Annotated in this window: 62 protein-coding genes (2 of these 62 cut by a window edge); 8 read left to right on the top strand and 54 right to left on the bottom strand. The window is 53.8% G+C overall.

Annotation, left to right across the window (positions count from 1 at the left end; all coding sequences use genetic code 11):
- Window positions 1–1067, top strand: the 3' portion of a protein-coding gene (locus LT85_RS02230) for a penicillin-binding protein 1A (protein WP_038494784.1). It extends 1246 nt beyond the left edge of the window; 1067 of the gene's 2313 nt are visible here — the last part of the coding sequence; its start codon lies beyond the left edge, outside the window; it ends in the stop codon at window positions 1065–1067.
- Window positions 1068–1215: 148 nt separating this feature from the next.
- Here LT85_RS02230 and LT85_RS02225 read toward each other — a convergent pair whose 3' ends face one another.
- The 6 genes from LT85_RS02225 to cyaY all read right to left on the bottom strand — a co-directional run bounded on the left by LT85_RS02225 (window position 1216) and on the right by cyaY (window position 7292).
- Window positions 1216–2361, bottom strand: coding sequence for a DUF2827 domain-containing protein (locus LT85_RS02225; protein WP_038484743.1), 1146 nt, complete (start codon window positions 2359–2361; stop codon window positions 1216–1218).
- Window positions 2358–3503: a DUF2827 domain-containing protein gene (locus LT85_RS02220; RefSeq protein ID WP_038484740.1), complete on the bottom strand. Its 1146-nt coding sequence runs from the start codon at window positions 3501–3503 to the stop codon at window positions 2358–2360. Before LT85_RS02220 ends, LT85_RS02225 begins: the two co-directional genes overlap by 4 nt.
- Before the next feature lie 43 nt (window positions 3504–3546).
- Window positions 3547–4686, bottom strand: a complete 1140-nt coding sequence (locus LT85_RS02215; protein WP_038484738.1) for a DUF2827 domain-containing protein — start codon at window positions 4684–4686, stop codon at window positions 3547–3549.
- 53 nt (window positions 4687–4739) lie between these two features.
- Entirely contained in the window at window positions 4740–5276 is a 537-nt protein-coding gene (locus LT85_RS02210) for a hypothetical protein (RefSeq protein ID WP_253273645.1), read from the bottom strand.
- A gap of 113 nt (window positions 5277–5389) precedes the next feature.
- Entirely contained in the window at window positions 5390–6775 is a 1386-nt protein-coding gene (locus LT85_RS25160; protein ID WP_156117403.1) for a hypothetical protein, read from the bottom strand.
- A gap of 190 nt (window positions 6776–6965) precedes the next feature.
- The gene (gene cyaY / locus LT85_RS02200) at window positions 6966–7292 is read right to left on the bottom strand and encodes an iron donor protein CyaY (RefSeq protein ID WP_038484732.1); all 327 of its coding nucleotides are present in this window, start codon (window positions 7290–7292) and stop codon (window positions 6966–6968) included.
- Between the two features lie 74 nt (window positions 7293–7366).
- On the opposite strand from cyaY, the gene lptM reads away from it, so the two are divergent.
- Both lptM and lysA read left to right on the top strand, forming a co-directional pair.
- Window positions 7367–7576, top strand: a complete 210-nt coding sequence (gene lptM, locus LT85_RS27450) for an LPS translocon maturation chaperone LptM (protein ID WP_081991936.1) — start codon at window positions 7367–7369, stop codon at window positions 7574–7576.
- A 9-nt stretch (window positions 7577–7585) separates the two neighbouring features.
- Window positions 7586–8869: a diaminopimelate decarboxylase gene (gene lysA / locus LT85_RS02195; protein WP_038484729.1), complete on the top strand. Its 1284-nt coding sequence runs from the start codon at window positions 7586–7588 to the stop codon at window positions 8867–8869.
- Window positions 8870–8912: 43 nt separating this feature from the next.
- Here the strand turns inward: lysA and msrQ are convergent, their stop codons facing one another.
- The 6 genes from msrQ to LT85_RS02165 form a co-directional block, all read right to left on the bottom strand.
- Window positions 8913–9581 carry a protein-methionine-sulfoxide reductase heme-binding subunit MsrQ gene (gene msrQ / locus LT85_RS02190; protein ID WP_038484726.1) on the bottom strand — a complete coding sequence of 223 codons (669 nt, stop codon included), beginning with the start codon at window positions 9579–9581 and terminating at the stop codon, window positions 8913–8915.
- A 17-nt stretch (window positions 9582–9598) separates the two neighbouring features.
- Window positions 9599–10579: a protein-methionine-sulfoxide reductase catalytic subunit MsrP gene (msrP, locus tag LT85_RS02185; RefSeq protein WP_038484723.1), complete on the bottom strand. Its 981-nt coding sequence runs from the start codon at window positions 10577–10579 to the stop codon at window positions 9599–9601.
- A 73-nt stretch (window positions 10580–10652) separates the two neighbouring features.
- Complete coding sequence (locus tag LT85_RS02180) at window positions 10653–11324, bottom strand: HAD family hydrolase (RefSeq protein ID WP_038484720.1); 672 nt, start codon at window positions 11322–11324, stop codon at window positions 10653–10655.
- A 4-nt stretch (window positions 11325–11328) separates the two neighbouring features.
- Complete coding sequence (gene ccsB, locus LT85_RS02175; RefSeq protein ID WP_038484717.1) at window positions 11329–12474, bottom strand: c-type cytochrome biogenesis protein CcsB; 1146 nt, start codon at window positions 12472–12474, stop codon at window positions 11329–11331.
- An 81-nt stretch (window positions 12475–12555) separates the two neighbouring features.
- Window positions 12556–14715: a cytochrome c biogenesis protein ResB gene (locus LT85_RS02170; RefSeq protein ID WP_052134558.1), complete on the bottom strand. Its 2160-nt coding sequence runs from the start codon at window positions 14713–14715 to the stop codon at window positions 12556–12558.
- A 73-nt stretch (window positions 14716–14788) separates the two neighbouring features.
- The gene (locus LT85_RS02165) at window positions 14789–15457 is read right to left on the bottom strand and encodes a c-type cytochrome (RefSeq protein WP_038484714.1); all 669 of its coding nucleotides are present in this window, start codon (window positions 15455–15457) and stop codon (window positions 14789–14791) included.
- Between the two features lie 225 nt (window positions 15458–15682).
- Here LT85_RS02165 and yihA point away from each other — a divergent pair, with 225 nt between their 5' ends.
- The 4 genes from yihA (at window position 15683) to LT85_RS02145 (ending at window position 20275) form a co-directional block, all read left to right on the top strand.
- Window positions 15683–16414, top strand: a complete 732-nt coding sequence (gene yihA, locus LT85_RS02160; protein ID WP_038484711.1) for a ribosome biogenesis GTP-binding protein YihA/YsxC — start codon at window positions 15683–15685, stop codon at window positions 16412–16414.
- Window positions 16415–16677: 263 nt separating this feature from the next.
- Window positions 16678–17691: a porphobilinogen synthase gene (gene hemB / locus LT85_RS02155; protein WP_038484708.1), complete on the top strand. Its 1014-nt coding sequence runs from the start codon at window positions 16678–16680 to the stop codon at window positions 17689–17691.
- Between the two features lie 186 nt (window positions 17692–17877).
- Window positions 17878–19134: a sterol desaturase family protein gene (locus LT85_RS02150; RefSeq protein ID WP_038484705.1), complete on the top strand. Its 1257-nt coding sequence runs from the start codon at window positions 17878–17880 to the stop codon at window positions 19132–19134.
- On the top strand, window positions 19112–20275 hold the full coding sequence (locus LT85_RS02145) for a magnesium transporter CorA family protein (protein ID WP_038484702.1): 1164 nt from the start codon (window positions 19112–19114) through the stop codon (window positions 20273–20275). The genes LT85_RS02150 and LT85_RS02145 overlap by 23 nt, the downstream gene beginning before the upstream one ends.
- Window positions 20276–20364: 89 nt before the next feature.
- Here LT85_RS02145 and LT85_RS02140 read toward each other — a convergent pair whose 3' ends face one another.
- From LT85_RS02140 to rpsL, 36 genes are all read right to left on the bottom strand, one after another.
- Complete coding sequence (locus tag LT85_RS02140) at window positions 20365–21006, bottom strand: peroxiredoxin (protein ID WP_038484699.1); 642 nt, start codon at window positions 21004–21006, stop codon at window positions 20365–20367.
- A gap of 212 nt (window positions 21007–21218) precedes the next feature.
- On the bottom strand, window positions 21219–23072 hold the full coding sequence (gene dsbD, locus LT85_RS02135) for a protein-disulfide reductase DsbD (protein WP_038484696.1): 1854 nt from the start codon (window positions 23070–23072) through the stop codon (window positions 21219–21221).
- Window positions 23065–23397 carry a divalent-cation tolerance protein CutA gene (cutA, locus tag LT85_RS02130; protein WP_038484693.1) on the bottom strand — a complete coding sequence of 111 codons (333 nt, stop codon included), beginning with the start codon at window positions 23395–23397 and terminating at the stop codon, window positions 23065–23067. Before cutA ends, dsbD begins: the two co-directional genes overlap by 8 nt.
- Window positions 23398–23510: 113 nt before the next feature.
- Window positions 23511–23906: a 50S ribosomal protein L17 gene (gene rplQ / locus LT85_RS02125; RefSeq protein WP_038484690.1), complete on the bottom strand. Its 396-nt coding sequence runs from the start codon at window positions 23904–23906 to the stop codon at window positions 23511–23513.
- A 174-nt stretch (window positions 23907–24080) separates the two neighbouring features.
- Entirely contained in the window at window positions 24081–25058 is a 978-nt protein-coding gene (locus tag LT85_RS02120) for a DNA-directed RNA polymerase subunit alpha (protein WP_014004419.1), read from the bottom strand.
- A gap of 141 nt (window positions 25059–25199) precedes the next feature.
- Window positions 25200–25823 carry a 30S ribosomal protein S4 gene (rpsD, locus tag LT85_RS02115; protein WP_038484689.1) on the bottom strand — a complete coding sequence of 208 codons (624 nt, stop codon included), beginning with the start codon at window positions 25821–25823 and terminating at the stop codon, window positions 25200–25202.
- A 184-nt stretch (window positions 25824–26007) separates the two neighbouring features.
- The gene (rpsK, locus tag LT85_RS02110) at window positions 26008–26412 is read right to left on the bottom strand and encodes a 30S ribosomal protein S11 (protein WP_014004417.1); all 405 of its coding nucleotides are present in this window, start codon (window positions 26410–26412) and stop codon (window positions 26008–26010) included.
- Window positions 26413–26480: 68 nt separating this feature from the next.
- Window positions 26481–26846 (bottom strand): 30S ribosomal protein S13, encoded by a 366-nt coding sequence (gene rpsM, locus LT85_RS02105; RefSeq protein ID WP_038484686.1) that lies wholly within the window; start codon window positions 26844–26846, stop codon window positions 26481–26483.
- A 27-nt stretch (window positions 26847–26873) separates the two neighbouring features.
- On the bottom strand, window positions 26874–26987 hold the full coding sequence (rpmJ, locus tag LT85_RS25775; protein WP_014004415.1) for a 50S ribosomal protein L36: 114 nt from the start codon (window positions 26985–26987) through the stop codon (window positions 26874–26876).
- A gap of 25 nt (window positions 26988–27012) precedes the next feature.
- Complete coding sequence (gene infA / locus LT85_RS02100) at window positions 27013–27231, bottom strand: translation initiation factor IF-1 (RefSeq protein WP_014004414.1); 219 nt, start codon at window positions 27229–27231, stop codon at window positions 27013–27015.
- A 37-nt stretch (window positions 27232–27268) separates the two neighbouring features.
- Window positions 27269–28600: a preprotein translocase subunit SecY gene (secY, locus tag LT85_RS02095; protein WP_038484682.1), complete on the bottom strand. Its 1332-nt coding sequence runs from the start codon at window positions 28598–28600 to the stop codon at window positions 27269–27271.
- A gap of 34 nt (window positions 28601–28634) precedes the next feature.
- Window positions 28635–29066, bottom strand: a complete 432-nt coding sequence (gene rplO, locus LT85_RS02090; protein ID WP_038484678.1) for a 50S ribosomal protein L15 — start codon at window positions 29064–29066, stop codon at window positions 28635–28637.
- 26 nt (window positions 29067–29092) lie between these two features.
- Window positions 29093–29272: a 50S ribosomal protein L30 gene (rpmD, locus tag LT85_RS02085; protein WP_038494775.1), complete on the bottom strand. Its 180-nt coding sequence runs from the start codon at window positions 29270–29272 to the stop codon at window positions 29093–29095.
- 10 nt (window positions 29273–29282) lie between these two features.
- Window positions 29283–29801 (bottom strand): 30S ribosomal protein S5, encoded by a 519-nt coding sequence (gene rpsE / locus LT85_RS02080; RefSeq protein WP_014004410.1) that lies wholly within the window; start codon window positions 29799–29801, stop codon window positions 29283–29285.
- 12 nt (window positions 29802–29813) lie between these two features.
- Window positions 29814–30176, bottom strand: coding sequence for a 50S ribosomal protein L18 (rplR, locus tag LT85_RS02075; protein ID WP_038484675.1), 363 nt, complete (start codon window positions 30174–30176; stop codon window positions 29814–29816).
- A 12-nt stretch (window positions 30177–30188) separates the two neighbouring features.
- Complete coding sequence (gene rplF / locus LT85_RS02070; RefSeq protein WP_038484672.1) at window positions 30189–30722, bottom strand: 50S ribosomal protein L6; 534 nt, start codon at window positions 30720–30722, stop codon at window positions 30189–30191.
- 10 nt (window positions 30723–30732) lie between these two features.
- Window positions 30733–31128: a 30S ribosomal protein S8 gene (gene rpsH / locus LT85_RS02065; RefSeq protein WP_014004407.1), complete on the bottom strand. Its 396-nt coding sequence runs from the start codon at window positions 31126–31128 to the stop codon at window positions 30733–30735.
- Window positions 31129–31142: 14 nt separating this feature from the next.
- Complete coding sequence (rpsN, locus tag LT85_RS02060; RefSeq protein WP_014004406.1) at window positions 31143–31448, bottom strand: 30S ribosomal protein S14; 306 nt, start codon at window positions 31446–31448, stop codon at window positions 31143–31145.
- 7 nt (window positions 31449–31455) lie between these two features.
- Window positions 31456–31995, bottom strand: a complete 540-nt coding sequence (rplE, locus tag LT85_RS02055) for a 50S ribosomal protein L5 (RefSeq protein WP_038484668.1) — start codon at window positions 31993–31995, stop codon at window positions 31456–31458.
- Window positions 31996–32001: 6 nt separating this feature from the next.
- A complete protein-coding gene (rplX, locus tag LT85_RS02050; protein WP_014004404.1) occupies window positions 32002–32316 on the bottom strand; it encodes a 50S ribosomal protein L24 in 315 nt (104 codons plus the stop codon).
- Window positions 32317–32325: 9 nt separating this feature from the next.
- Complete coding sequence (gene rplN / locus LT85_RS02045; protein ID WP_014004403.1) at window positions 32326–32694, bottom strand: 50S ribosomal protein L14; 369 nt, start codon at window positions 32692–32694, stop codon at window positions 32326–32328.
- Between the two features lie 235 nt (window positions 32695–32929).
- Window positions 32930–33202, bottom strand: coding sequence for a 30S ribosomal protein S17 (rpsQ, locus tag LT85_RS02040; RefSeq protein ID WP_014004402.1), 273 nt, complete (start codon window positions 33200–33202; stop codon window positions 32930–32932).
- Window positions 33202–33393 (bottom strand): 50S ribosomal protein L29, encoded by a 192-nt coding sequence (rpmC, locus tag LT85_RS02035; RefSeq protein WP_014004401.1) that lies wholly within the window; start codon window positions 33391–33393, stop codon window positions 33202–33204. The genes rpsQ and rpmC overlap by 1 nt, the downstream gene beginning before the upstream one ends.
- Before the next feature lie 12 nt (window positions 33394–33405).
- A complete protein-coding gene (rplP, locus tag LT85_RS02030) occupies window positions 33406–33825 on the bottom strand; it encodes a 50S ribosomal protein L16 (protein WP_014004400.1) in 420 nt (139 codons plus the stop codon).
- Window positions 33826–33827: 2 nt separating this feature from the next.
- On the bottom strand, window positions 33828–34664 hold the full coding sequence (gene rpsC, locus LT85_RS02025) for a 30S ribosomal protein S3 (protein ID WP_038484665.1): 837 nt from the start codon (window positions 34662–34664) through the stop codon (window positions 33828–33830).
- 9 nt (window positions 34665–34673) lie between these two features.
- On the bottom strand, window positions 34674–35006 hold the full coding sequence (rplV, locus tag LT85_RS02020; RefSeq protein WP_172656933.1) for a 50S ribosomal protein L22: 333 nt from the start codon (window positions 35004–35006) through the stop codon (window positions 34674–34676).
- Window positions 35007–35012: 6 nt separating this feature from the next.
- Complete coding sequence (rpsS, locus tag LT85_RS02015; RefSeq protein WP_014004397.1) at window positions 35013–35288, bottom strand: 30S ribosomal protein S19; 276 nt, start codon at window positions 35286–35288, stop codon at window positions 35013–35015.
- A 10-nt stretch (window positions 35289–35298) separates the two neighbouring features.
- Window positions 35299–36126, bottom strand: coding sequence for a 50S ribosomal protein L2 (gene rplB, locus LT85_RS02010; protein ID WP_038484661.1), 828 nt, complete (start codon window positions 36124–36126; stop codon window positions 35299–35301).
- Entirely contained in the window at window positions 36126–36440 is a 315-nt protein-coding gene (gene rplW / locus LT85_RS02005; protein ID WP_038484658.1) for a 50S ribosomal protein L23, read from the bottom strand. Before rplW ends, rplB begins: the two co-directional genes overlap by 1 nt.
- Window positions 36437–37057 carry a 50S ribosomal protein L4 gene (rplD, locus tag LT85_RS02000; protein WP_038484655.1) on the bottom strand — a complete coding sequence of 207 codons (621 nt, stop codon included), beginning with the start codon at window positions 37055–37057 and terminating at the stop codon, window positions 36437–36439. Before rplD ends, rplW begins: the two co-directional genes overlap by 4 nt.
- Before the next feature lie 3 nt (window positions 37058–37060).
- Window positions 37061–37717, bottom strand: coding sequence for a 50S ribosomal protein L3 (gene rplC, locus LT85_RS01995; protein ID WP_038484652.1), 657 nt, complete (start codon window positions 37715–37717; stop codon window positions 37061–37063).
- A 267-nt stretch (window positions 37718–37984) separates the two neighbouring features.
- A complete protein-coding gene (gene rpsJ, locus LT85_RS01990; protein ID WP_038484649.1) occupies window positions 37985–38302 on the bottom strand; it encodes a 30S ribosomal protein S10 in 318 nt (105 codons plus the stop codon).
- Window positions 38303–38419: 117 nt separating this feature from the next.
- A complete protein-coding gene (gene tuf / locus LT85_RS01985) occupies window positions 38420–39616 on the bottom strand; it encodes an elongation factor Tu (protein ID WP_038484611.1) in 1197 nt (398 codons plus the stop codon).
- Window positions 39617–39715: 99 nt separating this feature from the next.
- Window positions 39716–41821, bottom strand: coding sequence for an elongation factor G (gene fusA / locus LT85_RS01980; protein WP_038484646.1), 2106 nt, complete (start codon window positions 41819–41821; stop codon window positions 39716–39718).
- Window positions 41822–41943: 122 nt separating this feature from the next.
- Entirely contained in the window at window positions 41944–42414 is a 471-nt protein-coding gene (rpsG, locus tag LT85_RS01975) for a 30S ribosomal protein S7 (protein WP_038484643.1), read from the bottom strand.
- A gap of 138 nt (window positions 42415–42552) precedes the next feature.
- A complete protein-coding gene (rpsL, locus tag LT85_RS01970) occupies window positions 42553–42936 on the bottom strand; it encodes a 30S ribosomal protein S12 (RefSeq protein ID WP_038484640.1) in 384 nt (127 codons plus the stop codon).
- 416 nt (window positions 42937–43352) lie between these two features.
- Between rpsL and LT85_RS01965 the strand changes: the two genes are divergently transcribed.
- Window positions 43353–45155, top strand: a complete 1803-nt coding sequence (locus tag LT85_RS01965) for a phosphoethanolamine transferase (protein WP_038494770.1) — start codon at window positions 43353–43355, stop codon at window positions 45153–45155.
- 120 nt (window positions 45156–45275) lie between these two features.
- Here the strand turns inward: LT85_RS01965 and rpoC are convergent, their stop codons facing one another.
- The 6 genes from rpoC to rplK all read right to left on the bottom strand — a co-directional run.
- Window positions 45276–49514 carry a DNA-directed RNA polymerase subunit beta' gene (gene rpoC, locus LT85_RS01960; protein WP_038484637.1) on the bottom strand — a complete coding sequence of 1413 codons (4239 nt, stop codon included), beginning with the start codon at window positions 49512–49514 and terminating at the stop codon, window positions 45276–45278.
- Between the two features lie 217 nt (window positions 49515–49731).
- Complete coding sequence (rpoB, locus tag LT85_RS01955) at window positions 49732–53838, bottom strand: DNA-directed RNA polymerase subunit beta (RefSeq protein ID WP_038484634.1); 4107 nt, start codon at window positions 53836–53838, stop codon at window positions 49732–49734.
- Window positions 53839–54107: 269 nt separating this feature from the next.
- Window positions 54108–54482 carry a 50S ribosomal protein L7/L12 gene (gene rplL, locus LT85_RS01945; protein ID WP_038484628.1) on the bottom strand — a complete coding sequence of 125 codons (375 nt, stop codon included), beginning with the start codon at window positions 54480–54482 and terminating at the stop codon, window positions 54108–54110.
- 75 nt (window positions 54483–54557) lie between these two features.
- Window positions 54558–55061, bottom strand: coding sequence for a 50S ribosomal protein L10 (gene rplJ / locus LT85_RS01940; RefSeq protein WP_038484626.1), 504 nt, complete (start codon window positions 55059–55061; stop codon window positions 54558–54560).
- A 379-nt stretch (window positions 55062–55440) separates the two neighbouring features.
- Entirely contained in the window at window positions 55441–56136 is a 696-nt protein-coding gene (rplA, locus tag LT85_RS01935; RefSeq protein ID WP_038484624.1) for a 50S ribosomal protein L1, read from the bottom strand.
- Window positions 56136–56468, bottom strand: the 3' portion of a protein-coding gene (rplK, locus tag LT85_RS01930; protein ID WP_038484621.1) for a 50S ribosomal protein L11. It continues 99 nt past the right edge of the window; 333 of the gene's 432 nt are visible here — the last part of the coding sequence; its start codon lies beyond the right edge, outside the window; the stop codon is at window positions 56136–56138. Before rplK ends, rplA begins: the two co-directional genes overlap by 1 nt.

The following is a 56468-nucleotide window of genomic DNA, read 5'->3' as shown; positions in this document are numbered from 1 at the left end:
AAGGTAAAAACTGGAGTATCACCCAGATGCCGGCTGTGGAATCAGCCTTCGTCGCAGCCGATACCAAGGATGGCGCCATCCGCGCCCTGATCGGTGGCTTCGATTTCAACCGCAACAAGTTCAATCACGTGACGCAGGCCTGGCGTCAGCCTGGATCGTCGTTCAAACCCTTCATTTATTCGGCATCGCTGGAAAAAGGTCTGTCGCCGGCCACCATCATCAATGATGCACCTCTGACCTACGGCGGCGGCCAGACCGGCGGCCAGATCTGGCAGCCCAAGAATTACGGCAATAAATATGAAGGTCCGATGAGCATGCGCAAGGCCTTGACCAAATCGAAGAACGTGGTCTCGGTACGGATTCTGGACAAGATTGGTGCCAAGTATGGGCAGGAGTATGTGACGCGTTTTGGCTTCGATGCTGACAAAAATCCGCCATACCTGACGCTGGCCTTGGGTGCCGGTGCGGTTACTCCGTTGCAGATGGTTGGCGGTTACGCGGTATTTGCCAACGGCGGCTACAAAGTCAGTCCTTATATCATCAGCAAGATTACCGATGCCAATGGCAACGTGTTGTCGCAAGTGCATCCCGATACCGCTGGCAACGAGGCCAACCGCATCATCGATCCACGCAATGCCTATCTGATGGACAGCATGATGCGCGACGTCGTCCGTTATGGCACCGCAGCCAAAGCGATGTCTCTGAATCGCACCGACCTGGCCGGCAAGACCGGCACCACCAACGATTCGCTGGACGCCTGGTTTGCCGGCTATCAGCCTTCACTGGTGGCAGTGGGCTGGATGGGCTACGATCAGCCACGCAGCCTGGGCGACAAGGAAACCGGGGGCGGCCTGGCGCTGCCCATCTGGATCAGCTTCATGCAGCAGGCGTTGAAAGGCGTACCGATGGAAGACCGCGTAGTGCCGGATGGCCTGATTCATTCAGGCGGCGAATACTACTACGCTGAATATCCGCCCGGAGTCGCCACCCAAAGCCTTGGCGGCGGCACTACTGCGCCGACAGAGGAAGAAAAAGCAAGGGACGAGGTCAAGAACGAGCTGTTTTAAGCGCTGACGCGTTGCGTTTGCGACGTGTACAAAAGCTATCAATGAAAGGCACGGGAAGTTTTTCCTCGTGCCTTTTGTGTTTTCCGTGAGCGAATATTTTTATCCAGCGATCAAAAAAAACGCCGCATATTGCGGCGTTTTCTTTCACTTATGCTGAGTAGAGATCCAATAGACGCTGAGTATATATCTCAATGTTCTCCGGCAAACTGACATCCAAGGTGCGCAGCAACGTCTGCGCATGACGCCGATAATCATCCAGCTGCGCATCATGCGTAGCGAATGCGCGCAACACGGCTTGACCACCCTCGTAAGAATCGAACTCTGGATAGTAATAACCGTAGTCCTTGATGAATTCCGAGTTGTGGATCAACGGATAGCCGCCGTACAAAGCTTCGTAATACAAATAATTCTGGCCATTTTCCCAGTGATGCGAAATGATGCAATCACCATAATTCGCCATGAATTCATACACGGCAAAACGCCCTTCAAACGAAGCCAAACCATGATTGACGACATCGAGCGAGCGGGCAAAATGCGAAAATTTGACATGCTCTTTCAAATGCAAGGTGTTGCATACGCGCAGGTATTCGAGAAAGCCTGGCTGAGCGCGATAAGCTTCTTCGCAAGCCAACATCGGCAGCAATGATGTTTTCACCATGCAGACGTTCGGCTCGAAGCTGCAAACACGCCAGCGCGGTTTGCCCGGCTGATAGCCATAGCTAAGATGCGCAGGCAAGGTAGCAATACCCTTGGCGAAAAACAGCGGTGTCCACAAATGCGGCACGATATGTACGGGTGCGCGCGAAGTAAGGGCAAAGTAATCTTTGCAGATGCGCTCATATTCCGGCAGGGTCCACACCGCGTCGTAAGGCTTATCGCTGCATAAACCGCCGTGCGGCTTGTTAAACATGGCGCGCTCGATGTCGATCACATAGTCGTTACCGACCCGCATCCAGGCATAGCGTCCGCCGCGTTGACGGAATTGCCGGACCCAGTCGTCACCCAGCTGGGCGCTCATTTCGACCACCACGTCCAGGGTATGCATGGCTTCATCCACGCTGATCATGTCGATGCCCAGGTCGCCCAGCATCATGGCATCGCTGACCTGTTCAGTCGAGCCGTCGAGCACAAGCACCGCGCGCTCTACTGCCGGCGACTGGTTGAACAACTGCACCAGAAAGGCACAATTCTGGAAAATGCCGTTTTCCCAAATCGATTGCGGCCCCGGACGTACAAACAGGGTAACGCCTACACGTAGTTTACGTTGCGGCAGAGGGTGGCCGGGGTTGCTCATGCCTTGCCCTCCACGGTAAATTGCAGTCTTTTCACAAAGGCTTCCACATTGTCAGGATGTGCCGGATCAAGTTTGCGCAAGTAAGCCGCACCAGTCTTTTTATAGTCATCCCAATATTCTGGCTCTTGGAGCCAGGCATCGAGCAAAGCCCGGCCGCCGGTGCTGGCCTCGAAATGCGGGTAGTAGATACCAATGCCGTCTGCCGCCAGATACTCGGAATTGTGGATCAGCGGATAGCCCCCATACAGCGTGTCGTAGTAAAGGTAGTTCAAGCCACACTCCCACTGGTGCGACACGACGGCGTTCATTTTTTGTTGCGCCATGCATTCGACAAACGCTACACGCGGTTCGTAAGTGGCTTTGTGATGCTGCGTCAGGTCGAGATTGATGGCGAAACGGTTGAAGGTCGGATGTTCTTTCATCTGCACGCTATTCATCACCATCATCATGCTCACCGAACGTTGATCCAGGCGGTAGGCCTGCTCGCACACCAGCATCGGAATAAAGCTGCTTTTGACGACAGAAATATTCGGCTCGAAAATTGCAGTGCGCCAACCTGACCGATTGTCGCCGCGGCTTGGCTGATAGCCAAAATGGTGGCCGTCTTTTTCCGCCAGGTCTATTTGCCTCTGGATAAATAGCGGCGACCAGATGTGCGGTACTGCAAACACCGGCACGCGCGACACCGTACGTAACAGCGGGCCGCTGGACTTCATGTGATGCTGCAAGGTCCAGATTTCATGCCATGGCGTACCGTTGAAGATTTGCCCCCCGGGACCATCGAACATCGGCGCCTCGGCGTTGTCTGCATAAGTGTGCCCAACAAAAAACGTAATGATCTTGACACCGAGCGCACGCACATGATGCAGCCACTCCAGCGGGAGCTGGGCGCCCATTTCAATCACGACGTCCAGTTCGAAAGTGACATCCTGCGGTTTGACCAAAGGTACGTTGAGGATGTTCAGCCCCATCTCCGCCGGCATGTGATCAAGGTCGCCGCCATTGAGCAAAAACACCTTGCCGACTTGTGGGCTTTGTTGCAACAGCATCACCAGGAAAGCCAGATTCTGGTTGAGGCCATTGGACCAGAGCTGCGCTCCCTGGACCGCAAAGATGGATATTCCTACATTGATTTTTTTCATGAATAGAAGAAAATTAAAATCCGCTTTAAATCACACATAAAAATTACACAATCGGTTGTTCCAGCAACGCTGATAACAATCGCTCATATTCCGCCGTGACTTCCGGGCAATCCGGCAGGAAGCGCTCTAACACCTTACGTTGACGCGCCAGATAAGCCTCCCAGTTGTTGTCGTGCGTTGTCAGGGCGTCGATCAACTTCCGGCAGCCATCCTGCACATTGTTGCCTTCATAGTAGTAGCCGAGATCGCTGCACATGTAGGCGTTATGCACCAAAGGATAACCCTGCCAACAGACATCGAAATAAAAATAATTCAGCGCATTCTCGATCTGATGCGAGATCACCACATCGGTCATCTGGCTCAGGAATTGCGGCGTGTCGTAGCGCCCCAGGAATACCGCCTTGTGCTGGCGGACGATATCCAGCCGGTTCATTACTGCGACAAATTCCTTGCTTTCATGCGCCAGACGTTCGGCATTGGTCACCTGCAGGATTTGAATATCTTGCGGCCGTTGTCGGTAGGCCTCCTCTGCAATAAAGGCCGGATACATGCAGAATTTCACGATGTCGTTATTCGGCTCCATCACGGTCAACCGCTTGGCGCCGCCGTGCGGCCGATATTCGCCATGGTGCTCGAACTCCCGGCTGCGCTGGTTGACGAATATCGGGTCCCATACAAACGGCACCACTTGCGCCGGGCGGCGGCGCAGCGTTTCAAAGTACGACTGGCTGTTGGTCGCCACCTGCGGCACCATCCAGATAGCGTCGTAACGCTGGTTGACGTACAGGTCGTAGCCCCACATCGGACGGCCGAACAAGACCGATTGCATCACATGGATATACTCGAATCCGCAGCAATACGATATCAACCGGCATCCTTGCGTCTTCAGGTAAGCGGTCTGGTATTCATCGATTTGTCCGCCCAGTTCGATCAGTACATCGAGATTGTCTTTGGCTTGCTCGAAGGTCACTGTCGGCCAGCGCGTGAGATCCCATGGAAGTGCAGCGGTGATAGCGGTCGTCGTGGTATTCACTAGATGCACCGACAACACACTCGGACAATGTTTCAAGGTCTCAGCCAGATACACGGCATTCTGTTTGATGCCGTTGTTCCAGAGAGATTCGTTTTCCTGGTGCAGGCCGATGGTGATGCCGATCCGCAAGGAGCGAGGTGAAAAGCTCATGTCATTGCTTCAAATAAAAAGTCATGCATAGGTTGTATGAATAGTCTTGGACGTCATTTACGCGCCGGGACTCCCATTTTCGTCTGCTCAGTCCAGTTGTACTGCACGTAGCGCCGGATAATCAGGCAACCCGGTGGCGAATCCACGAGCGACACGGATCCGCCTGGTTCAGCCGGCGACACATACACTGTGAAAGTCGGTAGCAAAGGCGTGGCGCTATATCCTTTCAGCTCGGTATCAGCAATGCTTTTGCACGAATAAGGAGCGATCGAAATGCGCTCGGCGGATACCGAACACGTACCGCCATCCTGCGGTACCGCAGTAATCGACACTGCCGCGGAGGCGCCGGCATATTCGATACCGGTAAGCGAAAAGAATGGCCCGCGGTCAGGATGCGCGCGATCCCAGTCAACCAGCACATCATGGGCGCTGGTGCCGTTGATAGCCAATGCAGACAACCGTGTAATCGCCGGCTGGCACTGTTTGACGCCGACGCTGCGGGCAGCTTCCGCCAATAAATTTTTCGGTCCGGCAGCAGCCGCTTTGTTACCCGGTAAATCCGCCTTCATTTGTGCATGAGCCGTAGTCATCAGCAGCATTAACACTAACAGGCAGATAACCGCCAGCCATGGCTGGCGGACTGTGCCGGCAGTGGATAAGTCACTTGAATCGCTTGTCAAGAAAAGATGTGGTGCACGCGTCATCAACTGGATCCGTCTGAAATTGAAATGGGCTTGATTGCGCCGAGCGCGGCGTCAGTGGCTTGAGGGGCTGGCGTCGGCATTTCCGGCGCGGTGGCTGGCTCAGTCATCGGTGTCGTCGGCACCGCAGGCTCGCTGGCAGGAGATGTAACAGGCGTGGCTGGAACGGGCTCGGTTGCAGGTGTGGCTGCAGGCTCGGCTACTGGCATCGCCGGTACTGGTGCTATCGGGACAGAGGCCGGTCCGACAGCAGGCAATTCCGGCACTGGCGTCGTAACGATCGGCGCGACTGCTGGAGAGGCTGCTGGCTCGGCCTCGGGCTTCGCCACAGCCGGCATTGCGGACGCAGGCTGTACGGAAGGTTCCGCAGGTATCGGTAACGGTTGGACAACAGTGGATTCAGTAGCGGGGGCGACTGGAGTGGCTGAAGTGGCTGGCGTCACATTCTCTGGCGCGGCCGCAGGGATAGTCACCGGAAGTGCGGACGCCGGCTCCGTCGCAGGCGTTTCAGGCGCCACAACAGGCGTAGCGGCAACAGGCGCCGGCGCAGAAACGTCAGCGGGAGCAGTCTGCGTAGCAGCGTTAGCTTTGGCGGCGCCCTGGTCGAGTTTCATTATTGCCACCACAGCTTTTTCGCACTCCTCTTCGCTGTTGCAAGGGGTGATAAAGGTTTTGCCTTCCCACCAGCCACGCAACACATAGATACCATTTTCGGCTTTGCTGCCTTTACCGTCCTTCAGCATCTCCTGATATTGTGGATGCGCAGGAGGAAATGTCATGATGCCATAACCCAGCTGGTGGCCGCGATGCCACTGACCGTCATAGGTCGAACCGTCGGCAAAACTCGCCCTTCCCAGCCCCTCCGGCAAGGAGTCGATAAACATGCCGTCAAATCGATTCCCCGGCTCTTCAACCCCGGTAGTGTGACCGCGCATCTTGCCCTGATCCATCGTGCCGCTCAGTTCCACCACCTGTTTGTTGTTTCTAAGCCAGCGCACCGTGCCCGGTCCTTGCGCCAGATTGTTTTCGCAGCGTCCGCTCCAACGCACCGTCATGTCGCTGCCGATCGGCTCGGCGCTCCAGACCTGGCAACCGTTGCTGGTATCGAAAGCCCATTGCCTCTTGGGTTCCTCCGTCTGTTTTGCTGGTGCCGGACTGATGGCATTGTTTTGGTTTGCCGTGCCGGCAATCTCCGGAATGTTAGCGGCAGAGGTTTGATTCGCAAAACTCGTTGCCGCCAGGATAATTCCTATAAAAAGGGTCGTTCTCGCCCGGCTCCCGACCGGCCTCGGGCGGGGTAGCTTTCGGGTATCGGCAATCTCGCCGCAGATAACGCCATCACGCCAATCACTTGGTTCTTGCGAATCCCTGATCATTATCGTGTTCATAGGTGGCTGCCGATAGTTGAAAAGCGTTGGACAAACTCCCTGATGCAGTTCTTACAACCCCTTTTGCGACCCTTGAAACCATATTTGTGGAACAACGGAAAGCGAGCGTATCAAAACAACATTACATTGTTCACATCTTACGACAAATGCATACGGAAAACCTCTTGCCAGCCATCTCCACAAGAAAAAATTACAGCACTATTGGTACACCGCCTTGAGCGCTGATCATCATCGAGAGGGCGGCAAAGAACTCTGAACCGTCACGCGTATTGACCCAGCTCTCATCCTTGCGCTTGTAATGAAAACCGCCGGATTTCGCCGCGATCCACAGTTCCTGCATCGGCGCCTGGCTGTTAACGATAATCTTGCTGCCGTTATCGATAAACTCAATCTCCAATACATTGCCGCTACGCTTGCACTCTACATCCAGATCGCTATTGTCGGCCGCCTGCTCTAGCGCCATCTCGATCTTGCCTAAAGCCGACTCTGCCGCCGCCAGGAATTCTGATTCTGTCATGCTACACTCCAATCCGTTTCGTTAAACTGTGATACTACCCCGTGAAGCCCATATTTGATTTGTCGCGTACTACCATGATTGCGGTGATTGCCATCCCGCTTGCCTTGACCGCATGCGGCCAAAAAGGTCCGTTATTCATGCCTGCTGCGTTACCGCCGCCGATCATCAGGACCGCGCCAGCACAGTCAAATGTTACTCCCAAGACAATTCCTGCGCCTGTGGTTCCGGCTCCGCAGGAAACACCGGCGACACCAACGACACCAACGACACCCGCCACCGAATAAGCTGCTCTTATGTCGCATTTTTCATACAAAAATGGCGTTCTGCATGTTGAAAATGTAGCCCTGAATGCTGTTTCGCAACAATTCGGCAGCCCGACGTACGTCTACTCCAAGGCAGCGCTGGTGGAAAATTTTTCGGCCTACGCAGGTGCCTGCCAACAACACAGTCCTGCAACGGACAGCACGTTGATCTGTTACTCGGTTAAATCCAATTCCAACCTGGCGGTTCTGCAGTTGCTGAGCCGGCTCGGTTCCGGTTTCGATATTGTCTCGGGTGGCGAATTATTGCGTGTAATTGCCGCTGGCGGGGATACGCGCAAGGTAATATTTTCCGGCGTCGGCAAGTCGCGCGAAGAGATGCGCCTGGCGCTGTCGCATGACATCCTTTGTTTCAACGTCGAATCGATTCCAGAGCTGCATCGCTTGAACGAAGTAGCGCTTGGCATGGGCAAGCGCGCTGCTATCTCGCTGCGCGTCAATCCCAACGTCGACGCCAAGACCCATCCCTACATCTCGACCGGTCTCAAGGAAAACAAGTTCGGCGTAGCCTATGACGAAGCGCTGGCTTGCTATCGCAGCGCCTCCGCGTTATCCAATATCGATGTGGTCGGGATCGATTGCCATATCGGCTCTCAGTTGCTGGACGATGCACCTTTGCTGGAAGCGCTCGACAAGATCATTGACCTGGTTAATCAATTGGCGGCTGAAAACATCAACCTGCACCACCTTGATATCGGCGGCGGCATTGGCATTACTTACGATGATGAAAAGCCGGTCGCCATCGACGACTATCTGAGCCGCCTGTTCACACGGGTCAATGCTTGGCGTCAGGCAAAGTACAAGGGTGCTCCGATCAAGGTGATGTTTGAACCTGGCCGTTCGATTGTCGGCAACGCCGGCATCCTGCTCACCGAAATTCAATATCTGAAGCATTCAGAAGCAAAGAATTTTGCCATCGTCGACGCCGCCATGAACGACTTGATGCGACCGGCCATGTATGAAGCATGGCACGGCGTTCAAACCGTCGCTCAACGCGGAGGCCAAGCGCAGATCTATGACGTGGTCGGACCGGTATGCGAATCGGGTGACTGGCTAGCGCGCTCACGCTCACTGGCAATCGAAGCAGGAGACTTGCTGGCGCTGATGTCGGCCGGCGCCTATGGCATGACCATGTCCTCCAACTACAACACGCGTGGCCGCGCAGCCGAAGTCATGGTCGATGGCGATCAGATGCACCTGGTCCGCCAACGGGAAAATCCAGCCGATCTGTTTGCACTGGAATCGTTGCTGGCCTGAAATCCGTCATCGGCTGCGCTCCTTGCGCGGCCGAAATCCTTGATCAAGTCAGCGTCGGCGTTACCTGGCGCTTCTGAACTGCAGTGCGCGATTTTGCAGCGCCATCGCCGCGATTGCGCCAGGCGAAATAAACCCGAATCAACAATAGCGCCGCGACAATCGTTCCGAACAAAATTGGCTTCTCAAAATTGTGCTTGCCAGCGCGCATCCACCAGAAATGCAAAATTCCCAGCATCGCCACGGCATACACGCTGCGATGCAGCCACTGCCAGCGCTTGCCGCCCAGCCGGCGGATCATGCCGTTGGTGCTGGTCAGCGCCAACGGCAGCAGCATCACGAAAGCAATGAAACCGACAGTGATAAACGGCCGCTTGACGACATCCTTGAGCATCTCTGCGATGTCAAAGAAATGATCGAACCAGAGAAACGTCGTGAAATGCAGGCTGCCGTAGAAAAAGGCAAACAGCCCAATCATGCGCCGCAATTTGATCAGCCAGTTCCAATTGGTAAAGCGCCGCAACGGTGTTACGACCAAGGTTATGCAAAGAAAATAAAGCGTCCAGTCACCGCTGCTGCGCGTAATGAATTCGATCGGATTGGCGCCCAGCCGGTCGGTGAATCCGAACACCAGCAAGCGCACCGCAGGCAGTAGCGCCAGCACGAACAGTAACGCTTTGATGAATTTGAACTGCTTCGGTGAGGGATTGAACATGCTTCGAATTCCGGGCCTCAAAAGTATTTTTTCAGGTCCATGCCGGAGTACAGCGAAGCGACGTCGTTGTATCCGTTGAACATCAGGGTCTTGCGCTTCTTGGTGAAAAATCCATCTTCACCGATGCGGCGTTCCGTAGCTTGCGACCAGCGCGGATGATCGACATCCGGATTCACGTTCGAATAGAAACCGTACTCGCGCGCCGCAGCGATATTCCATGCGGTCCTTGGCTGGTCTTTGAGAAAACGGATCTTCACGATCGACTTGGCGGACTTGAAACCATACTTCCAAGGCAGCACCATACGCACCGGCGCGCCACTTTGATTCGGCAAAACCTGGCCGTACATGCCGAAGCTCAGCAAGGCCAGCGGATGCATCGCTTCGTCCATACGCAAGCCTTCAACGTAAGGCCACTCGAGCACAGGCGCCCGCAAACCCGGCATCTGGCGATTATCAGCCAGCGTAGTGAATTCAACATACCTGGCGTTGCCGGTCGGCTCGACTTTCTTGATCAGTTCTGACAATGAATAACCAATCCAGGGAATCACCATCGACCAGCCTTCGACGCAGCGCAAGCGGTAGATACGCTCTTCCATCGGCGCCAGTTTCAGCAAGCTGTCGATATCCAGCGTCATCGGCTTCTTGACCTCACCCTCGATTGCCACAGTCCATGGCCGCGTCTTGAGGTTACCCGCATTTTCGACAGGATCCGATTTATCGCTACCGAACTCGTAGAAATTATTGTAGGTGGTGGCGTCTTTATAGGACGTTGCCTTGTCCATTACGACATAAGCCGGATTGGCTTTGGCCGCCAGCTTTTGCGCCCCGGCTGCCTGCGCCCATGCCTCGCCACTCGATAATTGCAGCAAAGAACCGGCGCCCACTGCGCCTACCGCGATTTGCTTGATAAAGCTGCGGCGCGATTCAAATATATCTTGCGGGGTAATTTCGGAAGAAAACGGCAGATCGATTCCGTTGGGACGACGGTATAGCGGCATGTAACGCTCCTGCAAAGTAGACCGTACTTAGTCAGATAGGCTGACGATTCCTTACAGGAGCGCAGAAAATCGCTTATCCGGCGATATTGATATGATCGTGCAACTCGGATAGCCGGGAAATGATTTTTGCCTGTTTTGGCAGTTGCGCTTCCACCTGCTCAGGCTGCAAGGCAAACACTTGCATGCCGGCGGCAACGCCAGCCTGTACGCCCGGCAAGCTATCTTCAACTACCGCGCAGCGGGAAGGTTCGACACCCATGGTCCTGGCGGCGTGCAGGAACAGGTCCGGCGCCGGCTTCCAGGAGTTGACTTCGTAAGCGCTGAAGATGCGGCCTTCAAAATAGGGCCACAAGCCGGTGACACTCAGCGATACTTTAATCTGATGCAAAGGCCCGTTGGAGGCCATGCAAAATGGCACCTTGAGCGACTTCACCAGTTCCAGCGCGCCTTCGATCGGTTGCAAACGCTGATGCAGAACGGGAGAGATGCGGTCGCGCAAGACCTTGGTGAAATCGACCGGCAGGGAACGGCCGAACATTTCTTCCAACTCAGCCACGCAATCAGCCATCCGGCCACCCTTGAAGCGCGACAGCGCCTCATCGGCCGACAATTGCATGTCCAGCTCGGCCAGATATTCCACCATCACGTCGGTCGCCACGGTTTCGCTGTCTACCAGCGTACCGTCGCAATCGAAAATCACCAAATCAACCGGGGCATTCGCCGTATCGTTTACAAGTGCTGTCATCCGCTCACAACTCCCCGTAGGAATGCAGGCCGGACAGGAACATGTTCACGCCGAGGAAAGCAAAGGTCGTCACCAGCAAGCCGATCAGCGCCCACCATGCAGCAACCTGGCCGCGCAAACCTTTCATCAGCCGCATGTGCAGCCAGGCCGCATAATTGAGCCAGACGATCAGCGCCCAGGTTTCCTTCGGATCCCAGGACCAGTAGCCGCCCCAGGCTTCCGCCGCCCACAATGCGCCGAGAATGGTGGCGATGGTGAAGAAGGTAAAGCCTACCGCAATCGCCTTGTACATGACGTCATCCAAGACTTCCAGCGCCGGCAGACGGTCAACCAGGTAGCCATGCGATTTCAGCAGATACGCCACAGCCACCATCGCCGACAACGCGAATGTACCGTAACCGATGAAATTGGCCGGCACGTGGATCTTCATCCACCAGCTTTGCAGCGCCGGCACCAGCGGCTGGATTTCGGCGGCGTCGCGCGAGACCATGTACCACAGCAGGAAACCGACCGCAGCTGAAATCACCAGCAACACAAAAGCGCCCAACTGGCGTGTGCGGTAATGCTGTTCGTAGTAAAGATAAAACAGCGCCGTGATGAGGCTGAACAGGACGAATACTTCGTACAGGTTGGAGATAGGAATGTGGCCGATGTCGGCGCCGATCAGGTAGGACTCATACCAGCGCACCAGCATTCCGGTAAAGCCCATCACCACCGCCGCCCAGCACAATTTGGAACCAATCGAGGCGCCAAAATCCGAACGCGTGATCAATCCGCCCCAGAAGAACAGGGTGGACAGGAAGAACAACGTGCTCATCCATAGGATCGCCGACTGGCTGGAGAGCATGTATTTCAGCAAAAATTTCTGGTTCGCCATATCGAGCGCACCGCCATACATGGCAATGGCCGACAACGACAATACGGCGAGCAAAGCCATCAGCCAGCGCACCGATTTCCAGTGCCAGCCGAGCCAGGTGAAAACAGGACCAGCCGCCAGCAGTACGCCTTTTTCGTAATAATCCATGTGGCTGCCGTAGCGCCCCAAGGCGAACAGCGAGGCAGCCACCAGCGCGATGGCAAACAGCCAGTCGATGACGGACAGGCGTTTGATAAAGCTCTCGGGCGGGGAATACGTTTGCGTCAGTTCCATCATTTTCTCCATATCGTTCCGCTCCTGCGCCAGGGGCGCGGCGAAACGTCCATCTTTGTGTCTACGGCTGCGCCCTAAAACCTAGGACTTCGGCTGCGCTTCCGACTGCATCAATTGTGTTTTCAACACGTCAAATTCTTTTTCAAAATCCAGCGTCTTGCGCTGCGAACTCATCGCCATCAGCGCATGCGACTGGCCTGGCGCGTCCTTGTCCGGACGCACCCACACCCACAGCCTGCGCTCACGCACATACAGCATCGAGAACACGCCTAGCACCAGCAGCAAACACCCCAGGTACACGACCTTTTTTCCCGGCGAGCGGGTGACCTGGAATACCGACGCCTTGATTTCGTCAAAACCGGTCATTTGCAGATACACAGGCGCATTATAGAAGCTTGCATCCGACAGTGCATTGGTACTCAACTGCAAGAAACGCGCGTGCTTTTCATCCGCGGGTAATTCTTTTAAACTATCTTTCTCACGTGCAACCTGCCACAGATCCCACATACTGCCGTTCAGGATCTTCATGAAGATGTCGGCGGCCTTTTCTTGCTCCTGCGCCGGTACTTGCTCCAGGAACCTGGAAATTGCCATGTAACCGGCCTCTTTACCGTCGCCGGCAAACAGGGACAAGCCGCGCAATGCCGACTGCTCCAGCTGTACCCGCAGCAGAGCGATGCCTTCGCGGCTTTCCGGAATCGCCCGTTGCGCATAGCGATGCGCCGCTGCAACGCGCAACGCGGGGTCCGTCAGGGCGGCGCGCAAACGCATCCACTCTTGCACGCTGTCGTCGTCATCTGCCGGAATCCGTAAATAACGGAAAGGCTCATCCGGGGTATCACGCACCCCGGCCAGGAATACGTAGGCGTCGTCGACCTTGATCGATTGCATATAGTTGCTGAATTCGCGCGCCTGGCCATTCTTGTCGCGCAGCTTGTACTGCACGCTCGGGCCGACATTCTTCAGTTCCTTCTTGTTCGCGCTTTTCGCCGCATTGCCAAGATGGTTGCTCAAATCTTCGCTCAGCCGCTGGTTCAGGCTTTTGGACTTGGTTACGGCACGCAAATCGTCACCTGATTGCGCCATATTCTCCACGTTAAAAGGGCGGAAACCAGACCATTCAATCGTATAGTCGTTATTACCGTTGTTGGCTAATGGTGTCGTTCCGTTGACCTCGCCGCTGACCGGGAACGTGGTCTCGGCGGCGCCAACCATTGGATAGGCGGTCAGTTTGAGCTTGCTGCCGCCGTCTTCGAAGCTGGACTGGTATACCGCGATACCCTTGTAAATCAGAGGCTGATTGACCTTGATGGTGGCCGGGAAAGTATGGCCGTCGGCGTTATCCTTGATCACTACTTCGCTGGCGAACAACTTGGGCATGCCGGTGCTGTAGAAATCGACAATAAATTTCTTCAGCTGGATGGTGAACGGCAGGTCCTGGATCATCACTCCGTCTTTTTGCGGAATGATGGCGGTGCTGCTGGCGGAACCTTCAGGAATCAGGGTATTGCCACGGAAAGTCGGGTTGCCCAGCCCCAGCCTGTGCTCTTCGGGAATTTCGGCGATGATGCCGTTACCGTTGAAGGGCGTCTTGCCGTAGATCAATTGCTGTGCACGTATCGGCAAGTCGGAATCCAGCAAGCCGCCTATGCAGATAATCACAATCGCGCTGTGAGCAAAGATGTATCCCCATTTATTGGCGGCGCCTTGCTTGGCGGTGATCAGGGTAGCGTTGTCTTTCGCCACTAGCTTGGTCTTGTAGCCCTTGGCGGCAATGCGCGCCGCCAGTTGCCGGGGCAACGCGTCCGGTGCGGTGACTGAAGTCCATTCAGCCTTGTGATGGAAGTTGCGCAGTGATTGCTCACGTACATTTTCGCGCCAGCTGCGCATATCTTTCAGCATCTTCGGCGCATTGCGGGCGATACACAGCGACGTCGAGATCACCAGGAAAGTCATGATCATCAAGAACCACCACGATGAATACACGGCGTACAAACCCAGCTTGCCGAATACTTCAAACCAGAACGGACCGAACTGGTTGACGTAGTTCGGCATCGGTTCATTTTGCTTAAGCACGGTGCCGATCACCGAGGCGATCGCAATGATGGTCAGCAGGCTGATCGCAAAGCGCATCGATGACAATAGTTCAACCGCATCCGCCAGCCAGCGGCGGCTAGTCTTCAGCTGTATCCCTGCAGTGTTGATTTCATTACTTGCAATTTCGTTATTACTCTTACTCATAGCCTGTTTGTCTTTTTGAAAAAAAAGGGGTGGCCTAGGCCACCCCTGAATTCACGTTTTATTATTATTTTCTCTATTTCAGGCCGGCGATGTAATCAGCAACAGCTTTGATTTCATCGTCGGACATGCGCTTGGCGATGGTCGTCATCATCGGACCATTCTTGCGGGCGCCGCTGCGGAAATTGGTCAGCTCTGCGACTGTATAGTCCTGATGCTGACCGCCGATGCGTGGAAACTGGGCTGGAATGCCGGCACCGTTCGGGCTATGGCAACCGGCGCAGGCAGGAACGCTTTTTTCAGCAATCCCGCCGCGATAGATTTTCTTGCCCAAGTCCAGCGTGTCTTTGTCTTTGGCTGCACCGGGCTTGACCGCTTGCGCATCCAGGTAGGCCGCGATATTTTTCATTTCATCGTCGGTCAACTGCTTGGCCAGCGGCGACATGATCGGATTGTTCCGGTCGGCACCTTGGAAATTTGTCAATTGTTTGTGAATATAAGCAGCGTGCTGCCCGCCCAGTTTGGGATTGGTGCTGATCGTCGATGCGCCGGCTGCGCCGTGGCATGAGATACAGGCGGTGATGTTGCGGGCCGGGTCGCCATTCGTATAGAGTGCTTCGCCCTTGGCTGGATCGGCTTTGGCAGGTACAGCGGCTTTTGGTTCGTCCGCAGCATAGGCAACGGAGGAAAGCGCGACGACTGCAACGAAGAAAGCTTTCACTATTGGAAAAAACGCACGATTCATTCTTTACGCCCTGACTTGATTTTAGAATTCTGCCCTGATGGGTTCCAAACTGGGGCAACCCCAGCTATATCAATCCATTGTCCGAGGCCCAAAAGTCCTTAACAGGACGCAAACCCGGACGCAAACCACAAACACGCGCTAACCAAAACAGCAGTACACAACCCCTTATTGTACAATAGCTTTCCGGCATTTTTGCCTCCCCTTACTGCATTTTCTGCTCACTCCATGTCCCTACTTTGGCAAGCCCGCTTCTTTACCACGGCCAATCATCTTCGTGACTTGCCAGCTTTGCAAGTTCCTGAGATCGCTTTCGCCGGCCGCTCCAACGCCGGCAAGTCGACCGCCATCAATCTTTTGTGCAATCAGAAGAAGCTGGCATTTGCGTCCAAAACCCCTGGCCGTACGCAGCACATCAATTATTTTTCCATAGGCGGCGCCCACGTCGCCCAGCATCGTAAAGATGAAACCAGGATCGACGAGATCCGCGCATTGCTGGTCGACTTGCCCGGTTATGGCTACGCCGAGGTGTCAGGTTCCGCCAAGCTGCATTGGCAGCAACTGCTGGGCGACTACGTTCGCCGCCGCCAGCAGCTTGCAGCATTGGTGCTGATCGTCGACTCGCGCCGGCCTTTTACCGAACTCGATGTCCAGATGGTGGAATGGTTTGCGCCTACCGGCAAACCGATCCATTGCATCTTGAGCAAGTCGGATAAACTCAATCGCAACGACGCCACCAATGCACTGCGCGAAGCACGCAACTTCCTGGCAAGTTACGTCAATGAAAATAATGAACAATTACCGTTTACCGCACAGTTGTTTTCGGCACTGAACCGCAACGGTCTGGAAGAAGCGAACGACAAGATCGTGGAACTGGCTGGCCTGAACAAACCGGCCGGTAATAACCGCGACGCTGGTGGCGATGAGGCTGACGTAGCAGGAGAAGACAGCCCTGTTTAGTCAATACACTAAACATAAAAAAGCCCTGGAGAAAGGGGAATATCTCCAGGGCACAATGCCTTATCACCAAAAGCGATACGGCCCCGCTCAGGGAGGGAAGCGGGAGGCGAATGATGCACCTATTGCTAGGAGCCGGTAGAGGCTAAAAAAGTTCACGATTTTTTTATTTTTCGATGAAAATATTAGCGTGCCCATATGCAAGCCTGTTTTGCCAGCGCGTATACAGGCTAGCTTCCCACTCACCCTATATGTCAGAAACCGCTATGCCACACTCTCATAAAACAGCCCAATTCCCTGCCATCCGTATGCGTCGCATGCGCAAAGATGCATTTTCCCGCGCCATGATGCGGGAAAATGTGATCACCACTGCAGACCTGATTTATCCGGTCTTCATCCTGGATGGAAAAAATCAGCGCGAGAAAATCAATTCGATGCCAGGCGTTGAACGGCTGTCAATTGACTTGCTATTAAATGTCGCGGAAGAGTGTGTTGCTTTGGGTATTCCAGTCATCGCCTTGTTTCCCGTGATTAATCCTTCGCTGAAAACGCCGGATGGCATCGAAGCCACTAATCCGCAGGGCCTGATCCCGCGCGCGGTGCGTGAACTGAAACAGCGCTTTCCCGAGCTCGGCATCCTGACCGATGTGGCGCTCGATCCCTATACCAGCCACGGCCAGGACGGCGTGCTGAATGCCGACGGCTATGTACTCAACGACGAAACCTGCACGATTCTGGTCAAGCAAGCGTTGACGCAAGCCGATGCCGGCGTGGATATCGTGGCGCCGTCCGACATGATGGATGGCCGTATCGGTGCGGTGCGCAACGCGCTGGAAACACATCACCATATTTACACGCGCATCATGGCGTATTCGGCCAAGTACGCTTCAGCTTTCTACGGTCCGTTCCGCGATGCGGTCGGCTCGTCCGCCACGCTCGGCAAGAGCAACAAGAACACGTATCAGATGGATCCGGCCAACAGCAACGAAGCCTTGCATGAAGTCGCGCTGGATCTGGCGGAAGGTGCCGACATGGTCATGGTCAAGCCGGGCATGCCTTACCTGGATATCGTGCGCCGCGTGAAAGATGAATTCAAGGTTCCGACTTTCGCTTACCAGGTCAGCGGCGAGTACGCGATGATCAAGGCAGCAGCGCAAAATGGCTGGCTAGACCACGACAAGACTATGATGGAAGCCATGCTGGCATTCAAGCGTGCCGGTGCGGATGGCGTACTGACGTATTTTGCGCTGGATATCGCGCGTCATCTGAAAAAGGGCTAACAGTTCGGCGGCCGCGCCGGCAACGTGGCTGGAATCCTCTTCCGCTCTGTTATGCCGACAACCTTTGCCGGGCTCTGGATTACAGCATGCGAGAACTAGAAAACAGTTCTCTCATCCAAACATGCCGGGCATTGGTTCCATGGACGCACATAACAATGATCGCCATAGCGCGACGAGGAGAGCGGCATGCAAGAGAAGGTGATCACCCTGGCGACGCCGGTGTTCTTCCTGTTGATCTTCATCGAACTCATAGTCGGCCTGCGTCGGCGGCGCAATACTTACCGCCTCAACGATGCCATCAACAGCATCAGTCTCGGCGTCCTGAGCCAGGTCTCCGGCGTTTTCATGCAAGTGCTGCGCATCGGTATCTATGGCTGGCTGGCCGCGCACGTCGGATGGTTCAAACTTCCTGCCGACAGCATCTGGGTCTGGATCTCCGGCTTGCTGCTGTATGACCTGTGCTACTACTGGCTGCACCGCTGCGGCCACGAAGTCAATATCTTGTGGGCAGCGCATGTGGTGCACCACCAAAGCGAAGATTACAATCTTTCCACCGCCTTGCGCCAAACCAGCAGCGGGCCCATCCTGGGCTGGATCTTTTACGTGCCGATGGCGTTGCTGGGCTTTCCTGTGGAAGTATTCGCAGCGCTGGCGCTGATCGATCTGCTGTATCAGTTCTGGGTCCACACACAGCAGATCGGCAAGCTGGGATGGCTGGACCGCGTATTCGTCACTCCGTCCAATCATCGCGTACATCATGGCGTCAATGATATCTATCTGGATAAGAATTATGGCGGCATCCTGATTCTGTGGGATCGCATATTCGGCAGCTTCATCGATGAGCGTGAGCAGGATCCGGTAGTCTACGGCACCCGCCGCCCATTGCGCAGCTGGAATCCGCTCTGGGCCAATGTCGAAGTGTATAAAGGGCTCTGGCTGGATACCTGGCGCGCACAAAAGCTCGGCGACAAGCTGCGGGTCTGGATTGCCGCACCGGGCTGGCGGCCGGCCGACGTCGCGGCAAAGTGGCCGAACGCGCCTTTCGATATCGCCCGCCCGCTATATCATCCGCAACTAAACCGCGCAGCCCAGGTCTATTGCCTGCTGCAATTCACCATCTTGCTGTTGATTACCACTCACTTCCTGGCGGCGCAAGTCGCCATGTCATGGCCGGCGGGGTTGAGCTACGCTACCTGGCTGACCGCTGGACTGTGGACAATCGGGGGCTTGATGGAAATGCGACCAGGCTACATAGTCCTGGAAACATTACGGCTAGGCGCCACCGGCGCCGGCGTGTGGCTAGCCAAGGCATGGTTTGGCGCAGTATCTTTAACACCGCTCATGCTGGATGGCATCATCGCGCTATCGCTCGTCTCGATGCTTGCTCTCTGGCTCATATTCAAACGCTTATCGACAATGCATGGACATCTTTCTCATCAGTGACAACCACGTCAGCCAAAGCCTGGAAATACCGGATACCGTACCGGTCAAAGGTTTCCTCTGGATCGACGCCACCCACGAAGAAGTTGCTGTCGACCCGGAAGCCTGGCGCAGCGCCATCGAGTGCGCCACCGGCGTCCAGATCTACGATCCGCACATGACCGATACGCTGAATCCGAATCATCCGTCGTATTTCGATTCGACGCAGGATTACGGTATGGTGGTATTTCGCAAGCTAATGTTGAACGGGACGGCCGGCAACGGCAGCGCTCTGTCATCGGCGAATGGCGACGGCAAAACTGCCGCGTCGCCACCGCCACCATCGACCACCGATAACGACGGCGCCAAGCGCAAAATCCCGGCAGCATTGAGCAAACTGGCGACCCAGCCGGTGACGTTTCTCATCATGGATCATGCGTTGATCACCGTCCACGAGCGTTATAGCCGCACCATCGACGCCACCCGTACGCGTCTGCTGGAACTGTGCAACAAGACTGAAAAGGGACCGCACGCAATTCGTCTACCCGCCTCGCCGGAAGACCTGCTGCTGCGCCTGATCAACGCCATGGTGGATCAATACCTGGACCTGCGCCAACCCTTGACCACGCAACTGGACCGCTGGCAACGCGCCTTGCTTGACCCGCGCCGGCCATTCAAGGACTGGATGGCGTTGCTGGATGCCCGGATTGAATTGCGCAAACTGGAGAATTTGTGCGAGGAACAGCACGACGCAATGCAGGAGCTGCGCGATTACTTTGTCGACACCGATGACGGCATCGAAATCAGCCGCGCCAAGGATTTGCTGCTGGTTCGCATCAACGACGTGATGGAGCATATTACGCGGGTGCTCAACCATGCGCGCCGCCTGGAATCGTCAATTGAATCGGCGGTGCAAATCCATTTCTCCGCGGTCGCCCACCGCACCAACGAAATCATGCGCACGCTGACCGTGATCACTGCTTTGTTCATGCCCCTGACGCTGATCACAGGCATATTCGGTATGAATTTTGAAGTCATGCCCTTGCTCAAAAGCGCTCTCGGCTTTTGGCTGACGATGGGTAGCATGGCGCTGGTTGTGGTAGTCATGCTGGTGTTTTTCCAGCGCCGCCGTTACTTGGAAAGCCAGGCGCTGGACCGGCGCTGAATCTGACAACGTATTTGTTTTCCACAAAAACAAAAGCCCTGGCAAAAAATTTGACGGGGCTTTTTAATTTCAACTCGCAGCAAAGAATATCAGTCGCGATTAGGCTGCGGCGTCAACCGCAGATAAGGACGGATGATCTTGAAACCTTTAGGGAATTTCTGCTTGAGCACCTCTGGGTCCTGCAACGATGGAACGATCACCACATCTTCGCCATCTTTCCAGTTACCCGGTGTGGCCACCGAATAATTATCGGTCAGTTGCAGGGAATCGATCACACGCAGTATTTCGTCGAAATTGCGGCCGGTACTGGCTGGATAAGTGATGATCAAACGCACCTTCTTGGCAGGATCGATCACGAACAAGGAGCGCACAGTAGCAGTCGCGCTGGCGTTCGGGTGGATCAGGTCATACAGTTCGGAAACCTTACGGTCGGCATCGGCAATGATCGGGAAACCGACCACGGTCTGCTGCGTCTCGTTGATATCCTTGATCCACTCCTGATGTTTGTCGGCAGGGTCGACAGACAACGCGATCACTTTGACGCCGCGCTGTTCAAACTGCGATTTCAATTTGGAAGTCAATCCAAGTTCAGTGGTGCAGACCGGCGTGAAGTCCGCTGGATGTGAAAATAATACTACCCACGAAGAGCCGGCCCAATCATAGAATTTGATTTTGCCGAGCGAAGAGTCTTGCTCAAAATCCGGGGCGACATCGCCAAGGCGTAAGGTCATTTCAGTCTCCTTTAGATTGCACAGGTTTTGCAAAAACCATGGAACTAGAACTATAGCGTTGCAGCCGCAATAGCATAAAGAACTTTATCGACTTTCTACATAACCTGCAGTAAGAAGGCAAGGTAGTTTGAGCAGGCCTGTCCATTCTACTCTTTCAGTATTCGCCTATTCAGCAACCTCATCTGAGTGCAGTGTTCCCTCCCATACAGCGATTAGGTTTTTGCATCCAGGATCGACAGCGATTGCAGGAATTTATCGGAATTCTGATAACCAATCACACGGCCACGCGGGACTTCCTGGCCCTTGCCGTCAAAGAAGATGATGCCCGGCGGTCCAAACAGATTAAAGCGCTTAAGCATCGCCTTGTCGTCGGCATTGTTGGCAGTGACGTCGATTTGCAGCAAGATCATGTCGCCAAAACGCGTTTGTACCCGCGGGTCGGTAAAAGTGAATTTCTCCATCTCTTTGCAGGATACGCACCAGTCAGCGTAAAAATCCAGCAATGCGGGTTTGCCATTGGTCTGGGCTAGCGCCGCATCCAGTTCCGCAACCGATTTGACCCGGACAAACTGCGTGTGCGCACCTTGTTGCGCACCGCCTAGATGCGCCAGCGGCGCCAATACATCGCGGCCACCAGTGATGCCGCCAACCAGTTGCACCGCACCGCAGACCATGCATACCACGCCGAAGGCCTTGGCGAACCAGGCGCCGGAGGATTTACCCCACAGCAAGAAGGCGCCGTAACCGATGCCCAATACAGCCCAGCCAAGCATTTGCGCTAACGCGGGAATCACCGGCGATATCATCCATAAGGCCACCGCCAACATCAGCACGCCAAAGAAACGCTTTACCGACTCCATCCAAGCGCCGGCGCGCGGCAACAGCGAGCCGGCGGAAATACCCACAAGAATCAGCGGTATGCTCATGCCGACCGCCATTGAAAACAATGCACTGCCGCCGATCACCACGTCACGCGTTTGGCTGATATACACCAGCGCCCCGGCTAGCGGCGCCGCGACGCACGGGCCGACGATCAATGCCGAAATCGCCCCCATGACAAACACACCGATCAATTTACCCGCAGATTGCTGGTCAGAAGCTTTGGTCAATTTGGTTTGGAAAGCGGATGGCAATTGCAGCTCATAAAAACCGAACATCGACAAAGACATCAGTACCATCAACAAAGCGAACGCCGACAATACCCAAGGGTTCTGCAAGGTAGCCGCCAGGCCCTCACCGGCTAACCCAGCAGCTACGCCGAGCGCGGTATAGACCAGCGCCATCCCAAGCGCGTAAGTAACGGAAAGCAGGAAACCGCGACGGCGACTGACTTGCGTGCCCTCGCCGACGATAATTGATGACAGGATAGGCACCATTGGCAGCACGCACGGCGTGAACGCCAGACCAAGACCCAACAGCAAAAATAGAGGCATGATCACCAGCAGCTTGCCACCCTTCAGCGAGGATTCGATGCGGCTGGATTCAGGATCTTGCGGTCCGGTCTGAGCGGCATTACCCGCAATTGGCGCCACGTTGATAGCTGAACTGGCGGTATTTGCAGCAGCGGCCTGTGGCGTATCGATTGCAGCACCACCGGTTTTAGCGATACCCATTGCACTCAGCAAGCCGCCACCGCCGCTACTGCCAGTGGTGGACAGGCTGATGCGCGAATCCATGGGCGGATAACAAAGGCCCTTGTCGGCACATCCCTGGCCTGTGGAAATTAAGGTGAAATTGCCATTTGCCTCGACTGGCAGGCGAATGGTGACGCTGTGATGGTAGGTTTCGACGTTCTTGTTGAAAGTCTGGTCGAACTTGACAGTACCGCCAGGGATTTGCGGCTCGCCCAGCGTGGCACCTTCAGCTTTGAAGTGGAAGCGTTCACGGTACATATAGTAACCATCAGCGATCGCGTAGGTCACCTCAGCGGTCTTGGCGTCAGCCATGCGGGCGGAAAACTTGAACGCCACTTCCGGCGCCAGATAATCGTCATCGTCTGCATGCGCAAGGGAAAATACAAACAACATGGCAAACAGCACTGACAATTGCTTGAGAGACTTAAACATTCACGTCCTTTTGGGTTTCTGCAGTAATCCAGTCCAGATATGCCGGCAAACCGGCCACGATCGGTAAGGCAATTATTTCCGGCAATGCGTACGGATGGGCCGCCTTGATGGCGCTTTCCAGTTCCTCGTAACGGCTATCCACGGTCTTGATCAGCAGCGTCACTTCCGCCGCGTGCTCCACCACGCCTTGCCAGCGATAGGTCGATTGCACCGCCGGCAGAAGATTGACACAAGCCGCCAGCTTGCGTTCCACCAGCTGCTGTGCCAGCGCGCGAGCACTGGTCAGATCCGGCAAGTTAGTGAGTATAAGCAAGGCTTGTAACATAGTCGATTTCTTTGAGCTGACCTTACAACATGCATGACATGTGAAGCGCGCGGAATGCAAAAAAGCCAGGCTAGGCCTGGCTTTTGATTTTAACGCAGCTTGAATACTTAAGCTTAGTCCGCCGTCGGTACTTCAGCGTCGTCGCTGATTTCCGGACGGTCCATCAGCTCGATGTAAGCCATAGGAGCGTTATCGCCAACGCGGAAACCCATTTTCAGGATGCGCAGGTAGCCGCCGTTACGGTTAGCGTAACGTGGGCCCAGTTCAGCAAACAGCTTCAAGACCATTTCGCGGTCGCGCAGGCGAGCAAACGCCAGGCGCTTGTTTGCCAGTGTGTCGGTCTTGCCCAATGTCAGGATCGGTTCGATCACGCGACGCAGTTCTTTTGCCTTTGGCAATGTGGTCTTGATTGCTTCGTGACGCAGCAGCGAAACAGTCATGTTGCGCAACATGGCCAGACGGTGGGAAGAGGTACGATTTAATTTACGAAGGCCGTGACGGTGACGCATGGTAATTCCTTTCAGTTTTTGAGTTTACATCCAGCTCTTCGATCGACTTCAGCTGTTGCCTGGTCGCGGGCCGGTTGAAATTAATGAAACAATATTAATACAGCAATGAATACAACAAGGGCAAAACAAGCCCAAGGGCGAGATTCTATCTCACCCCCGGGCTAACAACAAATATTACTTTTCCAGACCTGCAGGCGGCCAGTTTTCCAGCTTCATGCCCAAGGTCAAACCACGGGATGCCAGAACTTCCTTGATTTCGTTCAAGGACTTGCGGCCCAGGTTTGGCGTCTTCAGCAGTTCATTCTCGCTACGCTGGATCAGATCGCCAATGTAGTAGATGTTTTCTGCTTTCAGGCAGTTAGCCGAACGTACTGTCAGTTCCAGATCATCGACCGGACGCAACAGGATTGGATCGACTTGTGGTGCGCGGGATGGAGCTTCAGCAGCAGCTTCAGTGCCTTCCAGTGCAGCGAATACGTTCAATTGGTCAACCAGCACGCGTGCGGATTGGCGAATCGCTTCTTCCGGAGTGATCACGCCATTGGTTTCAATGTTGATGACTAGCTTGTCCAGATCGGTACGTTGTTCCACACGCGCCGATTCAACAGCGTAGGAAACACGGCGTACTGGCGAGAACGACGCGTCCAGAATGATGCGGCCAATGGTCTTGTTGGCATCTTCGGTCAAGCGGCGAACGTTGCCTGGCACATAGCCACGGCCTTTTTCAACCTTGATCTGCATGTCGAGTGCGCCACCGGCAGTCAGGTGGGCAATCACGTGATCCGGATTAACCAGCTCTACGTCATGCGGCAGATCGATGTCGGAAGCCAGCACAGCGCCTTCGCCATCTTTTTTCAATGTCAGTGTTACTTCGTCGCGGTTATGCAACTTGAATACGACGCCCTTCAGATTCAGCAGGATGTCGACTACGTCTTCCTGCACACCGTCAAGTGACGAGTACTCATGCACCACACCGGCGATGGTTACTTCAGTCGGCGCGTAGCCAACCATCGATGACAGCAGGACACGGCGCAATGCGTTGCCCAGGGTGTGGCCGTAACCACGTTCAAACGGTTCCATCACGACTTTAGCGTGGCCGGCACCCAGTGCTTCTACTTCGATAATACGTGGCTTCAACAAGCTGTTTTGCATGAAATGTCCTCTTCAATACCCTCGGCTCGTTACACCGATAAGGCTGATGGCATTAAGGGCGCCGCCACAAACACGAGGATTGTCAGAGGCACCCTGATGAAAAGGCCCTGCCAAATACAGGCAGAGCCGGAAAAACTAAAATTAACGCGAATACAATTCGACGATCAGCGATTCGTTGACGTCGTTAGCGATTTCGTTACGGTCTGGCAGGGACTTGAAAGTACCTTCCATTTTCTTCGCATCAACCGAAACCCACGATGGCATGCCACCTTGTTCGGCCAGTTGCAGCGCTTCGATGATACGCACTTGCTTCTTGGCTTTTTCACGAACAGCGATCACGTCGCCGGTCTTCACTTGGTAAGACGCGATATTGACCACGTTACCGTTGACGGTGAACGCTTTGTGCGAAACCAGCTGACGGCTTTCAGCACGGGTCGAACCAAAACCCATACGATAAATGACGTTGTCCAGACGTGCTTCCAGCAAACGCAGCAGTGTTTCGCCGGTGTTGCCCTTGCGACGGTCCGCTTCAGCGAAATAACGACGGAACTGGCGTTCCAGAATGCCGTACATACGCTTAACTTTTTGCTTTTCGCGCAATTGGTTACCGTAGTCGGAGGTACGTGCACCAGATGTGCGGCCGTGTTGACCTGGCTTGGAGTCCAGTTTGCACTTGGAATCCAGCGAGCGGCGTGCGCTCTTCAGGAACAGGTCCGTACCTTCACGGCGGGAAAGTTTTGCTTTAGGTCCGATATAACGTGCCACGATGCTTCCTTTTAAAAATATGACGCCGGGATATGACTATCCGTTGGGGCCGAAAACGGCCTGGCGCTAGTCTGGTTTGCTTTCAACCAGACGGTGGGCTTAAGAACAAAACCCGCCAAGGTCATTGGCGGGCTACTTGCATACGCTGAAGTGATGAGACACAACAGCGAAAATCGAAATCGATTTAGATACGACGACGCTTTGGTGGGCGGCAACCGTTATGCGGAACTGGTGTTACGTCTTGAATCTGGGTGATCTTGATACCCAGGTTGTTCAATGCGCGAACAGCGGATTCACGACCAGGACCTGGGCCCTTGATACGTACTTCCAGGTTCTTTACGCCACATTCCACAGCCACTTTACCAGCGGCTTCGGCTGCAACCTGCGCTGCAAATGGAGTCGACTTGCGGGAGCCTTTAAAGCCAGCGCCACCAGATGTCGCCCACGACAACGCGTTACCTTGACGATCGGTAATCGTGATGATGGTGTTGTTGAAAGACGCGTGAATATGCGCGATACCTTCAGCAACGTTCTTTTTAACTTTTTTACGCACACGTGCTGCTGCGGCGTTATTTGGGGACTTTGCCATAATAATTTCCTTGAATCCGACTACCTAAGAACAATCAGCTGCCACGCCACGAAAGCGTGGCATCTTAATTATTTCTTCAGCGATTGAGCGGCTTTGCGCGGGCCCTTGCGGGTACGTGCATTGGTACGAGTACGTTGGCCACGGCAAGGCAAGCCTTTGCGATGACGCATACCACGATAGCAACCCAGATCCATCAAACGCTTGATGTTCATCGACAGTTCACGACGCAGATCACCTTCGACGACGAATTTTGCAATTTCGTCGCGCAGCTTTTCCAGCTCGTTATCGTCGAGATCTTTGATCTTCTTCGTAGTCAAAATACCCGTGCTGTCGCAAATTACTTTTGCGCGTGGGCGGCCAACACCGTAGATGGCTGTCAAGCCGATAACAGTGTGCTGATGATTGGGGATGTTTACCCCTGCAATACGTGCCATTCGTTATTCCTCGATCAATAACGTTAATTAACCTTGGCGCTGTTTATGGCGCGGCTCTGTACAAATGACGCGAACCACGCCTTTGCGCTTAATGATCTTACAGTTGCGGCAGATGCGCTTGACTGATGCGAGCACTTTCATTTTCGTCTTCTTTCTATACTAAAAGTTACTTGGTACGGAACACAATCCGTGCCCGGCTTAAATCATAAGGTGTCAATTCTACCGTCACCTTATCTCCTGGGAGGATGCGAATATAGTTCATGCGCATCTTGCCAGAAATATGACCGAGGACGATATGTCCGTTTTCCAACTTGACTCTAAATGTTGCATTGGGGAGATTCTCAAGAATCTCGCCTTGCATCTGGATAACGTCGTCTTTTGCCATTCGGTCTACTGGTTCCTTTGGTCGTTCGTATCAACACTTAGCGTGTCGACACGCCGCCCTTGAAATTTGCCTTACGAAGCAGCGAATCATATTGCTGCGACATCACGTAATTCTGTACTTGCGCCATGAAATCCATGGTGACCACTACGATAATCAACAGCGATGTACCACCAAAATAAAACGGTACTTTCCAGCGGGCGATCAAGAATTCCGGAACCAAACAAACAACCGTAATATAAACCGCGCCAACCAGTGTCAAACGCATCAAAATCTTGTCGATATAACGTGCTGTCTGCTCGCCTGGACGAATCCCTGGTACAAACGCACCGCTCTTCTTCAGGTTGTCAGCTGTTTCTTTGCTGTTGAACACCAACGCTGTATAGAAAAAGCAGAAGAACACAATTGCAATCGCATACAGCAAAGCATGAATCGGCTCACCTGGCGCCAGCGAACCCGCCATATCCTTCAGGAAGTTCACTACCGGGTTGGTTGAATTACCCGAAGTAAACCAACTCGTGATTGTCGCAGGAAACAAGATGATCGAGGAAGCGAAGATTGGAGGAATTACACCAGCCATGTTCAGCTTCAGTGGCAAATGACTGCTTTGACCACCATAAATCTTGTTGCCTACTTGGCGTTTCGCATAATTCACCAGAATCTTGCGTTGGCCGCGTTCAATAAATACCACCAGATATGTCACACCGGCAGCGATCAAACAAATCAGAATCGCCGACAAGGGACTCATCGAACCGGTACTTACCTGACCGAACAAACCACCAACCGCATTCGGCAAACCAGCTGCGATACCTGCAAAGATAATGATCGAGATACCGTTGCCGAGGCCACGCTCAGTAATCTGCTCACCCAACCACATCAAAAACATTGTTCCTGTTACCAGCGTCACAACTGTAGTGAAGCGAAAGGCCAGGCCGGCATCCAACACCAAGCCAGGTTGCGATTCCAGCGCTACCGCGATCCCCAGAGCCTGAAACGTCGCCAGCAACAGCGTACCGTAACGAGTGTACTGAGTAATCTTGCGACGGCCAGACTCGCCCTCTTTCTTCAACGCTTCCAGCTGGGGTGACACAATCGACATCAATTGCATCACGATCGATGCCGAGATATACGGCATGATACCCAGCGCGAACACGGTGAACCGCGACAACGCACCACCAGAGAACATGTTGAACATGCCCAGAATACCGCCCTGGTGCGCCTTAAACAATTGCGCCAACTGCGATGGATCAATTCCCGGAACGGGAATGTGAGCGCCAATACGATATACAACCAGTGCAGCTAGCAAGAACCACAGACGGCCCCATGGGAAGCCGCTCGCAGCACTCTTTGCAAGTTGGGGTGAAGTCGCCACTTATTGCTCCATTGCTACGAGTTAGAACGACAAATTAAGCAACCGATCCGCCGGCCGCTTCAATCGCAGCTTTTGCACCTTTGGTAGCGATCAAGCCTTTGAGTGTCACTTTTTTAGTGAGCTCGCCCGACAAGATAACGCGTACCACACGTGCCAGCTCGCCGATGACGCCAGCTTGCTTCAACACCAGGATATCTACTTCAGTTACCGGCAGGTTTTCCAGGTCCGACAAACGAACTTCTGCTTTGTACGGCGTTGCCATCGACTTGAAGCCGCGTTTTGGCAAACGACGTTGCAAAGGCATCTGACCGCCTTCAAAACCTACTTTGTGGAAACCGCCCGAACGCGATTTTTGACCCTTGTGACCGCGGCCGGCTGTTTTACCGAGACCCGAGCCGATACCACGACCAACGCGACGCTTGTAGTGCTTGGCGCCATCTGCAGGTTGAATAGTATTCAATTCCATAATTTGCTCCGTTCGCAAGCCTAAGCTTACGACACCACTTTCACAAGATAGGACACTTTATTGATCATGCCGCGCACAGCTGGTGTGTCTTGCAATTCGGAAACCGAATTAACGCGACGCAGACCCAAACCGCGCACCGTTGCGCGATGAGTTTCGCGCGTGCCGATCAAACCCTTGATCAATTGTACTTTTACAGTCTTTGTCATTTTGATCACCTTAGCCCAGAATTTCTTCAACGGACTTGCCGCGTTTGGCAGCGATTTCCGATGGAGTGTTCATTTTTGACAAGCCGTTCAAAGTTGCACGAACCATGTTGTACGGATTAGTCGAACCAGTGGACTTGGCCACAACGTTCGTCACACCCAGCACTTCAAAAATTGCGCGCATTGGACCGCCTGCAATAACACCAGTACCGTCTTTAGCTGGTAGCATCAAAACCGATGACGCGCCGTGCTTGCCGGAAATTGCGTGTTGCAGAGTACCGTTCTTGAGCGTTACCTTGATCATCTTGCGACGAGCTTCTTCCATAGCCTTTTGCACAGCAACTGGCACTTCTTTCGATTTGCCCTTGCCCATGCCGATACGGCCATCGCCATCACCAACAACAGCCAATGCTGCGAAACCCATGATACGACCACCCTTGACCACTTTGGTCACACGGTTGACCGCGATCATTTTTTCGCGCATGCCATCATCCGGCTTATCGCTTTGCATTTTCGATTGCATTTTTGCCATGACGATTCTTCCTTAGAACTTCAGACCGGCTTCGCGGGCGGCATCTGCCAGCACCTTGACGCGGCCGTGGTAACGGAAACCGGAGCGATCAAACGCAACTTCGGTAACTCCAGCTTTCAGTGCCTTCTCGGCAACACGCTTGCCAACCAGAACCGCAGCTGCTGTATTGCCGCCTGCACCGGACTTACCGGCCAGTTCCGCACGTACTTCAGCTTCCAGTGTGGAGGCCGAAGCCAACACTTTAGCGTCAGGGCCGATGATGCTGGCGTAAATGTGCAAGTTGGTACGATGCACTGCCAGGCGATTCACCTTTAACTCTGCGATCTTGGCACGCGTTTGGCGTGAACGGCGCAGACGTGATTGTTTCTTATCCATCGTCAACCCCTATTACTTCTTCTTGGTTTCTTTAAGGATTACCACTTCGTCCGAGTAACGAACGCCCTTGCCCTTATAAGGCTCAGGTTCGCGGTAAGCACGAATTTCTGCAGCAGTCTGACCAACACGTTGCTTGTCGATACCCTTGATCAGGATCTCGGTTTGCGTCGGTGTTTCCACTTTCACGCCAGCTGGCATTTGGTGAACCACCGGATGCGAGAAACCGAGGGACAGATTCAACTTGTCGCCTTGAGCTTGCGCACGAAAACCCACGCCAACCAGGTTCAGCTTCTTTTCAAAGCCCTTGGTTACACCGTTGACCATGTTGTTGACCAGAGCACGCAGGGTGCCTGACATCGCATTGGCTTCACGACTTTCGTCAGCGGCCGCGAAATTCAGCGTGCCGTTGTTGTTTTCGATTTTGACCAGGCCATTCAAAGCCTGGGACAACGAGCCCAACGGGCCCTTGACTGTGATCTGCGCTGCTGTGATGGTCGCTTCCGCGCCAGTCGGCAGTGCAATCGGCATTTTACCTACACGTGACATATTGCACTCCTTAGGCGACGTAGCAAATAACTTCGCCACCGACACCGGTTGCGCGCGCTTTGCGGTCCGTCATGACACCAGCAGGTGTCGAAATAATTGCCACACCTAAGCCGTTCATCACGTTAGGGATGTCATCTTTGCCCTTGTAGATACGCAGCCCTGGACGGGATACGCGATCAAGGCGTTCGATAACAGGACGGCCGGCGTAATACTTCAAACCGATTTTGAGTTCCGCTTTGCCGCCTTCTTCTGCGACAGCGAAATCTTCAATGTAACCCTCGTCCTTGAGGACGTTGGCAATCGCAATCTTGACCTTCGACGATGGCATTGCCACGGTTGTCTTGTGAACTACTTGCGCATTGCGGATACGGGTCAGCATATCGGCGATAGGATCGCTCATACTCATTGCATATTCTCCTATTACCAGCTTGCTTTAGTCATACCCGGAATTTCGCCACGCATGGCGATTTCACGGAGCTTAATACGGCCCAGACCGAACTTGCGGAAAGTGCCACGTGGACGACCAGTCAGGGAGCAACGATTACGTTGACGGGTCGGAGCCGAGTTACGTGGCAGCGCTTGCAATTTCAAGCGAGCTTCGTAGCGCTCTTCTTCCGACTTCGATTGGTCATCAATGATTGCCTTTAACTCGGCACGCTTACCGGCGTATTTCTTTACCAGGTCAGCGCGCTTTTGCTCACGGTTAATCAGTGCCAGTTTTGCCATGGCAACCTCAGTTTCTGAACGGAAATTTAAATGCGGCGAGAAGCGATTTTGCTTCGTCGTCGGTCTTTGCAGTCGTCGTGATACTGATATTCATACCACGCAACACATCAATCTTGTCGTATTCAATTTCGGGGAAAATGATCTGCTCTTTCACACCGATATTGTAGTTACCACGACCGTCAAATGCACGACCGGAGACGCCACGGAAGTCACGAACGCGCGGCAGCGCGACAGTGATCAGGCGATCCAGAAACTCGTACATATGAGCGCCACGCAACGTAACCATGCAACCGATTGGGTAGCCTTCACGGATTTTAAAACCCGCGATAGCCTTCCGTGCCTTGGTCACGACTGGCTTCTGACCTGCAATCTTGGTCAAATCGCCAACAGCGTGCTCAATGATCTTCTTGTCCGCAATCGCTTCCGACAAACCCATGTTCAGGGTGATCTTCAGAATGCGCGGCACTTCCATTACGGACTTGTAAGCGTATTTCGCTGTCAGGTCGGTAACGACTTTATCTTTATAGAATTCTTGGAGACGGGCCATGATCTCTTAAACCTTAACAACTTCGCCACTGGACTTGAAAACGCGGACTTTCTTGCCGTCCACATCTTTAAAACCAACGCGATCTGCCTTGCCAGTTGCTGCATTGAACAACGCAACATTTGACACGTGAATTGGCATCAGCTTGTCAATGATGCCACCAGTTACACCAGTCATCGGGTTTGGCTTGGTCGCTTTTTTAGCAACGTTGACACCCTCTACGACGACGTGATTAGCATCAACGCGTTGCTTAACAACACCGCGCTTGCCCTTGTCTTTACCAGTCAGGACGATTACCTCGTCGCTTTTCCGAATCTTATCCATCTCGACTCCTTACAGCACTTCAGGCGCGAGCGACACAATCTTCATGAAGCGCTCAGTGCGCAGTTCACGAGTGACTGGTCCAAAAATACGCGTACCAATTGGCTCAAGCTTCGCGTTCAGCAGCACTGCTGCATTACCATCGAACTTGACCAACGAACCATCTTGACGACGAACACCTTTAGCGGTCCGTACGACAACGGCGTTATAAATCTCGCCTTTCTTGACGCGACCACGTGGCGCTGCCACTTTGACGGTAACCTTGATCACATCACCAATGCTGGCATAGCGACGCTTGGAACCACCCAGAACTTTGATACACATAACTTCGCGTGCACCAGTGTTGTCGGCTACTTCGAGCCGGCTTTCCGTTTGAATCATAATATTTTCTTTCCCAACTTAACTCGCTGCCGCACGATGCGGATTTACGGTCAGTCTTGGTCCTGTCAGGGCAACTCTGCTGAGCGCACTGCTTAGGTGGACGACTTCCAAAACTTCTTGCTAGTACAAAAATTTACTGCGGGTGGTGCTAATTTTTCTGTATCGCCCCTGCTGGAAGCCAACATGAGCGAAGCCAAGCATTATTACATCAAAATGCTTGGCTCGCAACAAATAATTACAGGACTTGTGCCACTTGTACCACACGTGTCACGCTCCAAGCTTTAGTCTTGGAGATTGGACGTCCTTCTTGGATCTCGACAACGTCACCTTCCTTGGCCTGGTTGGTTTCGTCATGTGCATGGTACTTGTTAGTACGCACGATGATTTTGCCATACAGAGGATGCTTGACGTGGCGTTCGATCAGGACGGTAACAGTCTTGTCCATTTTATCGGACACAACTTTACCAACCAGCGTGCGCTTGAGCGCTTGTTTCACTTGATCGTTCATTACAGGGCGCCCTTCGAATTGATCACGGTCTTGACCCGTGCTATATCGCGACGAACTTTCTTCAATTGCGACGTATTGCTCAATTGCTGAGTAGCGATTTGCATGCGAAGGCTAAACTGCGCCTTCAGCAATTCGTTCAGCTCTTTGGTCAAGGCCGCTTGATCTTTGTCGCGGAGTTCTGATGCTTTCATGTTTAACTCCAATTATTGGCCGATTTGACGCACGACGAACGTGGTCAACAACGGCAATTTAGCTGCAGCCAAACGGAATGCTTCGCGCGCCAGAGTTTCGTCGACGCCATCCATCTCGTACAGCATTTTACCTGGCTGGATTTCAGCCACGTAGTACTCGGGATTACCCTTACCGTTACCCATACGGACTTCGGCAGGTTTTTGCGAAATTGGCTTATCGGGGAAAATACGAATCCAGATACGACCACCCCGTTTGATGTGACGGGTCATTGCGCGACGAGCTGCCTCGATTTGACGCGCGGTGATACGACCGCGGCCAATCGCCTTCAAGCCAAATTCGCCAAACGACACGGCGGTACCGCGCGAATGCGAAATGCCCTTGTTGCGGCCCTTTTGCTCTTTACGATATTTTCTGCGTGCTGGTTGCAGCATGATTATTCTCCTGCTTTCTCAGCCGGTGCAGCAACACCTTCAGCAGCGCCATCCGGCTTCTTGGCACGGGCTGGACGCGCAGCTGGCGCACCTGGACCTGCCGTTGTAGTTTTAGCACGTGGACGACCGGCTGGCTTGCCATCATCGCGACGTGGACCACGGCGTTTCTTGTCATCGTCGTTAGGTACGTCGATTACCGGCGCATCGCCGTTAGCCAGACGATCACCCTTGTAAACCCAGACTTTGATGCCGATAATGCCGTACGTGGTTTCAGCTTCGCCGAAACCGTAGTCGATGTCAGCGCGCAGTGTATGAAGTGGTACGCGACCTTCGCGGTACCATTCGGTACGGGCGATTTCGATACCATTCAAACGACCGGACGACATGATCTTGATCCCTTGCGCGCCCAGACGCATTGCGTTCTGCATCGCACGTTTCATCGCGCGGCGGAACATGATGCGTTTTTCGAGCTGTTGCGCGATCGAGTCAGCGATCAGTTGTGCGTCGATTTCAGGTTTACGAATTTCTTCGATATTAACGTGAACCGGCACACCCATCAGCTTAGTCAGCGCGGACTTCAGTACTTCGATGTCCTCGCCTTTTTTACCAATAACAACACCAGGACGCGAGCTGTAAATCGTGATGCGTGCGTTCTTTGCAGGACGCTCGATAACAACGCGGCCGACCGATGCGTTCTTCAGTTTTTTCTTGAGGAAAGCGCGAACTTTCAGATCTTCGCCGAGCATTTGGGCAAAATTGCTATTGCCTGCATACCAGCGGGATCCCCAGTTACGTGTAACCGCAAGGCGAAAACCGGTTGGATGAATCTTCTGTCCCATCGTGACTCCTTAGTTTCCGACAGTCACGTAAATGTGACAGGATTGCTTCGAGATACGATCACCACGGCCTTTTGCACGCGCTGTGAAGCGCTTCAGGACCGAACCTTTTTCCACGTAAATCGTCGTAACTTTCAGTTCGTCGATGTCAGCACCGTCATTGTGTTCTGCATTCGCAATTGCGGATTCCAGAACACGCTTGATGATGGCTGCACCTTTCTTCGGACTGAAAGTCAGGATGTTTAGCGCGTGATCAATTTTTTTGCCGCGAATCAGGTCGGCGACCAGACGGCCCTTTTGGGCCGACAGACGCACGCCGCGGAGGGTAGCTTTAGTTTCCATCATCGGACCTTATTTCTTAGCCTTCTTATCAGCAGCATGACCCTTGAACGTACGGGTCAGCGCGAATTCGCCGAGCTTGTGACCAACCATGTTCTCGGACACATATACCGGGACGTGTTGCTTGCCGTTATGCACAGCAATCGTCAGACCGATAAAATCCGGCATGATGGTCGAGCGACGGGACCAAGTCTTGATTGGCTTCTTGTCTTTGACTGCTTGTGCAGTTTCGACTTTTTTCACCAGATGGGCGTCGCAGAACGGCCCTTTTTTCAATGAACGTGTCATGTGTTACCCCTTATTTCTTGCCACGGCGCGAGACGATCATGGAAGTAGTACGCTTGTTGCTGCGTGTCTTCTTACCCTTAGTCTGTTGACCCCATGGCGAAACTGGATGACGACCAGCTGCGGTCTTACCTTCACCACCACCGTGAGGATGGTCAACCGGGTTCATGACCACACCGCGAACGGTAGGACGAACACCACGCCAACGCATCGCACCCGCTTTACCGATCTTGCGCAGGCTGTGTTCGGCATTGCCGACTTCACCTACGGTAGCGCGGCATTCGATGTGCACGCGGCGAACTTCACCGGAGCGTAAACGAATTTGAGCGTAAGTACCTTCACGAGCCATCAACACTACGCCGGCGCCGGCTGTACGTGCCATTTGGGCACCTTTACCTGGCAGCATTTCGACGCAATGCAGAATCGTACCAACCGGAATGTTACGGATTGGCAAGCAGTTACCGGATTTGATCGGCGCTTCCGAGCCGCTCATTACCTGGTCACCTACAGCCATGCCCTTGGTGGCAATGATGTAGTGACGTTCGCCGTCGGCGTAGCACAACAGAGCGATATTCGCTGTACGGTTTGGATCGTATTCGATACGTTCCACTTTCGCAGGAATACCATCTTTGGTGCGCTTGAAGTCGATCAGACGGTAATGTTGCTTATGACCACCGCCGATGTGGCGAGTAGTGATATGACCATTGTTGTTACGACCAGCTGTTTTCGACTTCTTCTCAACCAGGGCAGCAAATGGACGGCCTTTGTACAGGTCGGGATTAACGACCTTGACCATGCCACGACGGCCCGGCGAGGTTGGTTTAACTTTAACGAGTGCCATTATTTAGCCTCCTCGGTGAAGTTGATCTCTTGACCCGGCTTCAAGCATACGAATGCGCGGCGGGTATGGTTGCGGCGGCCCATCGACTTGCCGCTACGCTTTTGCTTACCCTGGCGATTGGCAACTTGTACCGACTCAACCTGAACTTTGAAGAGCAGCTCGACAGCAGCCTTGACTTCCAGCTTGGTAGCGTCTGGTGCGATACGGAAAACGACTTGCTCGTTCTTCTCCGCAACCATCGTTGCCTTTTCGGAAATCACCGGCGCCAGCAACACTTTCATCAAGCGTTCTTCGCTATGTTTAATTGCGTTCATGCCAGCATCTCCTCGATCTTCGCCAAAGCCGCCTTGGTGATCAGGATCTTCTTGTAGAACACAAGCGATACTGGATCAGCATGACGTGGCTCGCATACCAGGAAGCCTGGCAGGTTACGCGACGCCAACAGCAGGTTTTCTTCCAGATTGTCGGTGATCACCAATACGGATTCCAAACCCATGCTCTTCAGTTTTTGCGACAGCAACTTAGTCTTTGGCGCTTCGACCGAGAAATTCTCGACGACCGACAAACGACCTTCGCGTGCCAACTGCGACAGAATCGAGCAGAGACCTGCGCGATACATCTTCTTGTTTACTTTGTGCGTGAAGTTTTCATCAGGCGAGTTCGGGAAAATCCGACCACCGCCGCGCCACAGTGGCGAAGACGACATACCGGCACGAGCGCGGCCAGTACCCTTTTGGCGCCATGGCTTTTTAGTCGTGTGATGAACTTCTTCACGGTCTTTTTGCTTACGGTTACCGCTGCGAGCGTTAGCCTGGTAAGCAACTACGACCTGGTGAATCAGAGCTTCATTGTAGTCGCGACCGAAAATGGTATCCGGTGCAGCAACGTTCGAAGCAGCTTGACCTTGGTCATTCAGGAGCTTGAGTTCCATGAATTAGGCTCCCTTCTTAGCTTTGATTTTGATCGCAGGGCTGACCACAACTTGGCCGTTCTTTGCACCTGGAACCGCACCCTTGACCAGCAACAGTTGGCGCTCAGCATCAACACGTGCGATTTCGAGGTTTTGCGTGGTTACAGTAACGTCACCCATGTGACCGGTCATGCGCTTACCAGGGAAAACGCGACCTGGATCCTGCGCCATACCGATGGAACCTGGAACATTATGCGAACGGGAGTTACCGTGGGTAGCGCGACCGGACGAGAAGTTGTGACGCTTGATAGTACCAGCGTAACCCTTACCGATCGAGACACCTTGAACGTCAACCTTTTGACCAGCTTCGAACAGGCTTGCAGCGATAACGTCGCCAGCCTTCAGCTCGGAAGCCTTGGTTGAGTCAATGCGGAATTCTCTGAGGATGGTACCAGCCTCGACGCCAGCTTTGGCGTAGTGACCAGCAGCAGCTTTAGTCACGCGTGAAGCGCGACGCTGACCGAATGCAACTTGAACAGCGGTATAACCGTCTGTTTCAGGCGTTTTGATTTGGGTCACGCGGTTGTTCGACACGTCGACTACGGTAACAGGGATCGAATCCCCATCTTCCGTGAAGATGCGCATCATGCCAACCTTGCGACCAACAAGGCCTAAGCTCATTGTTTTTCTCCATTCCCGCCTACGATTGGGCGGGGCTGATGTTTGTACAACTAAAATAAGCACGACTGCATAGACGAAATCCGTCGGCAATCGCACCGAAGCCGATCAGTATAACCGCGTAAATTTTTATTTGCAAGACCATCTTTGTCGTGGTATGTCAAACATCCGCCGGTTAGAGCTGATTTACAACACTCCCAAAAACTAAGGGCAGACCATTTGCCGCGCTGCCGCGACGCCTGAAGTCCGCCCTCAATTATTGTGAATTTATTACTGCAGCTTGATTTCTACGTCTACGCCAGCTGGCAAGTCCAGCTTCATCAACGCATCGACAGTCTTGTCGGTTGGGTCGACGATGTCCATCAGGCGTTGGTGCGTACGGATTTCAAACTGGTCGCGCGATGTCTTGTTGACGTGCGGCGAACGCAGAACGTCAAAACGCTGGATACGTGTTGGCAGTGGTACTGGACCCTTGACAACCGCGCCGGTGCGCTTGGCTGTATCAACGATTTCCTGAGCCGACTGGTCGATCAGTTTGTAATCGAATGCTTTCAGGCGGATGCGGATTTTTTGATTAGGAGCTGACATGATTTTCCTTAAAAGAACGAACCGTGAATGACAACCACCCACGGCATATTGTTACATTGACATATTAGCCAGCCACCGAAGCGGCCGGCCAATCGTAAAACGTACTACAGACTGCTATTACGCGTCAGGCAGGATCTTGGCAACAACACCTGCACCAACAGTACGGCCACCTTCGCGGATCGCGAAACGCAGACCTTCTTCCATCGCGATCGGGTTGATCAGCATTACTGTGATCGACACGTTATCGCCTGGCATCACCATTTCTTTATCCTTCGGCAACTCGATCGAACCAGTCACGTCCGTTGTACGGAAGTAGAACTGTGGACGATAGTTGTTGAAGAAAGGAGTATGACGGCCGCCTTCGTCTTTCGACAGAACATAGATCTCGCCAGTGAAATGCTTGTGTGGCTTGATCGAGTTCGGCTTGGCCAATACTTGGCCCCGCTCCACGTCTTCACGCTTGGTACCGCGCAACAACACACCAACGTTGTCGCCTGCCTGACCTTGGTCCAGCAGCTTGCGGAACATTTCAACGCCAGTACATGTTGTATCTTGTGTATCACGGATACCAACGATTTGCAGTGCTTCGCCAACCTTGACGATACCACGCTCGATACGGCCGGTTACAACAGTACCGCGACCCGAGATCGAGAACACGTCTTCCACTGGCAACAGGAAATGACCGTCAACAGCACGCTCCGGTGTCGGGATGTAGGTATCCAGCGCTTCAGCCAGAGCCATGATCGCTTGCTCGCCCAATGGGCCAGTGTCGCCTTCCAGAGCCAGCTTCGCCGAACCCTTGATGATTGGCAGGTCGTCGCCTGGGAAATCATACTTGGTCAGCAGTTCGCGCACTTCCATTTCAACCAGCTCGAGCAACTCTTCGTCGTCGACCATGTCCGCTTTGTTCAGGAACACGATGATGTATGGCACGCCAACCTGACGCGACAACAGGATGTGCTCACGGGTCTGTGGCATTGGGCCGTCAGCTGCCGAACATACCAGGATCGCACCGTCCATCTGTGCCGCACCGGTGATCATGTTTTTCACATAGTCAGCATGGCCTGGGCAGTCAACGTGCGCGTAGTGGCGGTTGGCAGTTTCGTATTCAACGTGTGCAGTGTTGATCGTGATGCCGCGCGCTTTTTCTTCTGGCGCTGCGTCAATCTGATCGTACGCTTTGGCTTCGCCGCCAAATTTCTTCGACAATACTGTCGCGATCGCTGCTGTCAGCGTGGTCTTGCCGTGGTCGACGTGGCCGATAGTGCCGACGTTGACGTGCGGCTTGGTCCGCTCGAATTTACCTTTTGCCATTTTATTCTTCCTTCAAAAAGAACGATGTCGTTAAACAATGATTTATACATTTTTAGCCCTCATCCGTTCTTGTGGAACAGACAAGGGCCAACTGCCTGATTACTTAGCCTTGGACGTTACGATTGCATCGATAACGTTCTTAGGCGCTTCCGAGTAATGCTTGAATTCCATCGAGTAAGTTGCACGGCCTTGTGTAGCCGAACGCAACGAAGTCGAGTAACCGAACATTTCTGACAGAGGTACTTCGGCCTTGATGATCTTGCCGCCACCACCGGCAATTTCGTCCATGCCTTGAACCATACCGCGACGCGACGACAGATCGCCCATCACAGTACCAGCGTAGTCTTCCGGAGTTTCAACTTCAACAGCCATCATTGGCTCCAGAATAACCGGGCTGGCTTTACGGCAGCCGTCCTTGAACGCCATCGAAGCAGCCATGCGGAACGCATTTTCGTTCGAGTCAACGTCATGGTAAGAACCGAAGAACAGGGTTACCTTGACGTCTACCACTGGGTAGCCTGCCAGGACACCGGTGTTCAATGTTTCACGGACACCCTTTTCTACTGCAGGGATGTATTCGCGTGGAACGGTACCGCCCTTGATCGCGTCAACGAACTCAAAGCCCTTGCCTGGCTCTTGGGGTTCGATCTTCAGAACCACGTGACCGTATTGACCACGACCACCCGATTGCTTGACGAACTTGCCTTCGATTTCTTCGCAAGTCTTGCGGATCGTTTCACGATACGCAACTTGTGGCTTACCGACGGTCGCTTCCACGTTGAATTCACGCTTCATACGGTCGACGATAATATCCAGATGCAACTCGCCCATACCGGCGATGATGGTTTGACCCGATTCTTCGTCAGTACGCACGCGGAACGAAGGATCTTCTTGTGCCAGGCGGTTCAACGCCAAGCCCATTTTTTCCTGGTCAGCCTTAGTCTTAGGCTCGACAGCCTGCGAAATCACCGGCTCTGGGAACACCATGCGTTCCAGGATGATGAATGCATTGGCGTCGCACAATGTGTCGCCTGTTGTTGTATCTTTCATCCCGATCAGTGCAGCGATGTCACCGGCCAGAATTTCCTTGATTTCTTCGCGCTGGTTGGCGTGCATCTGCACGATACGGCCAATACGCTCTTTCTTGCCCTTGATCGAATTCAAGACGGTATCGCCCGAGTTCAGGGTACCCGAATAGCAGCGCATGAAGCAGATCTGACCAACGAACGGATCGGTTGCGATCTTGAACGCCAGACCGGAGAACTTTTCGCCATCTTCTGCTTTACGCGAGATTGGCTCATCATCTTCATCCAGGCCTGGAACAGGAGGAACATCTACCGGCGACGGCAGGTATTCAATCACGCCGTCCAGCATGGCTTGCACGCCCTTGTTCTTGAACGCAGTACCGCACATCATTGGCACGATTTCGCTGGCCAGGGTACGTTGACGGATCGCAGCCTTGATTTCTGCCTCTGTCAGGTCGCCTTCTTCCAGGTACTTGTTCATCAGTTCTTCTGATGCTTCAGCAGCTGCTTCGACCATGTTTTCGCGCCACTTGGCAGCGTCGGCAGCCAATTCAGGAGGAATATCACGGTAGTCGAACTTCATACCCTGGGTCGAATCGTCCCAGTAAATGGCTTTCATCTTGACCAGGTCGATCACGCCTTCGAACTTGTCTTCAGCGCCGATAGGTACTTGCATTGGCACTGGATTTGCCTTCAGGCGAGCCTTCATCTGCTCGAAAACCTTGAAGAAGTTCGCGCCGGTACGATCCATCTTGTTGACGAACGCCAGGCGTGGAACCTTGTACTTGTTAGCTTGACGCCAAACTGTTTCCGATTGTGGCTGAACGCCGCCGACTGCACAGTAAACCATGCAGGCGCCATCCAGAACACGCATCGAGCGCTCAACTTCAATCGTGAAGTCAACGTGACCCGGTGTGTCGATGATGTTGATGTGGTGCTCAGCGAAATTACCCGCCATACCCTTCCAGAAGCAGGTCGTTGCAGCGGAAGTAATGGTAATACCGCGCTCTTGCTCCTGTTCCATCCAGTCCATGGTGGCTGCGCCATCATGCACTTCACCGATTTTGTGATTCACACCGGTATAAAACAGAACGCGTTCTGTAGTCGTGGTTTTACCTGCATCGATGTGAGCGGAGATACCGATATTGCGATAGCGCTCAATGGGGGTCTTGCGAGCCATGATTTAATCCTAAGTCTTTTAATGCACGAAACCGAGCGCCATTTTTGATAAAAATATGCGCTCGGCTCGAACAAATTTCAGATGCGGACAGCGGCTCATCAGAGAGCCTGCCGCCCAGTCTATTAGAAGCGGAAGTGCGAGAACGCCTTATTCGCTTCTGCCATACGGTGAACTTCGTCACGCTTTTTCATTGCGCCGCCGCGGCCTTCTGCGGCTTCCATCAGTTCGCCGCCCAGGCGTTGTGGCATCGATTTTTCGCTGCGCTTGTTAGCTGCTTCACGCAACCAACGCATCGACAACGCCATACGACGGACAGGACGAACTTCAACTGGCACCTGGTAGTTTGCACCACCGACGCGACGCGACTTGACTTCAACCAGTGGCTTTGCGTTGCTGATAGCAAGCGCAAACACTTCCAGCGGATCTTTGCCGGACTTGGTTTGAATGTGCTCGAAGGCACCGTAAATGATGTTTTCTGCGACCGATTTCTTACCGGACAACATCAGGACGTTGACGAACTTCGCAACATCTACATTACCGAATTTTGGATCCGGCAGAATCTCCCGCTTGGGAACTTCACGACGACGTGGCATTTCGATTCCTTTCAATCTTCAGTTGAGCGCACAGATAATTTGTTTCTGCACACTCGCGGATGGCCATCATAGCCCTCCACTTACTCGGCCCATTGGGGACCGACACTTATTCGCTTGGCTTACGCCTTACGAAAACTATTATTTCTTTGTAGCCTTAGCACGCTTTGCACCGTACTTCGAACGTGCTTGCTTACGATCCTTGACGCCCTGGGTATCCAGTGCACCGCGAACCATGTGGTAACGCACACCCGGCAAGTCTTTTACACGGCCGCCGCGCAACAGCACGACACTATGTTCTTGCAGGTTATGGCCTTCACCGCCGATGTACGAAATGACTTCGAAACCGTTGGTCAGGCGAACTTTGGCAACTTTACGCAGAGCCGAGTTTGGCTTCTTTGGAGTTGTCGTATAAACGCGGGTGCAAACGCCGCGTTTTTGCGGGCTGTTTTCCAGCGCTGGTGATTTGCTCTTTACGACCGCAGAAACGCGCGGCTGGCGAATCAATTGATTGATGGTTGGCATCGTTATATATCCAACAAAATTACGACGTTAATAACAACAATCCCGAAATCGGTTGTCCGGGATTGGACAGATACTTGCAGAGGAATCATACGAACCGTACAAAACCTGCGCACAATTCGATTCAGCAGTAGAGGAGGAACGCGCTATAGAAAGCGGAAGCAGACCAAAGAACGTTCGGCCCTTAGAGCCTACAATCGAGAACCCGCGAGTATATCCCTATGATGCCTGGCAGTCAACCGCAGTCTAGGATAGGTGCCTCCTAAACACAACAGTCCGGACGCCTGTCGGCGATCACCACCAGACCATTGTCACTTTGAATACCTCGCGATTGGCAAAGGCCGTCTATATCTCATATGCCGTGGTCACCCGCGCCAGCTTTGCGGGATAATGGGATTCGACTATTTTCACCCTTCATGATGCCCGCCTTGTTTCGCCGCAATAACCTGTTCGTGCTGGTTACCTACCTGGCCCTGTCCCTGGTTCCCTTCGTGCCTTTGCTGTTCGGGCAAACTGTAGATCACCCGATCCGCATCATCGTTACGGAAATCGCGCTCTGGCTAGTGATATGGTCCATCTTCAAGCGGCCCTTCTGGTTCCACTGGATGCTGTTGCCGGCGTTCCTGGCCTTGCCCACCGAAATCTATCTGCGCAAATTCTACGGCCAGGGCATCTCCACTCACCATCTCGGCATCATCGCCGAAACCAGTCCTGGCGAGGCGATGGAGTTTCTCGGCGACAAAATTTGGTGGCTCGCGCTGATTCTTGCCACGATCGTGCTGTGGTGGGCACTCAGTTGGCTGGCGGCCAGCCGGACCCGCGACCTGGATCTCGACGGTCGCTTGCGTTGGCCTGGTTGGTTAATACTCACTCTTGGCCTATGCGTTTGGTTATATGGTGAGGAAATCGGAATTCAAGCGGCGCAGGTAAGTACGGCCCCCGGGAAGGTAGCTCCCTTACCAAGCTCGCAAACGCTTACCAGCCATTTCGGCAAGCTCCCGAATTGGGCTGCACTGCCGCTGGAAGCAGAACCCATGGGTCATACCTGGCCTTTCGGATTGGCAGTACGCGGCTACGATTTCTGGAAGGAACGTGAGTATCTGGACGATCTCGAGCACAAGAACAGCCAGTTCCACTTTGGCGCCCATCAAACCAGCCAGCAGAACACGCCACAAATTGTAGTCATGGTCATCGGGGAATCATCGCGCTTCGACCGCTGGAGCCTGAATGGCTATCAGCGCGACACCAATCCCCTGCTCAGCAAGGAAAGCAACCTTGTCAGCTTTTCCGATGTCATTACCTCGGTGTCTGCCACACGCCTGTCCGTCCCGGTGATGGTGTCGCGCAAACCGGCCACTGAAAGCTTGAAAGCCGGCTTTGCCGAAAAATCGTTCATCACCGGCTACAAGGAAGCCGGCTTCAAGACTTACTGGATTTCAAACCAGATGTCGTATGGTAAGTTTGACACCCCGGTATCGGTATTTGCCAATGAGGCCGATGTGGTCCAGTTCCTGAACCTTGGCGGCTTTACCGATGCCTCCAACCTCGACGCCATTCTGTTGCCGCAATTACAAAAAGCCATGGCCGATCCGGCGCCAAAGAAGCTGATCGTGCTGCACACCTTGGGCAATCATTGGAACTACAGCCATCGCTATCCCCAGGAGTTCGACAAATGGCAGCCATCGCTATTCGGGATTGAGCATCCGGCCTATACCAACCTCGCCAACAAAGCCGCGCTCAGTAACAGCTACGACAATTCGATCCGCTATGTGGACTGGTTCCTGGCACAGGTAATCGACAAACTCAGGGATTCCAAGCAACTGAGCGCGATGATGTATTTCTCTGACCACGGCCAGACACTGTACGACGGCAGCTGCAAAATCGCCTTCCACGGCCACAACACCCAGTTCGAATTCCATATCCCTGCGCTGATGTGGTATTCCGATATCTATAAGCAAACCTACCCGGACAAGGTCGATCAGCTGCTTCGCCACAAACGCGCACGGATGACCACTGAAAACGTGTTCCATTCGCTGCTGGACCTGGCTGACATCCGCTATCCCGACGAGCATCTTGAATGGAGCTTCCTCAGCAGCAAGTTGCGCCCGCACAAACGCTATGTCGATAGCTATGGCTGGACTGACTATGACAACTCTACGTTCAAAGGCGACTGCCGCGAGGTAATCGATAACGGCAAGCCTATGCGTCAGCAGCGCGATTAGGCAGTCAGTTCCGCAATGTCTGCGGTAAATGACCAACATACTTATCTTCAGCCATAAATAAAAACGGCGGTAGATGATTTCTCATCCACCGCCGTTTTACTTGCTAATCCACTAAAAGGATTAAGCTTCGCCGCTTTCTTGTGCGCCCAGCTCTTCAGCTGCGCGCGCTTCCGCTGCAGCAAGACGCGCTGCCTGCTCGGATTGCAACAGTGCTGTGCGCTCTTCCGCTTCCCAGCTGTCTTTTTCCTTGCGGGCGCGGTGGAATGCGAGACCGGTACCGGCTGGGATCAGACGACCAACGATCACGTTTTCCTTCAGGCCGCGCAACGTGTCTTTCTTGCCCATGATTGCAGCTTCGGTCAACACGCGGGTAGTTTCCTGGAACGATGCGGCCGAGATGAACGAATCGGTCGACAGCGATGCCTTGGTAATACCCAGCAATACGTTCTCGTAGGTTGCAGGAATCTTGCCAGCTGCAATCACACGATCGTTTTCGTCCAGCAGTTCCGAACGCTCGACTTGCTCACCAGTGATGTACGAAGCATCGCCGGCATCAACGATCTGAACGCGACGCAGCATCTGGCGCACAATCACTTCGATGTGCTTGTCGTTGATCTTCACGCCTTGCAAACGGTACACGTCTTGCACTTCGTCGACGATATAACGTGCCAGCGCTTCGATACCCAACAGGCGCAGGATGTCTTGCGGATCGGCCGGGCCGTCGACAATCATTTCACCCTTGTTCACAACCTGGCCGTCATGTACCAGCACTTGCTTGTCCTTGGTAATCAGGAACTCGTGCTTGTTGCCGTCCATGTCTGTGATTTCCAGACGTTGCTTGCCCTTGGTTTCCTTACCGAACGCCACAGTACCTGTGACTTCAGCCAGCATACCTGCATCCTTCGGCGAACGCGCTTCGAACAGTTCGGCAACACGTGGCAGACCCCCGGTAATATCGCGCGTCTTTTGCGATTCTGTCGGGATACGCGCCAGCACTTCACCAACGTGTACTTGCTGACCGTCTTTCACGGTAATCAGCGCGCCAACCTGGAAGCCGATGGTCACTGCGTGTTCAGTACCGGCAATCTTGACTTCTTCGCCTTGCTCGTTCAACAGCTTAACTTGTGGACGAACAGTCTTGGTCACCGAACCACGGCGCTTCGCATCGATAACCACCAATGTCGACAGACCGGTCACTTCATCGATCTGACGGGCAACGGTCGAACCTTCTTCGACGTTCTCGAAACGGACAGTACCTGTGTACTCGGTAATGATCGGACGAGTCAGCGGATCCCATGTTGCCAATGCCGTACCCGCCTTGATGGTCAAGCCATCTTTGACGATCAGGGTCGCACCGTAAGGTACTTTATGACGCTCGCGCTCACGGCCGTGGTCGTCAGTGATCAGGACTTCACCGGAACGGGAAATCACGATCAATTCACCCTTGCCGTTAGTCACGTAACGCATGGTCGCTGTGAAGCGAACCGTACCGTTGGACTTGGCTTCAACACTCGATGCCACTGCCGAACGCGATGCCGCACCACCGATGTGGAAGGTACGCATGGTCAGCTGGGTACCTGGCTCACCGATCGACTGCGCAGCAACCACACCGACTGCTTCACCGTTGTTGACCAGCGTGCCGCGGCCCAGATCGCGACCGTAACATTGCGCGCACAGGCCGTAGCGTGTGTCGCAAGTCAGCGGCGTACGGACCTTGACCTCATCGATGCCGAGGCGTTCGATTTCTTCCACCGCATCTTCGTCCAGCAACGTACCGGACTCGTACAAGGTGCCTTGTGTTTCAGGATTGACGATATCGTTGGCAGCAACACGGCCGAGGATACGGTCGCGCAGCGCTTCGATCACTTCACCGCCTTCAACCATCGCCTTCATCGACGCGCCGTTGGAAGTGCCGCAATCATCTTCGATCACGACCAGATCCTGGGTCACATCGACCAAACGGCGTGTCAGGTAACCCGAGTTCGCTGTTTTCAGCGCGGTATCGGCCAGACCTTTACGCGCACCGTGCGTCGAAATAAAGTACTGCAAAACGTTCAGACCTTCGCGGAAGTTCGCGGTGATCGGCGTTTCGATAATCGAACCATCCGGTTTCGCCATCAGGCCACGCATACCGGCCAGCTGACGAATCTGCGCTGCGGAACCACGCGCACCGGAGTCGGCCATCATGTAAATCGCGTTGAACGATTCCTGAGTACCCTTGGTGCCGTCGCGGCGAACCACGTCTTCCACCTTCAGTTGTTCCATCATGGCCTTGCCGACGTCGTCGCCGGCCTTGCCCCAGATGTCCACCACTTTGTTGTAGCGTTCGCCGGCAGTCACCAGACCGGACGAGTACTGCTGTTCGATCTGTTTCACTTCTTGTTCTGCGGTGGCGATGATGGTTGCCTTTTGTGGCGGTACCAGCATGTCATCCACGCAGATCGAAATACCTGCACGGGTCGCCAGGCGGAAACCGGACTGCATCAACTGGTCGGCAAACACCACCGTAGCGCGCAGACCGCATTTGCGGAACGACGTGTTGATCAGCTTCGAGATTTCCTTTTTCTTCAACGCGCGGTTCAGCACGGTGAATGGCAGGCCCTTCGGCAGGATTTCCGACAAGATAGCGCGGCCAACGGTTGTTTCGTAGCGCTTGATGGTCTTGACGAATTCACCTGTTGCCGGATCCTTCGGATACTCGGTAATACGCACGGTAATGCGGGTAGTCAGTTCGACTTCCTTGTTGTCGTAGGCGCGAATGGCTTCCGACACGTCAGGGAACATCATGCCTTCGCCCTTGCCGTTGATTTGCTCACGGGTGGCGTAGTACAGACCCAGCACGATATCCTGGGACGGCACGATCGACGGTTCGCCGTTCGACGGGAACAGGATGTTGTTGGAAGCCAGCATCAAAGTGCGTGCTTCCATTTGCGCTTCGATCGACAATGGAACGTGGACCGCCATCTGGTCACCGTCAAAGTCGGCATTGAATGCGGCGCAAACCAGCGGGTGCAATTGAATTGCCTTGCCTTCGATCAGGACCGGTTCAAACGCTTGGATACCCAGACGGTGCAAAGTAGGCGCACGGTTCAACATGACCGGATGTTCACGGATCACGTCTTCCAGAATGTCCCACACGACCGAAGTCTGGTTTTCAACTTCTTTCTTGGCTGCCTTGATGGTGCTGGCGATGCCCATCACTTCCAGCTTGTGGAAAATGAATGGCTTGAACAGCTCCAGAGCCATCAATTTCGGCAAACCGCATTGATGCAGTTTCAGTTGTGGACCCACCACGATAACCGAACGACCGGAGTAGTCGACGCGCTTACCCAGCAAGTTCTGACGGAAACGGCCGCCCTTACCCTTGATCATTTCTGCCAGGGATTTCAGAGGACGCTTGTTGGCGCCTGTCATTGCCTTACCGCGACGGCCGTTATCCAGCAGCGAGTCAACCGCTTCCTGCAACATCCGCTTTTCGTTGCGGGTGATGATTTCCGGAGCGCGCAATTCCATCAGGCGCTTCAGACGGTTGTTACGGTTGATGACGCGGCGATACAGGTCGTTCAGATCGGAGGTAGCGAAACGGCCGCCATCCAGCGGTACCAGCGGACGCAACTCAGGCGGCAGCACCGGCAACACTTCCATGATCATCCAGTCAGGCTTGATGCCCGAACGTTGGAACGCTTCCAGCACTTTCAGGCGCTTGGCGTATTTCTTGATCTTGGCTTCGGACTTCGATTCTTTCAATTCCTGGCGCAGGGTTTCCGCATCGCGGTCGATATCGATCGCGCGCAGCAACTCACGGATGCCTTCAGCGCCCATGAATGCGGTGAAATCGTCGCCGTACTCTTCGTACTTGGCGGCGTAATCGTCTTCCGACATGATCTGGCAGCGCTTCAGCGGCGTCATGCCTGGATCAGTGATAACGTAGGCTTCAAAATACAATACGCGTTCGATATCCCGCAGGGTCATGTCGAGGACCATGCCCAGACGCGACGGCAGCGATTTCAGGAACCAGATATGTGCAGTAGGCGAAGCCAGTTCGATGTGGCCCATGCGCTCACGGCGCACCTTGGCCAGCGTGACTTCAACGCCGCACTTTTCGCAGATCACACCGCGATGCTTCAGACGCTTGTACTTGCCGCAGAGGCATTCGTAGTCTTTGATCGGGCCAAAAATCTTGGCGCAGAACAAACCGTCGCGCTCTGGCTTGAAGGTACGATAGTTGATGGTTTCAGGCTTTTTTACTTCGCCATAAGACCATGAACGGATTTTTTCGGGCGACGCCAGACCAATCTTGATCGAGTCGAACTGTTCATTTTGCTGAACTTGCTTGAATAAATCGAGCAGTGCTTTCATGTATCACTCCAGTTGGCGTGAAGAAACTAAGATTCTTTACTGTTGCTGCGCGGGGGAATTTGATCACCCCCACTTCCTTTGTATCGCTGCAGTCCGGTCTAACTCGATCTCACGGTCTAGTCAGTTGGGGACAGAGTAATTCGTCGCCTTTCGGCGCCTCTTAAAGCCATTGCTGGCCGCCTCTGTCCCACAATGAGGGACGGTCGATTTGGATCGCTTATTCGCGATCCAAATCCATGTCGATACCCAGCGAGCGGATTTCTTTCAACAACACGTTGAAGGATTCCGGCATGCCAGCGTCGATTACATGGTCACCCTTGACCAGGTTTTCATACACTTTGGTACGACCGTTTACGTCATCCGACTTCACTGTCAGCATTTCTTGCAGCACGTACGACGCGCCGTAAGCTTCCAATGCCCAAACTTCCATCTCACCGAAACGCTGGCCACCGAACTGCGCTTTACCACCCAGCGGCTGCTGGGTCACCAACGAATAAGGACCGGTGGAACGTGCATGCATCTTGTCGTCGACCAGATGGTGCAGTTTCAGGTAATGCATGTAGCCGACGGTAACGTTACGCTCGAAAGCTTCACCGGTACGGCCGTCATACATCGTGACCTGATTCTTCGATGGCGTCATACCCAGTTGCTTGGCGATGGCGTCCGGATAAGCCAGATCCAGCATGCGGCGGATTTCATCTTCATGCGCACCGTCAAACACTGGCGTTGCGAACGGTACACCTAGCTTCAGGTTGTCCGCCAGGTGCAGGATTTCCTCGTCGCTCATCGCATCCAGGTCTTCGGTCTTGCCCGATTCGTTGTAGATGGTGTTGAGGAACTTGCGCAGTTCGGCAATCTTGGTTTGCGCCTTCAGCATTTCGCCGATACGCAGACCCAGACCCTTGGCAGCCCAGCCCAGATGCACTTCCAGAACCTGACCGATGTTCATCCGCGATGGAACGCCCAACGGGTTCAGCACGATATCTGCCGGCGTACCGTCTGCCATGTGCGGCATGTCTTCGATAGGCAAGATGCGCGAAACCACACCCTTGTTACCGTGACGGCCGGCCATCTTGTCGCCTGGTTGCAGACGGCGCTTAACAGCCAGGTAAACCTTGACCATTTTTTGCACGCCAGGCTGCAGCTCATCACCTTGGGTCAGCTTCTTGCGCTTCTCTTCAAATGCCAGGTCGAACTGGTGGCGCTTCTCGGCGATCGATTCCTTGATCGCTTCCAGCGCTACCGCTGCATCGTCGTCCGCAGGGCGGATATCGAACCAGTGATATTTGTCCAGGTCTGCCAGGTATTCCTTGGTCAGCTTGGTGCCTTTGGCCAGTTTCTTCGGCCCGCCATTGACAACCTTGCCGATCAGCATACGCTCCAGACGCTCGAAGGCATCGCCTTCAACGATACGCAACTGGTCGTTCAGATCCAGGCGATAGCGTTGCAGTTCGTCGTCGATGATCTGCTGTGCACGCTTGTCGCGTTGGATGCCTTCGCGGGTAAACACTTGCACATCGATCACGGTGCCGACCATGCCGGAAGGCACGCGCAGCGATGTATCTTTTACGTCCGATGCTTTTTCGCCGAAGATCGCGCGCAGCAGCTTTTCTTCTGGCGTCAGCTGGGTTTCCCCCTTAGGCGTCACCTTACCGACCAGCGTATCGCCGGCTTCGACTTCAGCACCGATGTAAACGATGCCGGATTCATCCAGACGCGCCAACTGGTTTTCGGCCAGGTTGGAGATGTCGCGGGTGATTTCTTCAGCGCCCAGCTTGGTGTCGCGAGCAACTACCGACAACTCTTCGATATGGATCGAAGTGTAGCGGTCGTCCGCAACAACTTTTTCGGAGATCAGGATCGAATCTTCGAAGTTGTAGCCGTTCCATGGCATAAACGCCACCAACATGTTCTGACCCAGAGCCAGTTCGCCCAGATCGGTCGATGCGCCGTCGGCGATCACGTCGTGCTTAGCGACACGGTCACCAACTTGCACGATCGGCCGCTGGTTGATGTTGGTGTTCTGGTTGGAACGTGTGTACTTGATCAGGTTGTAGATATCGACACCGACTTCGCCGGCAGTCGCTTCTTCGTCATTCACGCGAATAACGACGCGGCCTGCATCGACGTAGTCAACGATACCGCCACGCAGTGCCTGCACGGTAGTACCCGAGTCAACTGCCACGGTACGTTCGATACCGGTACCAACCAATGCCTTCTCTGGGCGCAGGCATGGAACTGCCTGACGCTGCATGTTGGCGCCCATCAATGCACGGTTCGCGTCATCGTGTTCGAGGAACGGGATCAGCGATGCCGCTACCGAAACCACTTGGCCTGGCGCCACGTCCATGTACTGGACACGTTCCGGCGATACCAGGATCGTTTCGCCTGCTTCACGCGCAGAAACCAGTTCATCCGACAGCTTCAGGGACTTGTCGATGGTCGCATTCGCCTGGGCGATGATATAGCGGCCCTCTTCAATTGCCGACAGATAGTCGATCTGGTCGGTAACCTTGCTGTCTTCAACTTTGCGGTACGGGGTCTCGAGGAAACCGTATTCGTTCAGGCGAGCATACAAAGCCAGCGAGTTGATCAGACCAATGTTCGGTCCCTCAGGCGTTTCGATCGGGCATACGCGGCCATAATGGGTCGGATGCACGTCGCGGACTTCAAAGCCAGCGCGCTCACGGGTCAAACCGCCCGGTCCAAGTGCCGATACACGGCGCTTGTGGGTGATTTCCGACAGCGGGTTGGTCTGGTCCATAAACTGCGACAACTGCGACGAACCGAAGAATTCACGGATAGCGGCCGAAATCGGCTTGGAATTGATCAGGTCGTGCGGCATCAGGTTGTCCGCTTCGGCTTGGCCGAGGCGTTCCTTGACTGCACGCTCAACGCGCACCAGACCGGCACGGAACTGGTTCTCGGCCAGTTCGCCGACACAACGCACACGACGGTTACCCAAGTGATCGATATCGTCCACTTCGCCGCGGCCGTTACGCAATTCCACCAGGATCTTGATCACAGCCAGCACGTCTTCGTTCGACAGCGTCATGGCGCCAGTCAGTTCGTCGCGGCCAATGCGGCGGTTGAACTTCATGCGGCCGACAGCCGACAGATCGTAACGGTCAGCGTTGTAGAACAGACCGTTGAACAGCGCCTCAACCGAATCTTCGGTTGGCGGTTCGCCTGGACGCATCATGCGATAGATCGCAACGCGGGCGGCCATCTGGTCATTGGTGTCATCGCTACGCAGTGTTTGCGAGATGTAGCTACCTTGGTCCAGATCGTTGGTGTACAGGGTCTGGATATCGCTGATATCCGCTTCACGCAGCTTGGCCAGCAATTCTTCCGTCAACTCGTCGTTGGCATTGGCGACCACTTCGCCTGTGTCGCCGTCAACGATGTTGCGCGCCAATACGCGGCCCAGCAGATAGTCTTCCGGTACCGAGATATGCTTGATGCCTGCAGCTTCCACGTCACGCACGTGCTTGGAATTGATACGCTTGTCTTTAGCGACCAGGACCTTGCCGGCTTTGTCGGTGATGTCGAAACGCGCGACTTCGCCACGCAGGCGTTCTGCAACGAATTCCATCTCTGCGCCTTCGTTACGCAACGCGAAGTTGTCGAACACGAAGAAATTGGCCAGGATCTGCTCGACCGACATGCCGATCGCTTTCAGCAGGATTGTGACTGGCATCTTGCGGCGACGGTCGACGCGGAAGAACAGGATGTCTTTCGGGTCGAATTCGAAGTCGAGCCATGAACCGCGGTAAGGAATGATACGTGCGGAGAACAGCAATTTGCCGGACGAGTGCGTCTTGCCGCGGTCATGTTCAAAGAACACGCCTGGCGAGCGATGCAGCTGCGATACGATGACGCGCTCGGTGCCGTTGATAACGAACGAACCGGTAGTCGTCATGAGCGGCAATTCGCCCATGTAGACTTCTTGTTCTTTCATTTCCTTGACGACCGGCTTGGTCGGCGATTCTTTATCCAGAATCACCAGGCGTACCTTGGCACGCAGAGGCGACGCGAACGTCAATCCACGTTGTTGGCATTCCTTGACGTCGAACGGCGGATCGCCGAGAACGTAGGACAGGAACTCGAGACGCGCAAAACCATTGTGCGAAACGATAGGGAAAATAGAAGTGAAAGCCGATTGAAGGCCCTCATTCTTACGTTGAGACGGTACTTTGTCTGCTTGTAAAAAGCCAAGATACGACTCGAGCTGGGTCGCCAGCAGGAACGGAACGTGGTGAACGTTAGCGCGTTTCGCAAAGGATTTACGAATACGCTTCTTCTCAGTAAATGAGTAGTGCATTGAACACTCCGTGAGTGACAGGAAGGATAGAGAATTCAGGATTCGCTGGATCTTTCAATGAAACTAGACAAAACTAATGGTCCGGCTACACTGTCTTAACCAACAATTCCTCAAGTCTCAGCCCTTCGAGCTTGATGGCAACGGACGCTTAATAAAACAACAAGCGCTAAACAAATTCGAAAACGACAAAGGAGCCAAAGCCGAACTCTCCTTTTCGAGAGTTCTGCACTTTGACTCCAGCGCAATAAATGCGCTCAAAAAAGCTGAAATTACTTGATGTCAGCTTTTGCGCCAGCTTCAACCAGCTTCTTCTGTGCTGCTTCAGCGTCGGCCTTCGAAACGCCTTCTTTAACTGGCTTCGGTGCACCGTCAACCAGGTCTTTAGCTTCTTTCAAGCCCAGACCAGTGATTTCGCGAACAGCCTTAATTACGCCAACCTTGTTCGCGCCGATTTCCGACAGAACAACGGTGAACTCAGTTTGCTCTTCAACAGCAGCAGCTGCACCGCCGCCTGCGCCGCCAGCAACAGCAACTGCAGCTGCCGAAACGCCAAACTTCTCTTCGAATGCCTTAACCAGGTCATTCAATTCCATAACTGTCAATGTGTCGATTTGTGACAGGAATGCGTCTTTGTCAAAAGCCATTTGAAACTCCTAATTTTTTACAGTAAATACATCTGATTGGTATTAACGCTAAAAAAGCGCCGAGTACGTGCTTGATTAAGCAGCAGTAGTTTCGGCTTCTTTTTTCGCTGCGAGAGCAGCCAAACCACGCACAAATCCAGCGATCGGCATCTGCATCATGCCCACAACCTGGGCCAGCAGAACTTCGCGACTTGGAATGTTTGCCAACGCTTGCACACCCGCTTTATCAAGCGACTTGCCAGCGAAGTTACCTGCCTTAACAACCAGTTTGTCGTTGGTTTTTGCAAAGTCATTGATGACTTTTGCAGCAGCAACGGCATCCTCGGAGATCGAATAGATCAACGGGCCGGTCATTTGTGAGGCGAGGTCGGCAAACGCGGTACCTTCAACGGCGCGACGTGCGAGTGTATTTTTCAACACACGCAGATACACACCCTGGGTACGCGCATTAGCGCGCAGTTGGGTCAAGTGACCAACCTGGATGCCACGATATTCGGCCACAACGATAGTCTGCGCGTTTGCTACTTTTGCGGAGACTTCAGCGACTACGGCCTTTTTGTCATTCAGATTGAGACTCAAGATCAACCTCCAAAAATGATGCTCGGATATGACACAACCGCAAATGGCTGCTTTCCTTACATCGGTTCGAACACGGCGTCCGAAGTTAGGAGTTCAGAACTTGCGCATGATTACTCAGAGTAAATCAGCACGCAGCGATGAGACTGCAAAACTTGTTCGGGTACACCATCTGCGTTGGGTTACTTCCGCGGTTTAACTTTGTGCCCGGCTGCTGCACGCCGCCCAACGGTCTTTGATTGCCTGGACTTGCATCGTTACTTCCAATACAGGTCCAGCCCAAAGATTCGCCTGAAGACCAAGGTCTTCAGGACTTAACTTTTAATCAGTTGAGGACAGAGTAGCGCTACGCTTAACTCTGTCCCGCAATACTTTATTAAGCTTAAGCAGCCAATGTCGACTGGTCGACACGGACGCCAGCGCCCATAGTCGAAGACATTGAGATCTTGCGCAGGTATACACCCTTGCTGGTGGCTGGCTTTGCTTTGCTCAATGCGTCGATCAGTGCCAACAAGTTGGACTTCAGTTCTGCATCGCTAAACGATTTACGACCGATGGTTGCGTGAACGATACCGGCTTTGTCGGTACGGTATTGCACTTGACCGGCTTTTGCGTTCTTGACGGCAGTAGCGACGTCAGGAGTAACAGTACCGACCTTCGGATTTGGCATCAAGCCGCGTGGGCCCAGGATCTGACCCAGGGTACCAACGATACGCATGGTATCTGGCGATGCGATCACGATATCGAAAGGCATGTTACCGGCTTTGATCTGCTCAGCCAGGTCTTCCATACCAACGATGTCGGCGCCGGCAGCTTTAGCTTGTTCGGCTTTTTCGCCGGAAGCAAATACTGCAACGCGAACGGTCTTGCCTGTGCCTGCTGGCAGCACGACGGAACCACGAACCACTTGATCCGATTTCTTGGCATCAACGCCCAGTTGGACGGATACGTCGATCGATTCATTGAATTTTGCGTTAGCGCATTCCTTGATCAACGCAACAGCGTTATCGAATGGATATGCCTTGGTGCGATCAACTTTAGCTTTGATCGCTTTTGCGCGTTTAGTTAACTTAGCCATTACAGACCCTCCACCGTGATGCCCATCGAACGAGCAGAACCAGCGATAGTACGAACGCCGGCTTCCAGATCAGCACCAGTCAAATCGGGCTTCTTCAAGGTAGCGATTTCTTCTGCTTGCTTACGGGTGATCGAACCGACTTTGTCGGTATGCGGCTTAGCCGAACCCTTAGTGATGCCAGCAGCTTTCTTGATCAGGATCGTTGCTGGAGGAGTCTTCATCACGAAAGTGAAGGACTTGTCAGCGAACGCGGTGATCACGACTGGAATTGGCAGACCTGGTTCAACACCTTGGGTCTGGGCATTAAATGCCTTACAGAATTCCATGATGTT

The organism is Collimonas arenae (genome assembly GCF_000786695.1).
Lineage (GTDB): Bacteria > Pseudomonadota > Gammaproteobacteria > Burkholderiales > Burkholderiaceae_D > Collimonas > Collimonas arenae_A.
Note: the sequence above shows the minus strand (reverse complement) of the source record. Positions and strands in the feature narration are given on the sequence as shown.

What these genes read in the sequence shown, in the direction of transcription:
- cutA (WP_038484693.1), bottom strand. Translation starts at nt 23,397, where the DNA reads ATGTTACAAGCCTTGCTTATACTCACTAACTTGCCGGATCTGACCAGT.
- rplF (WP_038484672.1), bottom strand. Translation starts at nt 30,722, where the DNA reads ATGTCACGTGTAGGTAAAATGCCGATTGCACTGCCGACTGGCGCGGAA.
- hemB (WP_038484708.1), top strand. Translation starts at nt 16,678, where the DNA reads ATGCCACACTCTCATAAAACAGCCCAATTCCCTGCCATCCGTATGCGT.
- rpoB (WP_038484634.1), bottom strand. Translation starts at nt 53,838, where the DNA reads ATGCACTACTCATTTACTGAGAAGAAGCGTATTCGTAAATCCTTTGCG.
- rplR (WP_038484675.1), bottom strand. Translation starts at nt 30,176, where the DNA reads ATGGATAAGAAACAATCACGTCTGCGCCGTTCACGCCAAACGCGTGCC.
- rpsL (WP_038484640.1), bottom strand. Translation starts at nt 42,936, where the DNA reads ATGCCAACCATCAATCAATTGATTCGCCAGCCGCGCGTTTCTGCGGTC.
- rplL (WP_038484628.1), bottom strand. Translation starts at nt 54,482, where the DNA reads ATGGCTTTTGACAAAGACGCATTCCTGTCACAAATCGACACATTGACA.
- LT85_RS02145 (WP_038484702.1), top strand. Translation starts at nt 19,112, where the DNA reads ATGGACATCTTTCTCATCAGTGACAACCACGTCAGCCAAAGCCTGGAA.
- rplO (WP_038484678.1), bottom strand. Translation starts at nt 29,066, where the DNA reads ATGGAATTGAATACTATTCAACCTGCAGATGGCGCCAAGCACTACAAG.
- rpsS (WP_014004397.1), bottom strand. Translation starts at nt 35,288, where the DNA reads ATGACACGTTCATTGAAAAAAGGGCCGTTCTGCGACGCCCATCTGGTG.
- rplN (WP_014004403.1), bottom strand. Translation starts at nt 32,694, where the DNA reads ATGATTCAAACGGAAAGCCGGCTCGAAGTAGCCGACAACACTGGTGCA.
- rpsN (WP_014004406.1), bottom strand. Translation starts at nt 31,448, where the DNA reads ATGGCAAAACTGGCACTGATTAACCGTGAGCAAAAGCGCGCTGACCTG.
- rpsJ (WP_038484649.1), bottom strand. Translation starts at nt 38,302, where the DNA reads ATGTCAGCTCCTAATCAAAAAATCCGCATCCGCCTGAAAGCATTCGAT.
- LT85_RS02180 (WP_038484720.1), bottom strand. Translation starts at nt 11,324, where the DNA reads ATGACAGCACTTGTAAACGATACGGCGAATGCCCCGGTTGATTTGGTG.
- rpsG (WP_038484643.1), bottom strand. Translation starts at nt 42,414, where the DNA reads ATGCCACGTCGTCGTGAAGTTCCCAAGCGGGAGATTCTGCCGGATCCA.
- rpsM (WP_038484686.1), bottom strand. Translation starts at nt 26,846, where the DNA reads ATGGCACGTATTGCAGGGGTAAACATCCCCAATCATCAGCACACTGTT.
- lptM (WP_081991936.1), top strand. Translation starts at nt 7,367, where the DNA reads ATGATTGCGGTGATTGCCATCCCGCTTGCCTTGACCGCATGCGGCCAA.
- rplQ (WP_038484690.1), bottom strand. Translation starts at nt 23,906, where the DNA reads ATGCGTCACCGTCACGGCCTTCGTAAATTAAATCGTACCTCTTCCCAC.
- ccsB (WP_038484717.1), bottom strand. Translation starts at nt 12,474, where the DNA reads ATGGAACTGACGCAAACGTATTCCCCGCCCGAGAGCTTTATCAAACGC.
- cyaY (WP_038484732.1), bottom strand. Translation starts at nt 7,292, where the DNA reads ATGACAGAATCAGAATTCCTGGCGGCGGCAGAGTCGGCTTTAGGCAAG.
- LT85_RS02170 (WP_052134558.1), bottom strand. Translation starts at nt 14,715, where the DNA reads ATGAGTAAGAGTAATAACGAAATTGCAAGTAATGAAATCAACACTGCA.
- lysA (WP_038484729.1), top strand. Translation starts at nt 7,586, where the DNA reads ATGTCGCATTTTTCATACAAAAATGGCGTTCTGCATGTTGAAAATGTA.
- LT85_RS02150 (WP_038484705.1), top strand. Translation starts at nt 17,878, where the DNA reads ATGCAAGAGAAGGTGATCACCCTGGCGACGCCGGTGTTCTTCCTGTTG.
- rplW (WP_038484658.1), bottom strand. Translation starts at nt 36,440, where the DNA reads ATGAACGCAATTAAACATAGCGAAGAACGCTTGATGAAAGTGTTGCTG.
- LT85_RS25160 (WP_156117403.1), bottom strand. Translation starts at nt 6,775, where the DNA reads ATGAACACGATAATGATCAGGGATTCGCAAGAACCAAGTGATTGGCGT.
- rplV (WP_172656933.1), bottom strand. Translation starts at nt 35,006, where the DNA reads ATGATGGAAACTAAAGCTACCCTCCGCGGCGTGCGTCTGTCGGCCCAA.
- rpsC (WP_038484665.1), bottom strand. Translation starts at nt 34,664, where the DNA reads ATGGGACAGAAGATTCATCCAACCGGTTTTCGCCTTGCGGTTACACGT.
- rpsQ (WP_014004402.1), bottom strand. Translation starts at nt 33,202, where the DNA reads ATGAACGATCAAGTGAAACAAGCGCTCAAGCGCACGCTGGTTGGTAAA.
- msrP (WP_038484723.1), bottom strand. Translation starts at nt 10,579, where the DNA reads ATGCCGCTATACCGTCGTCCCAACGGAATCGATCTGCCGTTTTCTTCC.
- LT85_RS02120 (WP_014004419.1), bottom strand. Translation starts at nt 25,058, where the DNA reads ATGCAAAACAGCTTGTTGAAGCCACGTATTATCGAAGTAGAAGCACTG.
- LT85_RS02140 (WP_038484699.1), bottom strand. Translation starts at nt 21,006, where the DNA reads ATGACCTTACGCCTTGGCGATGTCGCCCCGGATTTTGAGCAAGACTCT.
- infA (WP_014004414.1), bottom strand. Translation starts at nt 27,231, where the DNA reads ATGGCAAAAGACGACGTTATCCAGATGCAAGGCGAGATTCTTGAGAAT.
- rpmD (WP_038494775.1), bottom strand. Translation starts at nt 29,272, where the DNA reads ATGACAAAGACTGTAAAAGTACAATTGATCAAGGGTTTGATCGGCACG.
- LT85_RS02210 (WP_253273645.1), bottom strand. Translation starts at nt 5,276, where the DNA reads ATGACTACGGCTCATGCACAAATGAAGGCGGATTTACCGGGTAACAAA.
- rplX (WP_014004404.1), bottom strand. Translation starts at nt 32,316, where the DNA reads ATGGATAAGATTCGGAAAAGCGACGAGGTAATCGTCCTGACTGGTAAA.
- fusA (WP_038484646.1), bottom strand. Translation starts at nt 41,821, where the DNA reads ATGGCTCGCAAGACCCCCATTGAGCGCTATCGCAATATCGGTATCTCC.
- LT85_RS02215 (WP_038484738.1), bottom strand. Translation starts at nt 4,686, where the DNA reads ATGAGCTTTTCACCTCGCTCCTTGCGGATCGGCATCACCATCGGCCTG.
- rplB (WP_038484661.1), bottom strand. Translation starts at nt 36,126, where the DNA reads ATGGCACTCGTTAAAGTTAAACCAACCTCGCCGGGCCGTCGTGGCATG.
- rpmJ (WP_014004415.1), bottom strand. Translation starts at nt 26,987, where the DNA reads ATGAAAGTGCTCGCATCAGTCAAGCGCATCTGCCGCAACTGTAAGATC.
- LT85_RS02165 (WP_038484714.1), bottom strand. Translation starts at nt 15,457, where the DNA reads ATGAATCGTGCGTTTTTTCCAATAGTGAAAGCTTTCTTCGTTGCAGTC.
- rplE (WP_038484668.1), bottom strand. Translation starts at nt 31,995, where the DNA reads ATGGCCCGTCTCCAAGAATTCTATAAAGATAAAGTCGTTACCGACCTG.
- rplD (WP_038484655.1), bottom strand. Translation starts at nt 37,057, where the DNA reads ATGGAACTCAAGCTCCTGAATGACCAAGGTCAAGCTGCTTCGAACGTT.
- rplA (WP_038484624.1), bottom strand. Translation starts at nt 56,136, where the DNA reads ATGGCTAAGTTAACTAAACGCGCAAAAGCGATCAAAGCTAAAGTTGAT.
- rpoC (WP_038484637.1), bottom strand. Translation starts at nt 49,514, where the DNA reads ATGAAAGCACTGCTCGATTTATTCAAGCAAGTTCAGCAAAATGAACAG.
- rpmC (WP_014004401.1), bottom strand. Translation starts at nt 33,393, where the DNA reads ATGAAAGCATCAGAACTCCGCGACAAAGATCAAGCGGCCTTGACCAAA.
- rpsE (WP_014004410.1), bottom strand. Translation starts at nt 29,801, where the DNA reads ATGGCAAAAATGCAATCGAAAATGCAAAGCGATAAGCCGGATGATGGC.
- rpsK (WP_014004417.1), bottom strand. Translation starts at nt 26,412, where the DNA reads ATGGCAAAGTCCCCAAATAACGCCGCAGCAGCACGTGTGCGTAAAAAA.
- yihA (WP_038484711.1), top strand. Translation starts at nt 15,683, where the DNA reads ATGTCCCTACTTTGGCAAGCCCGCTTCTTTACCACGGCCAATCATCTT.
- rpsH (WP_014004407.1), bottom strand. Translation starts at nt 31,128, where the DNA reads ATGAGTATGAGCGATCCTATCGCCGATATGCTGACCCGTATCCGCAAT.
- msrQ (WP_038484726.1), bottom strand. Translation starts at nt 9,581, where the DNA reads ATGTTCAATCCCTCACCGAAGCAGTTCAAATTCATCAAAGCGTTACTG.
- tuf (WP_038484611.1), bottom strand. Translation starts at nt 39,616, where the DNA reads ATGGCAAAAGGTAAATTCGAGCGGACCAAGCCGCACGTCAACGTCGGC.
- rplC (WP_038484652.1), bottom strand. Translation starts at nt 37,717, where the DNA reads ATGAGCTTAGGCCTTGTTGGTCGCAAGGTTGGCATGATGCGCATCTTC.
- dsbD (WP_038484696.1), bottom strand. Translation starts at nt 23,072, where the DNA reads ATGTTTAAGTCTCTCAAGCAATTGTCAGTGCTGTTTGCCATGTTGTTT.
- LT85_RS02225 (WP_038484743.1), bottom strand. Translation starts at nt 2,361, where the DNA reads ATGAGCAACCCCGGCCACCCTCTGCCGCAACGTAAACTACGTGTAGGC.
- LT85_RS01965 (WP_038494770.1), top strand. Translation starts at nt 43,353, where the DNA reads ATGCCCGCCTTGTTTCGCCGCAATAACCTGTTCGTGCTGGTTACCTAC.
- LT85_RS02220 (WP_038484740.1), bottom strand. Translation starts at nt 3,503, where the DNA reads ATGAAAAAAATCAATGTAGGAATATCCATCTTTGCGGTCCAGGGAGCG.
- rplP (WP_014004400.1), bottom strand. Translation starts at nt 33,825, where the DNA reads ATGCTGCAACCAGCACGCAGAAAATATCGTAAAGAGCAAAAGGGCCGC.